Source organism: Bacillus sp. AFS018417, from assembly GCF_002560985.1.
GTDB classification, from domain to species: Bacteria; Bacillota; Bacilli; order Bacillales; family Bacillaceae_G; genus Bacillus_A; species Bacillus_A rhizoplanae.
The window spans coordinates 1-42759 of sequence record NZ_NTTM01000061.1; the positions used below are offsets into that span (position 1 = coordinate 1).

The 42759-nt window shown below is 36.5% G+C and carries 41 protein-coding genes and 1 riboswitch; of the genes, 14 read left to right on the forward strand and 27 right to left on the reverse strand.

Annotated features, from left to right (window positions below; translation table 11 throughout):
* The first annotated feature begins 321 nt into the window (after positions 1–321).
* The gene (locus CN326_RS20865) at positions 322–2070 is read left to right on the forward strand and encodes a B12-binding domain-containing radical SAM protein (RefSeq protein ID WP_098310896.1); all 1749 of its coding nucleotides are present in this window, start codon (positions 322–324) and stop codon (positions 2068–2070) included.
* A gap of 66 nt (positions 2071–2136) precedes the next feature.
* Here CN326_RS20865 and CN326_RS20870 read toward each other — a convergent pair whose 3' ends face one another.
* Positions 2137–2919 carry a DeoR/GlpR family DNA-binding transcription regulator gene (locus tag CN326_RS20870; RefSeq protein ID WP_098310897.1) on the reverse strand — a complete coding sequence of 261 codons (783 nt, stop codon included), beginning with the start codon at positions 2917–2919 and terminating at the stop codon, positions 2137–2139.
* A gap of 615 nt (positions 2920–3534) precedes the next feature.
* Complete coding sequence (locus CN326_RS24750; RefSeq protein WP_176524721.1) at positions 3535–3687, reverse strand: hypothetical protein; 153 nt, start codon at positions 3685–3687, stop codon at positions 3535–3537.
* A gap of 177 nt (positions 3688–3864) precedes the next feature.
* On the opposite strand from CN326_RS24750, the gene CN326_RS20880 reads away from it, so the two are divergent.
* On the forward strand, positions 3865–4200 hold the full coding sequence (locus CN326_RS20880; protein ID WP_098310899.1) for a DUF3905 domain-containing protein: 336 nt from the start codon (positions 3865–3867) through the stop codon (positions 4198–4200).
* A 42-nt stretch (positions 4201–4242) separates the two neighbouring features.
* On the opposite strand, the gene CN326_RS20885 is transcribed toward CN326_RS20880, so the two are convergent.
* The 5 genes from CN326_RS20885 to phaR all read right to left on the reverse strand — a co-directional run bounded on the left by CN326_RS20885 (position 4243) and on the right by phaR (position 9556).
* Positions 4243–5592, reverse strand: a complete 1350-nt coding sequence (locus tag CN326_RS20885) for a TrkH family potassium uptake protein (RefSeq protein WP_098310900.1) — start codon at positions 5590–5592, stop codon at positions 4243–4245.
* The gene (locus CN326_RS20890; RefSeq protein ID WP_098310901.1) at positions 5589–6806 is read right to left on the reverse strand and encodes an NAD(P)/FAD-dependent oxidoreductase; all 1218 of its coding nucleotides are present in this window, start codon (positions 6804–6806) and stop codon (positions 5589–5591) included. The genes CN326_RS20885 and CN326_RS20890 overlap by 4 nt, the downstream gene beginning before the upstream one ends.
* 200 nt (positions 6807–7006) lie before the next feature.
* Positions 7007–8092: a class III poly(R)-hydroxyalkanoic acid synthase subunit PhaC gene (phaC, locus tag CN326_RS20895; protein ID WP_098310902.1), complete on the reverse strand. Its 1086-nt coding sequence runs from the start codon at positions 8090–8092 to the stop codon at positions 7007–7009.
* A gap of 82 nt (positions 8093–8174) precedes the next feature.
* A complete protein-coding gene (gene phbB, locus CN326_RS20900; protein ID WP_098310903.1) occupies positions 8175–8918 on the reverse strand; it encodes an acetoacetyl-CoA reductase in 744 nt (247 codons plus the stop codon).
* 152 nt (positions 8919–9070) lie between these two features.
* Positions 9071–9556 (reverse strand): polyhydroxyalkanoic acid synthase subunit PhaR, encoded by a 486-nt coding sequence (gene phaR / locus CN326_RS20905; protein WP_098310904.1) that lies wholly within the window; start codon positions 9554–9556, stop codon positions 9071–9073.
* 194 nt (positions 9557–9750) lie between these two features.
* On the opposite strand from phaR, the gene phaQ reads away from it, so the two are divergent.
* The 6 genes from phaQ (at position 9751) to CN326_RS20935 (ending at position 13973) form a co-directional block, all read left to right on the forward strand.
* The gene (gene phaQ, locus CN326_RS20910; RefSeq protein WP_098310905.1) at positions 9751–10200 is read left to right on the forward strand and encodes a poly-beta-hydroxybutyrate-responsive repressor; all 450 of its coding nucleotides are present in this window, start codon (positions 9751–9753) and stop codon (positions 10198–10200) included.
* Positions 10201–10243: 43 nt separating this feature from the next.
* The gene (gene phaP, locus CN326_RS20915; RefSeq protein WP_098310906.1) at positions 10244–10765 is read left to right on the forward strand and encodes a polyhydroxyalkanoic acid inclusion protein PhaP; all 522 of its coding nucleotides are present in this window, start codon (positions 10244–10246) and stop codon (positions 10763–10765) included.
* A 101-nt stretch (positions 10766–10866) separates the two neighbouring features.
* Entirely contained in the window at positions 10867–11310 is a 444-nt protein-coding gene (locus CN326_RS20920) for a MaoC family dehydratase (protein WP_098310907.1), read from the forward strand.
* A gap of 135 nt (positions 11311–11445) precedes the next feature.
* Positions 11446–11631 carry an alpha/beta-type small acid-soluble spore protein gene (locus tag CN326_RS20925; RefSeq protein ID WP_020061915.1) on the forward strand — a complete coding sequence of 62 codons (186 nt, stop codon included), beginning with the start codon at positions 11446–11448 and terminating at the stop codon, positions 11629–11631.
* 213 nt (positions 11632–11844) lie between these two features.
* Positions 11845–12017, forward strand: a riboswitch (yybP-ykoY riboswitch).
* Positions 12018–12103: 86 nt separating this feature from the next.
* On the forward strand, positions 12104–12910 hold the full coding sequence (locus CN326_RS20930; protein ID WP_098310908.1) for a TerC family protein: 807 nt from the start codon (positions 12104–12106) through the stop codon (positions 12908–12910).
* A gap of 214 nt (positions 12911–13124) precedes the next feature.
* Positions 13125–13973: a formate/nitrite transporter family protein gene (locus tag CN326_RS20935; protein WP_098310909.1), complete on the forward strand. Its 849-nt coding sequence runs from the start codon at positions 13125–13127 to the stop codon at positions 13971–13973.
* A 172-nt stretch (positions 13974–14145) separates the two neighbouring features.
* Here CN326_RS20935 and CN326_RS20940 read toward each other — a convergent pair whose 3' ends face one another.
* The 9 genes from CN326_RS20940 to CN326_RS20980 form a co-directional block, all read right to left on the reverse strand.
* Positions 14146–14460: a cyclic-phosphate processing receiver domain-containing protein gene (locus CN326_RS20940; protein ID WP_098310910.1), complete on the reverse strand. Its 315-nt coding sequence runs from the start codon at positions 14458–14460 to the stop codon at positions 14146–14148.
* Between the two features lie 12 nt (positions 14461–14472).
* Entirely contained in the window at positions 14473–15189 is a 717-nt protein-coding gene (locus tag CN326_RS20945; protein ID WP_098310911.1) for a prepilin peptidase, read from the reverse strand.
* Between the two features lie 111 nt (positions 15190–15300).
* A complete protein-coding gene (locus CN326_RS20950; protein WP_098310912.1) occupies positions 15301–16011 on the reverse strand; it encodes a LutC/YkgG family protein in 711 nt (236 codons plus the stop codon).
* Positions 16011–17432, reverse strand: a complete 1422-nt coding sequence (locus CN326_RS20955; protein ID WP_098310913.1) for a LutB/LldF family L-lactate oxidation iron-sulfur protein — start codon at positions 17430–17432, stop codon at positions 16011–16013. The genes CN326_RS20950 and CN326_RS20955 overlap by 1 nt, the downstream gene beginning before the upstream one ends.
* A gap of 18 nt (positions 17433–17450) precedes the next feature.
* Positions 17451–18167: a (Fe-S)-binding protein gene (locus CN326_RS20960; RefSeq protein WP_098310914.1), complete on the reverse strand. Its 717-nt coding sequence runs from the start codon at positions 18165–18167 to the stop codon at positions 17451–17453.
* Between the two features lie 174 nt (positions 18168–18341).
* Entirely contained in the window at positions 18342–19031 is a 690-nt protein-coding gene (locus tag CN326_RS20965; protein ID WP_255258176.1) for a FadR/GntR family transcriptional regulator, read from the reverse strand.
* Positions 19032–19337: 306 nt separating this feature from the next.
* Positions 19338–20729, reverse strand: coding sequence for a sensor histidine kinase (locus tag CN326_RS20970; protein WP_098310916.1), 1392 nt, complete (start codon positions 20727–20729; stop codon positions 19338–19340).
* A 1-nt stretch (position 20730) separates the two neighbouring features.
* Positions 20731–21402, reverse strand: coding sequence for a response regulator transcription factor (locus CN326_RS20975; RefSeq protein WP_098310917.1), 672 nt, complete (start codon positions 21400–21402; stop codon positions 20731–20733).
* Positions 21399–22370 carry a YncE family protein gene (locus CN326_RS20980; protein ID WP_098310918.1) on the reverse strand — a complete coding sequence of 324 codons (972 nt, stop codon included), beginning with the start codon at positions 22368–22370 and terminating at the stop codon, positions 21399–21401. Before CN326_RS20980 ends, CN326_RS20975 begins: the two co-directional genes overlap by 4 nt.
* A 138-nt stretch (positions 22371–22508) precedes the next feature.
* Between CN326_RS20980 and CN326_RS20985 the strand changes: the two genes are divergently transcribed.
* From CN326_RS20985 to CN326_RS21000, 4 genes are all read left to right on the forward strand, one after another.
* On the forward strand, positions 22509–23624 hold the full coding sequence (locus tag CN326_RS20985; protein ID WP_098310919.1) for a CdaR family transcriptional regulator: 1116 nt from the start codon (positions 22509–22511) through the stop codon (positions 23622–23624).
* A gap of 121 nt (positions 23625–23745) precedes the next feature.
* The gene (gene glcD, locus CN326_RS20990) at positions 23746–25158 is read left to right on the forward strand and encodes a glycolate oxidase subunit GlcD (protein WP_098310920.1); all 1413 of its coding nucleotides are present in this window, start codon (positions 23746–23748) and stop codon (positions 25156–25158) included.
* Positions 25155–26486, forward strand: coding sequence for a (Fe-S)-binding protein (locus tag CN326_RS20995; RefSeq protein WP_098310921.1), 1332 nt, complete (start codon positions 25155–25157; stop codon positions 26484–26486). Before glcD ends, CN326_RS20995 begins: the two co-directional genes overlap by 4 nt.
* Positions 26487–26938: 452 nt before the next feature.
* Positions 26939–27868 carry a CAP domain-containing protein gene (locus CN326_RS21000; RefSeq protein WP_098310922.1) on the forward strand — a complete coding sequence of 310 codons (930 nt, stop codon included), beginning with the start codon at positions 26939–26941 and terminating at the stop codon, positions 27866–27868.
* 167 nt (positions 27869–28035) lie between these two features.
* On the opposite strand, the gene CN326_RS21005 is transcribed toward CN326_RS21000, so the two are convergent.
* The 10 genes from CN326_RS21005 to CN326_RS21050 form a co-directional block, all read right to left on the reverse strand.
* A complete protein-coding gene (locus CN326_RS21005; RefSeq protein ID WP_098310923.1) occupies positions 28036–28956 on the reverse strand; it encodes an RluA family pseudouridine synthase in 921 nt (306 codons plus the stop codon).
* Between the two features lie 149 nt (positions 28957–29105).
* On the reverse strand, positions 29106–29522 hold the full coding sequence (locus tag CN326_RS21010; RefSeq protein ID WP_098310924.1) for a histidinol dehydrogenase: 417 nt from the start codon (positions 29520–29522) through the stop codon (positions 29106–29108).
* 108 nt (positions 29523–29630) lie between these two features.
* Positions 29631–31826 carry an MMPL family transporter gene (locus CN326_RS21015; RefSeq protein WP_098310925.1) on the reverse strand — a complete coding sequence of 732 codons (2196 nt, stop codon included), beginning with the start codon at positions 31824–31826 and terminating at the stop codon, positions 29631–29633.
* Between the two features lie 209 nt (positions 31827–32035).
* Positions 32036–32683: a phosphatase PAP2 family protein gene (locus tag CN326_RS21020; RefSeq protein WP_098310926.1), complete on the reverse strand. Its 648-nt coding sequence runs from the start codon at positions 32681–32683 to the stop codon at positions 32036–32038.
* Positions 32684–32742: 59 nt separating this feature from the next.
* Positions 32743–33795: a polyamine ABC transporter substrate-binding protein gene (locus tag CN326_RS21025; RefSeq protein WP_098310927.1), complete on the reverse strand. Its 1053-nt coding sequence runs from the start codon at positions 33793–33795 to the stop codon at positions 32743–32745.
* Between the two features lie 55 nt (positions 33796–33850).
* Positions 33851–34651, reverse strand: coding sequence for an ABC transporter permease (locus tag CN326_RS21030; protein ID WP_098310928.1), 801 nt, complete (start codon positions 34649–34651; stop codon positions 33851–33853).
* A gap of 6 nt (positions 34652–34657) precedes the next feature.
* Positions 34658–35503 (reverse strand): ABC transporter permease, encoded by an 846-nt coding sequence (locus CN326_RS21035; protein WP_098310929.1) that lies wholly within the window; start codon positions 35501–35503, stop codon positions 34658–34660.
* Positions 35500–36483 carry an ABC transporter ATP-binding protein gene (locus CN326_RS21040; RefSeq protein ID WP_098310930.1) on the reverse strand — a complete coding sequence of 328 codons (984 nt, stop codon included), beginning with the start codon at positions 36481–36483 and terminating at the stop codon, positions 35500–35502. The genes CN326_RS21035 and CN326_RS21040 overlap by 4 nt, the downstream gene beginning before the upstream one ends.
* 303 nt (positions 36484–36786) lie before the next feature.
* The gene (locus CN326_RS21045; RefSeq protein WP_098310931.1) at positions 36787–38154 is read right to left on the reverse strand and encodes an aldehyde dehydrogenase; all 1368 of its coding nucleotides are present in this window, start codon (positions 38152–38154) and stop codon (positions 36787–36789) included.
* Positions 38155–38465: 311 nt separating this feature from the next.
* On the reverse strand, positions 38466–40856 hold the full coding sequence (locus tag CN326_RS21050; RefSeq protein ID WP_098310932.1) for an immune inhibitor A domain-containing protein: 2391 nt from the start codon (positions 40854–40856) through the stop codon (positions 38466–38468).
* Positions 40857–41208: 352 nt separating this feature from the next.
* Between CN326_RS21050 and CN326_RS21055 the strand changes: the two genes are divergently transcribed.
* Together CN326_RS21055 and CN326_RS21060 are read left to right on the forward strand one after the other, a co-directional pair.
* Entirely contained in the window at positions 41209–41340 is a 132-nt protein-coding gene (locus tag CN326_RS21055) for an anti-repressor SinI family protein (protein WP_098310933.1), read from the forward strand.
* Positions 41341–41424: 84 nt separating this feature from the next.
* Positions 41425–41748, forward strand: a complete 324-nt coding sequence (locus CN326_RS21060; protein WP_098310934.1) for a helix-turn-helix domain-containing protein — start codon at positions 41425–41427, stop codon at positions 41746–41748.
* A gap of 101 nt (positions 41749–41849) precedes the next feature.
* On the opposite strand, the gene CN326_RS21065 is transcribed toward CN326_RS21060, so the two are convergent.
* Positions 41850–42443, reverse strand: a complete 594-nt coding sequence (locus CN326_RS21065) for a CalY family protein (RefSeq protein WP_098310935.1) — start codon at positions 42441–42443, stop codon at positions 41850–41852.
* Between the last annotated feature and the right edge of the window lie 316 nt (positions 42444–42759).

Consider the following 42759-nt stretch of genomic DNA (forward strand, 5'->3'; position numbering starts at 1 on the left):
TTTATAGACTCCGTTCGTAGGTTGCATACCCAAGAATGATTCCCTAGTTCTTGGCTCTATGGTGGCTCTGTAACAGTTCTGATTGGGAAGGAACGGTCAACCACATGCCTTCTTGTATAAGAAGTTGCCAACACCTACAAACATTGGCGAAGGGAAACTACATCCTTATTTGGATGGGCAAAACACGCGTGTATTTGCCATGACTTGCTTTAGGCTGTGCCTAACCGAAATTCATCCCCATCTTATCGCTAGGCTATTGCCCGTCACGCGTTCGAAGATGGGGATGAATTTCGGAAATACGTTAAAGTTGAGGAAAAAAATATGAACGTTGTTATTAGTACATTAAACGCAAAGTACATTCACACAAATCTAGCAATTCGTTATATTAAAGCATATGCCCAGCCTGAATTTGATTTAGAAATGGCTGAATATACGATTAACGATCCTGTCATGAATATTGTTACTGATTTACATAGGCGCAAACCCGATGTAATAGGATTTAGCTGTTATATTTGGAACATCGAAGAAACAATTGAAGTCATTCAAATGCTTAAGAAGATTAATCCAAACCTTATCATTTTTATCGGTGGTCCAGAAGTTACATATGATGTGACATATTGGCTAAAACGTGTTCCTGAAATCGATTTTATTATTATTGGTGAAGGAGAAATTGCTGTAAAAAATCTTCTATTTGAAATACAAGGTGCACAGCAATTTGAAAATCTTGACGGTATCGGATTTATAAAAGCTGATGGTACCCATGTAATAAAACCGCAACGTGAGAAACTAAACTTAAAAGAATTACCATCCCCTTATCGTTTCCCGGAAGACATTCCACATTTAGGTAAACGTATTACCTATATTGAGACAAGTCGCGGTTGTCCGTTTAGTTGTCAATTTTGTTTATCTTCTATTGAAGTTGGCGTTCGTTACTTTGATCGCGAACGTATTAAAGAGGATATTCGCTACTTGATGAAGAATGGTGCACGTATTATTAAATTCGTCGATCGTACTTTTAACATTAGCCGTAGCTATGCTATGGAGATGTTTCAATTTTTAATTGATGAACATGTACCTGGAACCGTATTTCAATTTGAAATTACAGCCGATATTATGAGGCCTGAAGTCATTGAATTTTTAAATACACATGCCCCTGCTGGTTTGTTCCGGTTTGAAATTGGTGTACAATCTACAAACGACCAAACAAACGACCTCGTAAAAAGACGTCAAAACTTCGAAAAATTGACGAGAACAGTTACAATGGTTCGTGATGGACAAAAAATCGCACAGCATTTAGACTTGATTGCCGGATTGCCTGAAGAAGACTATCAATCCTTCAGAAAAACATTTAATGATGTCTTTGCTTTAGGACCAGAGGAATTACAACTTGGCTTTTTAAAACTGCTGCGTGGTACGGGCCTTCGAATTCGGGCAAATGATCATCAATATATATACATGGATCAGGCACCATATGAAATGCTCGGAAATAATGTACTATCCTTTGATGATATTATTCAAATTAAACAAGTTGAAGATGTATTAGAAAAATATTGGAATGCTCATCGTATAGATAATACCGTGTCATACGTCATATCTCATACATTTGATACACCTTTTGATTTCTTCCAAGAGTTTGGAACTTATTGGGATACACAAGGATGGAGCCGAATTGGACACCAACTAGAAGATTTATTCCAACGTCTGTATCAATTTTTACAATCAAGAAAAACTGCACACCTTCATATGATTAAGGCCTTATTGACAATTGATTATTTACAAAATCATAAATATCGTCCTCGTAAATCATGGATAGCGGAACAAAGGAAAAAAGAGGAGGTAGATTCCTACTATAAAATGATTATGGAACGGCCTAACATACTAGGAGACGCATTTGCTGATCTTCAATTGGTAGAAAAGGACTTGTATAAACACACAATTGTAGAGCATATACCATTTGACTACCACCATTACATGAAGCATGGTGAAATAATTTCCAAACCGTCCATCCTTGTTGCCTACTACGATCCAAAAACAACACAATGTGAATTATTTGCAGCAAATATAAGCTGATTAATAAAGATGACATGATATTACAATTAACAGAGGCTTTCATTCATACCAAAAGCCTCTGTTATTCTAACTAATAGTCCAGCGAATCCCCGCTTTTTTTACTTCTTCTTCAAAGCTATGTGGCATGCTTTTATCACAAATAACATGATGTATATCTGAAAATCCAGAAATGCGATAATTTCCTTTTATACCAAGCTTCGTATGATCACATAAAATAAATGTTTCTTCTGCCTGTCGAACCATAGATTCTGATAACTTCGCTTTCTCCAATTCAAAGCTCGAAACTCCGAAATTAGGTAAAAGTCCATCAATTGAAATGAATGCTTTGTCAAAGTGAAATTGCTGAATGAGTTGCTGAGAAATAGAACCTGATACCCGGCAGTGCTTTGGAGCCACTTTTCCACCAATAAACATCACTTGACCATCAATCATTTTCTTATTAATAAAAGGAATTAATTGCATTGCAACAGGAAACGAGCTTGTAATAACAGTCAAATTTTTTCGGTAAATGAGATATGGTACCATTTGAAGTGGCGTACTACCATCATCAATAACAATGACATCACCATCTTCTACAAAAGTTGCTGCTTTATAGCCGATACGTTTTTTTTCTTCTAAACATAACATTTCTCTTTCTAGCATTGGAGGGTCCACTTTAGTCCCTGGCAATCCGACTGCTCCCCCATATACTTTCTTCAATTTCTTCTCGCGATCCAGGTCTCCTAAATACCTACGAATTGTCTCTGTTGATACCGAAAATTCTTTTGCAAGCTCTGATACCTTTACTTTTCCTTTTAACTCTACTTTCTCAATAATAATCCGCTTACGCTCTTCTCCAACAACAGACATGACTTCACCTCCAGTTATACAAAGTCATATTTCTCTTCTATTAATACTACTTCCTCATGCATGTAAATTCTTCGTTTTTCCATCAAAAATGATTTTTAGATTTTGGAATACCGCTTCTAGAGTTACAACATTTTTCTACTTCTCGGTTCGTAATAAGCTCTATTTTTCATCTTTCGCTTTTATCCCGCTATTCGCGGGCACCTCAAGATGCAGAGAGAAGCAAAGAAGATAGGTGGAGGATAACTGCTGGCATGCGCCCGATTGGTGAGAGCTTTCCAGCAGGACACCACTGATGGAAGTTTCACTTTATTGCCACTGTTTCTTCTTTCTTTGGACTGCATCCTATAAAGTGAAACTTCCATCTCTATTATTAAAATTCCCCTTCATGCTTTGTCCTCTCCTTTGTTTTCATATGTATAATTTCAATATAAACGTTAAATGTAAAAACCACATTAAACAAAGATTAATCTTTTGTTTATTGTTTGTTTTTGTGTAATACGTTGGTACTTCTATGTTTTCTCCCTCTTTTTCGCCTACGACATAACAATAAATTTACAAACAATTAAAAAATCTATAAAAAATCCCACAAAAAAAGAGACGTTTATAAAAAACGCCTCAATTTTTCTTGCCTTTTTTCGAGTTGCGATTTGCATATTTTGCAACATCTTCATTTTCGTACTCTACTGCAAATTCCGCATCCGGCAAGCTTTCTTTTGGAGTTTGATTGTTCTTTGCAGCTGCGTTACGACTTACCTTTCGTTTTACCATACGAAACACTCCTCAATCCTTTATATAAAACCAATGCTTACAGTACTAATATGGACATTGAAACTCCACTCTATAGATGGTAACTGTTAACAAGTTGCGAATACGCAATGTGAGGAAATGCTATAAAATAGGGAGGTACATATACCTTTCTACTTTTATAAACAAGGAGCGGTAAATGTGAAGAGAAATCAACCAATCGACTCTCCTATTCTTGACGAAACAATTCCGCATCAAATGAATTTTCCTTCTTTTAAAGGAACTGGCATCACGATGCAACCACCATTCACCAATGAGTATGGCGTAATTATTGGTGACAGCCAGTATAATTCAGAAAATAGCCCCCTGAACAATTGGAGTGATGATATTGATCCTGCTATGATGGCCGGAGACCAATGGATACATCCAACAAATGATATCGGCTGGATTGCTGAAGAAAATCAAGACTTACTGCAAAAAAACAATACGGATTCAGAAGAAACTTTTATGCATCCGCAGTTTGGTATTAACGATTAATATAGAAAAGCGATTGTATTTTATAAAATACAATCGCTTTTTTTATCCAACAATAATCCGTTCTTTTGGATACTTATATCGAAGTGGTCTCTCTTTTCCCCCAATTACAAATATGAACGTTAAAATACCAATTCGCCCAATAAACATGAGCACAATTAATACGAGTTTTCCAACTGTTGTGAGTTCTGCTGTAATTCCGGTCGATAAACCAACTGTTCCAAATGCTGAACATACTTCTACAAACAGATCCATTAATGGAAATGGTTCCGTTATACATAACACAAATAGTGCTGCGGCACATAGCAAAGCACCCATCAATGCAACAACAAATGCTTTTATAATATCTTCTTCGTGTAATTGTCTCCCAAATACCCGTACACTTCTACCACCTTTTGCAAAGGTATACAATACGAGGATACAAACTGCAAAAGTTGTTGTACGAATACCACCACCGACAGAGCTTGGAGAAGCGCCAATAAACATTAATATACTCATAAAGAACAGTGTTGGGGGCGAAAATTCTTGAATATCCATCGTTGCTAAGCCACCACTTCTTGTTGTAACAGATTGAAACAATGTATAAAACAACATTTCATGCCATGATTTCCCACGTAAAAAATGATTCCACTCTAACAAAAAAATAACGATTGTTCCAACAACCACTAAAGTAAAGAACGTTGTCGTTGTGAGTTTTGTAAATAATGAAAACCGAAATAATTCATGTTTCTTTTTACCTATATATTGTCTCACTTCAATCAATACTGGAAAACCAATTGCCCCTAAAATAATAAGAAGCATATGAATAATTTGTACGATATAATCGTTTTGGTACGGTACAAGCGATTGTCCCGTCAAATCAAATCCGCCATTCGTTGTAGCACTAACAGCTGCAAAAAAGCCATGAAAATATGCTTCCTTCCAATTAGGGAAGTAACGTAAAAATCTTGTTCCTAATAACAGTGCACCAATTACTTCAATTGAAATGATTAATATTAAAATAGAGCGCATTAAATGAACAAGTCCCGCTAAATTTCTTTGATTTTGATCTGCCATAATTAAACGTCGCTGCTGTAAACCTATTTTCTTTCCTGTAATCATCCAAACAAACGTACCAAGCGCCATAATGCCCAGTCCACCTAATTGTAAAACAAGCGCTAAAATAACAATACCTGCTGTAGTAAATGTATCTGGAATCGATACAACAGATAAACCTGTTACACTTACTGCACTAACAGATGTAAATAAAGCATCAATAAATGTCCACTCGACTCCTGGTTTTATAACAAATGGCATGCTTAATAATATAACAGACACAATAACAGCAAGACCATAAAATAAAACGATGAGCTGTACCGGTCTTAAATGTTGTAACCATTTCCTAATACCTTTCATTCCATCACTTCTTTAACTTTTTTACGACGAAATATTTCGAAATCCGAACTACTGCCATGTGCAAATAATTCCTGAAATATTTTTGCAAATACCATACTATAGACGGTGCCATTCCCGCCATAACTTAATGCATAATAGAGGTTTGCAATCGATTCGTCCTCTTTCAGAATGGGCATTCCATCATGTGTTCCGCCAAATATTGCTGCCCAATAATATTCTGCTTGTACGTGTTTCAACTGTGGGAATAATTTTGATGTTATTTGAACAAGAAGATTTCTTTTATGTAGTAGATGTGTGTCACCATATTTTTGTAACATACTCGGTTCATCTAGGCCACCGATTATAATTCGATTCTTATACGTGCGGCAATATAAATACGGACGCGCAGTTTCCCAAATTAACGACTGCTCGTACCATCCCTCAAAATTTGGTTGTTCGTTTGTGACAATTGCATAAGAAGTCGCCAAAGTTGCATTTGCTTCTTTTTTTATCTGTTGCGTTTCGTATCCTGTAGCTATAATAACAGCTTTAGATATAATTTTCTTTCCATTTTTAGTATAACAGATTGTATCTTTATGAACAGATTTAATATGAATAATCTCTGTATCTTCAAAAATAGCCGTTCCATTCTCTTTTGCTTTATGAATAAGAGCATGTGCTAACACATACGGATTCACTTCCGCATCTCCTCTTGTGTACAAAGCAGCTGGTTTTGTAAATGAATAACGTTTCGCTATATCTTCTTCTGTAAAAAACTCAACAGGAAAATCATAATATCTTAAGGTCTCATATTCTTTTCTTAGAAATGAAACATCATCTTTATTACTTGCATAATATAAGCTTCCTCTACGAATAAATTCAGGATCTATATCGAGTTTTGTTACCACTTGCTCCATAGTATCGAGCGCATCATAACATAATCGATATGCTCGAACCCCTTTTTCTTCACCAAATGTATGCACAAACGAAGTTAATGATTTATCTTGAGTGTATTGTAACAACCCTGTATTCGCAAGCGTACTTCCGCTTGCAACTTTCCCTTTATCTACAACTGCCACTTGTAGTCCAATTGCCGATAACATATATGCAAGTTGAGCACCCGCTTGACCACTTCCAATAATAAGCACATCACATATCATATCATTTTCCAACTTTTCATAACAAGGTATAGAAATCCCTTCATCCCAAAACAATTTTCCAAGTAGCAGTTCCATCAAATCTCTCCTAAAATAAATTTATCTTTCTTTATCCCATTATTTTTCGTTATTTCCCATAAAAAAATCCAGCTAGTTTTCACTAGCTGGATTATACTATCATGCTTTAGAAGTGGTATTTTCCACTTCTCTCAATGCAAAATCACCCGTACTCAACTAACTATTAGTGGGAAAAATCACCCACTAATAGAAGTTTCGTTTTACTTTGAACGCTCTTCAAGCCAATTACCAATTGTCGGATATGTTTGTTTCACTGCCGTTCCTCCGTATACAATTGACATATGCCCTGTCGGAATACACACATATTGTTTATCTACACTAGAAATATGATCTAACAATGCTTCCACTTGACATGGAAGTGCAATATGATCACGTTGAGCAGAGATATTCAATACATTTGCTTTAATATTTTCTAATTTCACTTGTTGGCCGCGAATGATAAGTTCCCCTTTTACTAACTTATTCTTTTGGTAGAACTCACGAATCCATTGACGATATGCTTCTCCTGGAAACGGAATTCCATCCGCAACCCATTTTTGAACTAATCTCCAACTTTCTACAAACCGTTCGTTTTCTGAGCGATCAAGGAGCGCTACGTACGGACCTACAAAATTCGAAAGTGGTTTCAACATTTTATTTCCAAAGTCAATCATTTCTGGAGGGATATTTCCAAATGTATCAACTGCTTTATCTAAATTAAAATATTTTTCATCTAATAATGGTCCATATAAACCTGTATCAGAAAAGTCAAATGGGCTCGTCATGAAAATTAAATTACGAATTGGCATATGCGGATGAAGCGCAGCATAAATAGAAGTTAAGGTTCCACCCATGCAATAACCAAGAAGAGAAATTTCTTCCGCATTTGCTGTACGCAATACTTTTTTCACAGCTTTTGCAATGTAATCAAGAACAAAATCATCAAATTTCAAATGACTATCTTCTAAACCAAATGTTCCCCAATCTAGCATATACACATCAAAGCCACGGTCTACTAAGTATTCCACTAAACTATTCCCTGGCGTTAAATCCATAATATACGGCTTATTAATAAGAGCATAAATTAACAAAATAGGAACAGAATGTGTTTTTTCTTGTTTTGGAATGTAACGATATAACTTCGTTTTGTTTTTCGTCCAAATAACCTCTTTCGGTGTTAAGCCTACTTGCGGCTCTGGTTCACGAAGTAACACCTCACTTGCTCGTCTAAAGCGTTTATATGCTTTTTGATATTCCTCTGGATATAACTCTAATTGTTTTTCCCATTCCGTTCTTAATGTTGTCATTTTCACAACTCCTTTATTTTCATTTCTTTTAGAAAGAAAGAAGTGCATACCTATCATAGACATGCACTTCTTTGTTGTTAGATTACATATATAAACCGCCGTTAATATTTAATTGCTGTCCTGTAATGTACGCACCATCACGGCATAAATATACAACACCTTTTGCAATTTCATCTGCTTGACCGAAACGTTTCTTCGGAATTTTCGCTACGATTTGCTCACGAACGTTTTCCGGAACTTCTGCTACCATTTCCGTATCGATAAACCCTGGGCAAATTGCATTTACTGTTACATTCGTTCTTGCATACTCTAACGCTAAAGATTTTGTAAACCCAATCATACCAGCTTTTGCAGCTGAATAGTTCGTCTGCCCAAATCCACCAGCTTGTCCAATAATAGAAGAAATACTAATAATTCGTCCTTCTTCAGCTTCTGTTATGTATGGAAGTGCAGCACTTGTTGTATTGAATACGCTGCTTAAATTCACATCGATAACGCGATCCCAATCTTCACGGTTTAACTTTTTAAATGTACGATCTCTCGTAATACCAGCATTGTTAACTAAAATATCTACTTTTCCAAAATGCTGTACTGTTTCTTCTACAAGACGCTTTGCATCCTCTAATTTAGAAACATCCGCTTGACAAGCATATACATCATGTCCTTCTTTCGCTAGCTCATTCACAAGGTTCTCAGCAGCATCTTTACTGCTATTGTAATTAATCACTACTTTTGCACCTTCTGCTGCTAGTGCTACTGTAATTGCTTTTCCAATCCCCTTTGCTCCACCTGTTACGATTGCTACTTTTCCATGTAATTGAGCCATTTTTGCTCCCCCTTTGTTATAATTCGCGGCCACATGATGGATGAGCTTTGCCTAGATGAACACCGCAATGCATACATACATTTATAAATGATATACCGCCCTAGAAAGAGGTGCTCCCCGCCTCTTTCAGAACGAATATATATTTAACGAAATTATTTTTTATTATCGTTTTTAGCTTGTACCGCTGGTGCTGCTAGTACTGCTGGTACTTGTAACTTTGCTAATACTTCATTTTGTTTTTCAAGCAGTTCAAAAATTTTATCTAATTTATTTTCTAATGTACGAATATCTTGTTTCACTTTTGTGACATCACGCTTTATTGTAGGAGATTGTCCAAGAGACTCTACCTTTTCTTCCAAAAACTCTTCGATATTGTCAACTTTGTTTTCTAAATTAATAACAAGAGAAGCAACTCTGGCAATATCTTCTTGCGTTGGGATATTCACTTTCTCTAAATATCCCTTTGTTGCATCATTCATCATCTTTTGATAAAACAAGTTCAAATCTAGAACGCTTCCCATCCATGCAGAATACTCTTCTGTCTTGACTGTTTCATTAAGCGTTTTTCCCCAAAACTTTTCTGTCTGTTCGTAAACTTCTTTCCAAGCTTGTAGTGGATCGAGTTTTTGTTCAATCACTTCTCCTACACTCCTTTATTTAGTTATTGGAACAATTCAATCTATTCATTATTTTCTAATATTCCGACTAAAAGTTCAAGTGTGTATTTATTTTTTATTTTCCAAAAATACATTGACAAAAAATACAGATAGGTGTAAATTGCACATATAAGAAAAAAATTCCATCTAACTGATTCATGAGGTGATGCACAATCATGCTACAAAATGAACCAGAAAAAAAAGAAAGTTTGGACACAACCCAAACGAAACAACCAAACTCCATGCCAAAAAACTTCTTAGTTCCATTCTTACTTCTCTGTCTTAAAGACTGGAGTCTTCACGGTTACAAACTTATTCAGATGCTAATGGATATTGGCTTTTCTTCTATTGATCAAGGTAATGTATATAGGACTTTACGCAAACTAGAAAAAGAAAACCTCATATCTTCTACTTGGGATACAAGTGAAGGAGGTCCAGCAAAACGAATTTATTCTTTAACGGAATATGGAGAGGAATATTTAACATCTTGCGCTACGTCATTTGAGCAATATCAAAAAATGCTTCGTACGTTTTTTAACCTGTACACAAGTGCATTCTTTCCATTTTCCAATGTTCCAACAAAGGATGAGAAATCTTCATCGTCTTTTGGTGACATAGCAGATTAATCTGCGTTCACAATATGTAAAAAATTTATTTGGGGGTCAAGTCATGGAAACGAAACCACACGAACTTGTTGATGCATTCTGGAAAAACTGGTCACACTCTCTTTCCCTTTTTTCTTCAGCGGGAAAACAAATGGAACAACTTACATTAGAAACATTGAAACATCAGCAGGAAGCTTTGCATAAATTAACAGAAAGTACAGAAGAAATCGAAAAAGAAATCCAGCAATTTTCAGCACAAGCAAACACGCAATATACTGAATATGTAAAGCAATTTGCTGGTAACTCCTTTAATGAACAAATTGACGGATGGCAAGAAAAATGGAATGAACTTTCTAGTCATATGCACCAACTTACTGTTTCTCCAACAAAAGCATCTTTGTCTTTACTTTCACAAACAAGCGGACAATTCGAAGAAGCAGTGAAACAACTGATTAGCCAACAACAACAACGTCAAGAGGTTCAAAAACAAATGGAGAGTTTTTTAGAAGAATTCAAATCCATGCAACTAGACCTCGTAAAAAAGTTCGAGGAAAACTCAAACAATCTATTCACTTCCATGAAATAAGAAAAATGTGGCAACTTACTGCAAAAAATACTCGTCTCTTTCTTTCTCCCCTTACATCGGGATGGCTCACATTTTTCAACATGGAAAAGAAGGAGGAAGAAATGAATCTTTTTCAAGAAGCAGAATCTGTCCATGAGCTTTATTATGATGAGATTCACATTGGTGATCAAGCTTCTTTAACAAAAACGATTACAGACGAAGATATTGTTACTTTTGCAAAACTTACCGGTGACGTAAATCCAATTCATTTGCTTGATTCTTTTGCAAAAACAACGATGTTTAAAGAACGTATTGCTCACGGTATGCTCGTATCTAGCTTTATTTCAACAATACTCGGAACAAAGCTTCCAGGGAAAAATACCATTTATTTATCTCAAAATATGGCATTCCGTGCTCCTGTAAAAATTGGGGATACGTTACGTGTTGTGGCTGAAGTAATTGAAAAACGCGATGACAAAAGAATTATTACGTTACAAACAAATGTATATAATCAATACGATAAAGTTGTTGTTGAAGGTACAGCAACTGTCCTGAAAAAAGAGTAGCGCTGCTACTCTTTTTCATTTCATCCAAGAACTGTTAGTATGACCGATTACTTCCGCGTATGAGTGAAAACAGAACACATACAATAACATTATCAGCTATCATAAGCTGAAAATAGAAAAAGGGGTATATCTAACATGGCGAAAACAAATAAACTACTTGTCCCTGGCGCTGAACAAGCACTAGAACAATTTAAGTATGAAATTGCTCAAGAATTTGGCGTGAATTTAGGCTCTAACACAGCTTCTCGCTCTAACGGATCTGTTGGCGGTGAAGTAACAAAACGTCTCGTTTCACTTGCACAACAACAATTACGCGGATAATTAATCAAATAAATAATGGATTTGAGGCAGATATTCTCTGCCTCTTTTCTTTTGCCTGTAGAAAGTATGTAAAGTTCAACTTCCATCAGTGGGGATTTTTTCATCCCCCCTGATGGTTAGTTGAACCAATCCCGCATAAACGTTAAATATCTGAGCAAAAATTTTTTAACTGGTTGACAAACATTAACAGTTCTTATATATTATACATAACAGCATATTTCCAAAGGGGAGTAGCGTCAGAGAAAATATTCTCTGAAACAAAGTCGTCATTACGTGGAACTATGTTCCTCCGGCTTTGTTGGCATATTTTATTACATATGTCTAGCAAGACCTTTGCCTATTAACGGCAGAGGTCTTTTTTGTGTTCTTTTTGAAATTTCTCTGCCATTGGTAGAGCTTATTTTGGGGAAGCTAAACAATGGGGAATTTTCTTCTTTTGTTTAGCACATATACAAACGAGAGGAGAATGTAAATGGATCTATCTTTATTATTGGAGTATGGTTGGGTATTACTTATTTTAGTTGTTTTGGAGGGAATTTTAGCAGCAGATAACGCACTCGTCCTTGCTATTATGGTAAAACATTTACCTGAAGAAAGACGTAAAAAAGCCTTATTTTATGGGCTTGCAGGAGCCTTTGTATTTCGCTTTGGATCGCTGTTTATAATTTCATTTCTTGTCGATGTATGGCAAGTACAAGCGATTGGTGCCATCTATTTAATGTTTATTGCTGGTAACCATCTTGTAAAAACTTATGTAAAAAAGAATGCAGCGCACGAAGAAACAGAGAAAAAAGAGACAGAGAAAAAACAAGAAAACTTTTGGTGGACTGTATTTAAAGTAGAGGTTGCTGATATTGCGTTTGCTATTGACTCTATTTTAGCGGCTGTTGCATTAGCTGTGACATTACCGAAAACAAATCTTGGTACAATCGGTAGCCTCGATACAGCACAGTTTTTCGTTATTTTCGCAGGTGGTATGATTGGATTAATCATTATGCGCTTTGCCGCATCTGCTTTCGTAAACTTACTGAAACGTAAACCTGGGTTGGAAACTGCTGCATTCACGATTGTAGGTTGGGTTGGTGTGAAATTAGCAGTTCATACGTTGGCTCACCCTGCATTAGGTGTGATTCCACATGAATTCCCAGAATCAGCTACTTGGAAAATTATATTTTGGACTGTATTGCTTGGAATTGGTGCATGTGGCTGGTTCTTATCAAAAGAAACAACGCCAAATGTACAACAAGATTCGAAAAAATATAACGAAAAAGCGCTGTAATTTCAGCGCTTTTTCCTTTTTCTTTGAAAATGACCGAACTTTCTTAATCATTGAAAACACACTATATTATATAACATAAATGTTAACGTTTTCATTAAAATCATGTCCTTTTTGTGAAATATTGCACAAACTTATTGAAAGTATGAACAAATACGTGTACTTTATTCATATCAAGAGTATTTATAAACGATGGATTAAAGGAGCGTAATGACTTATGCTAGAACAAGGAGTAGCTTACCTTGTGCAGCTTGCAAAGAAGAAAAAACAAATGCTAGATAACAATCCAATGCAATATTTTCTTCGTGCTGCACTTGCTGGTATCTATATTGGTTTTGTTATTGTACTATGTTTTAAATTAGGGAATTTCTTTCATGATGCACATTCACCCGCAACTTATTTAGCATCTTCTATGTTTTTTGGAATCGCACTCATTTTAATTCTTTATGGCGGTGCTGAATTATTTACAGGAAATACAATGTATTTCACAGTTGCAACTTTGCGAAAAGAGACAACGATTGGTGATACATTACGTAACTGGGGTGCTTGTTATGCAGGTAACTTAGTAGGGGCAATATTTTTTGCAGCACTCTTCTATGCGACTGGTATTTTTGAAACGATTAGTCACAATCACTTATTAAATGAAGTTGTCGGAGGAAAGATGGGCGCATCAACAATGCATCTATTTTTTAAAGGTATTTTATGTAACTGGCTCGTTTGTCTTGCATGTTTCCTTCCTTCTCAAGTAAAGGGAGATACAGCAAAAATACTTACGATAATGCTTATTGTCTTTACATTTTTCTTATCTGGATATGAACATAGCATCGCAAATCTATCACTATTTACAATTGCTTTAGTATCACCACACCCTGATACAATTTCTTTTGCGGGTGCAATTCATAACTTAATTCCCGTTACAATTGGGAATATTATTGGCGGATCGGTGTTTGTCGGCATGGTGTATCATTATTTGACTATAACAAAAAGTAACCCAGAATCTACAGAAGATGGAATAATTTCCACACAAACTGAAGAAATTATTCCATTACAAGTACATGTAAAATAAAATTTTAATCAGTGGAGGGTCTTCATTCTCCACTGATTATTAGCTGAACTACTCAAACACATACCAGCAGTTATCCCCTACTACCTTCTTTACTTTCGCTGAATTTTGAGGTAGGGGTATTACTGATGAACATCAAAAATATGCATTCCAATCAACTTGGAATGCATATTTTTTAATAACTCCCGACGCATTTTATTATAATAGACGCAGAAATTTCTCCTGATTCTTTTCCTTTTTGTATTCGATTTAACATATAATGTTGTCCAATCGTATCATTCGTATGTAAATGAATTTTCTCTACATGTAAGCCTTCCTTACAAAATATATCTATGAAATACAATCCGTTTTTTTGCCGCAATCCCATATTATAATCGAGCGATAACGTATGTACCCTATTATTCCGAACAAAATCCAGCGCCTGCTCGACTGTGGTAGCTAGCATAAAGCCAGCTGGACACGGCCTTTGATCATCCATATATACGTTCATCTAATCCCTCCTCTACATACACATACTATATGAACATACTGTTCCAAGCGCAATAAATGGTGCAAAAGGAAGCGGTTCTTTATAAGTCATGCGCCGAATAATAACAGAAATAGTAAGAAAGCAAAGACCAAATAATGAAGAGAAACAAAGTGACAGTAGTATTGCTTTTGTTCCAACTACAAATCCAAGTAAAATGAACAATTTGACATCTCCACCGCCAATACCTGCTGGATGAATTACTTGAATAATATATAAGAACACAAACATAACCGCTGCTCCCAGTAATCCATCCCACCATGGGGAAAGCGGTATAAAAAAACGCTCTATTACAAATAGCCCTGCAAAAAAGAATAAAATACGATTTGGAATTACCATATAGAGAAGATCTGTGATGGTAACAATGAAAAGAAGTGATAATAGAGTCCAAACAATAATAAGCTGCTCACTAGGACCGATAAAAAACGCTGTAAAGAAAAACGATATACCTGCAATACCCTCAAATAGCGGATGAAAAGGTGAGATTTTTATATCACAATGTGTGCACCGTCCTTTTTGTATACAAAATGATACAATAGGAATCAACTCTTTTACTTGTAATACATAATGACAATGCGAACAGTGTGAGCGCGGTTTTATAATGGAATAACCGAGTGGAATACGATAGGCAACGACTTGATAAAAAGAACCTAGTATCAAGCCAACGAAAAAAGCATATGCATAAAATAGCATTTCGCCATCTCCTTTCGCACCTAATATAGCAAAAAAGTTGAACATGTTGTATTTTCAAAAACTTATCTTTATCTATAAAAAAACAGACCTTTACTAGGCCTGTTTTTCCATTTATACAACAAAATAAAATGCTTTTAATGGTCCATGTACACCAACGACAAGGTTCATTTCAATGTCAGCAGAGTTACTTGGTCCTGTAATAAAGTTAATACAAGAAGCTGGTGCTTCTCCATTTTCTACACGTGTATTTAAATCATGTACCGCTTGTGTAATACGCGGTACTAATGTTTCACGTGGAATAATAGCTACGTAAATAGTTGGTAAGAAGTGTAGTGAACGTCCTCTTCCTTTATGACTTTGCACTACAATTGTACCAGATTCCGCTAACGTATAATCACTAAACGAAATTCCGATATTTGCTTTTTCCGCTAGCTTCATATTTTCATCTTTCTTCTCGGGATCCCAAGTATTCACTTCTACGTTTTCGCCTGGAAGTTCCGCTCCAAACAGTTGTTGTAATCCATACTCTTCAAAACGATCATCTTGAGATAACATAATTGGCCCGCCGCCATTTTCTGTGATAACTTTCTTGATCGCTGCACTTAATTCATCTCTATTCGTTTCAATGACAGTCGTATGAATGTTGTTACATTGTTTCTTAAATACTTCTAATAGTTCTTCTTGTGAGTAATCGTTTAACGTCTCTAAATTCACATTATTTTTCCATTTAGGGCGCTGTACACCTTCTGTTTTACGCTCACGTCCAAGTTGTTTTGCGACATTCTCTAAAAATGAATCACGATTTTGAATCGTTCCTGCCATTAGTTATTCCCGCCTTTCTTATGCTCTTTATACCAATCACGGAATCTTTCTTTGCTTGGAGCTGGGAATTCGCGAATCTCCGTCCAATTTTTAAGCGGTCCCACACCTTTAGAAACGCGGTTTCCAGATGTGAATGGGCTCATTGCAGCCGGCGCCATTTTAGATCCCATTTTGTATAAAGCAGCAGAAGAAGCACCCATACTAAACATCTTCATCGCAAGCTTTTCTGCAAGTGGTGCACGTCCTTCTTTTTCCACAATTACTTGACGATGTTTTAATAACAAGTCATGTAATGGAATTTTTACCGGACAAGCTTCTGTACATGCTCCGCATAAACTAGACGCATATGGAAGTTCTTTATAATCATCATATCCACCTAAAAGCGGTGTTAATACCGCACCAATTGGACCTGAATAAATTGATCCGTAAGAGTGACCACCAACATGACGATATACAGGACATACATTCACACACGCCGCACAGCGAATACATTGCAGCACTTGACGAAATTCAGAACCTAAAATTTCAGAACGACCATTATCTACAACAACTAAATGGAACTCTTCAGGTCCATCTACTTCGTCTTCTTGAATTGGTCCTGCTACTGTTACATAACTTGTTAGCTTTTGACCAACAGCACTACGGCAAAGTAAACCAACAAGAACATCAAGCTCTTCCATTGTTGGAACCATACGTTCCATACCCATTACTGCAATTTGCGTTTTCGGGATAGACATCACAAGGTCTGCGTTACCTTCATTTGTTACTAAACAAAGAGAACCTGTGTTAGCAACTGCAAAGTTACATCCTGTTACGCCAATTTCTGCATCCATAAATTTTTCACGAAGAATTTTACGAACGAATTTCGTCATTTCATATGGATCATCAGAGTTTTCATATCCTAATTTTTCTTTAAACACACCTTGAATTTGCGTTCTATTTTTATGAAGTGCTGGTGCAACAATGTGAGATGGTGGATCATTGTCTACTTGTAAAATGTATTCCCCTAAGTCACTCTCAACGACCTCACAGCCGATTTCTTGAAGTACATGGTTCATACCGATTTCTTCTGTTACCATTGATTTTGATTTAACTACTTTTTTCGCTTGTTTCTTTTCAGCTACTTGTTTAATATACTCAGCTGCTTCTTCCTTCGTTTTCGCAAAGAAAACATGGCCGCCTCGTTTTGATACATTTTCACTCAGCTGCATTAAATAATAATCTAAATTTTCTAGCGTATGCTGACGAATTTGTTCACCAAGGTCACGCCACTCTTCCCAGTTTCCTAATTCATCAGCTGCCTCTAAACGTTTTGTGTATAGACGCGTTTGTGCAGACGATACTGCTCCGCGCATAAATGAATCTTGAAGATTTTCGCCAACACGATCATTAAATTTTTTATCACTAGTTTTCATAGACATAGTTTACTTCCCCCTCCATCAGCGGCTATTCAATACTTCAGCAATATGCATCACTTTTACATTTTTTCCTAAACGCTCGATACGCCCGCCAATGTTTAACAAACACCCACAGTCTGCTCCAATTAAATAATCTGCTCCAGTTTCCATGACACTGTCGACTTTTTCATCTACCATTTGCTCAGAAATTGGTGTCATTTTTACTGAGAACGTTCCCCCAAAACCGCAACAATTTTGTACATTTGGTAGTTCTTTCACTTCTAGACCTTTCACATTTGATAGTAAAATGCCTGGAGCTTCTTTTACTCCTAGTAAACGTGTCATATGACAAGATTTATGAACCGTTGCTACGCCATCCAAGCGGGCACCAACGTCAGTAACTTTTAACACATCAACAATAAATTGTGTCAGTTCATATGTTTTTTCAGCTACTTTTTTCGCACGTGGTCCCCATTCTGGATCATCTTTAAATACGTGTGGATACTCGTGAAACATTGTCGCACAAGAACCAGAAGGTGTAACGATATACTCAGCGTTTTCAAATGTGCTAATCATATGCTTCATTGCTTCTTTTGCTGCTTCTACGTGGCCGCTATTGTAAGCTGGTTGTCCACAACAAACTTGCGCTTCTGGAAATTCAATTTCACAACCTAATCGCTCTAAAATTTCAACCGTTGCTTTGCCGACATTTGTTTCAAACATATCGACTAAGCATGTAACAAATAATGTAACTTTCATATTATAGTTCCCCCTCATTTCAACTCAGCCAACAATCATATGGTCATCAGATGACTTAGTAAAAAGAAAGAAGCGAAACATAAACTGCTCATGTTCATTCTTTCTTCTATTTAGAAAACGCTTACTTATTCTTTCTCTATTTTATCAAAAAAATAAAATTTTGAAAGTACAATATTACGAATTTGTTTTCTCGATGCCTGTGACCATACATTCCACATTCGTTAGGTGATCTTGCATCGCTTGCTGCGCTGCTTCAATATCATTCTCTAACACTGCTTCATAAATTTTTCGATGCTCTTCTAGAAGTCTTTCTGCTGTTGTTTGTTCACCATATAAAATAATTCGTCTTGTTTCACCAATTGCTTCAGCGATCATTTCAGAAACATGGTTCATCAATTCTAACAAAATATTGTTGTGTGAAGCTTCTGCAATTGCCATATGGAAATGAAAATCTGCTTTTTCACCAGCATTTTCATCTCCTACGCTTTTTTGCATCTCATCTAACCAATGCTGCATATTGTGTAAATTTTCTTCTGTACGTTTTACTGCCGCCGCACGAGCCGCTCCTACTTCAAGCACTTTCCGTACTTCCAATAAATTCACAATATCCTCTTGTTTCATTAATAGAGTTGTATTTAATGACGCTGTTAAAGAAGATGGATCGAAATTCTTCACATACGTGCCTTCCCCTTGTTTCATCTCAATTAAGCCCATTGCTCGCAAGGCACTTAACGCTTCGCGCACAGCAGATCTGCCAACTTGAAACTGCTCTGCCAATTGATGAACAGGAAGAAGTTTGTCACCAGGCTTTAATGTACCATTTTTAATCATTGCTAAAATGGCTTCCGATACTTCTTCGTAAATTTTTTTCGGCTTAATAGATTTGTATTCCAGTTGTATCACCCCAGTATCATCCAAACAACAATGACAACAATTTATCCCGCGCTAACGGGCAGTAGGACTCCCACCTCAAGATTCTGAGAAGTCAAAGAAGATAGGCGAGAGATAACTGCTAGCATGCGCCAGATTCGTTCAACTAACCATCGGCAGGAAGATAAACCGTCTCCCCACTGCTGTAAGTTTCACTTTATATAGAAAATAGCATCCATATCTATTTTAGAACTAAATACACAGAAGTACAAACATTTTGTTCATAAAATGGACAAAAATTTATTCCGAAGAGATAATTGGTAAATAAATCGAAATTTTCGTTCCTCTGCCTTCTTCACTTTCAATATGCCACGTTCCGCCGTGAATGTGCACAATTTGTTTTACAATCGCAAGTCCTAGTCCCGTTCCACCATTATGGCGGCTTCTTGCTTTATCGACTCGGTAAAAACGTTCACCCAGTTTTTCAAGATGTTCCGGACCAATGCCAATCCCGGTATCTATGATTTGCAATTTACATTGCCCTGCCTGTTGTTCTACTTGCACATAAATAGCACCTTTTTCACCTGTATAGCGAATAGCATTATCTAATACATTATGAAGCACTTGTTGCATCCTATCTTCATCAATATTGACAATAATATCTGGATCAAGAGTTGTATGCAGTACAATTTGTTTTTCAATCACTTGTAATTCATACGTCTCTAGTACATCTTCAATTAACTGCGCAAATACAATAGGCTGCTTTTTAAGAGGAAAACGCTCTCCTTCAAGCTGTGCTAAATCCAGCAAGTCATGAACAAGCCGTTGCATACGCCCTGCTTCTTTATGAACAAGCTGGGTGAATTTTAATTGCTGCTCTCCTTTTGCTACTCCATCAATAATCGCTTCACTATATCCTTTAATATAACTAAGCGGAGTTCGAAGCTCATGTGACACATTTGCTAAAAATTCTTTTCGCTGCACATCCTCTTCTTCTAATGAACTTGCCATCTTATTGAACGCTTTGCCAAGTTTTCCAATTTCATCTTCTGATGAAATCGTAATCCGCTGCGAAAAATCTCCTTTTGCCATATGATGTGCGACCCGTTCCATTTGTGAAAGCGGCTTTGTAATTGTAATGACAATCTTTCGTCCAATCCATATAGTTAGCACAATCATTACAAGGGCAAGAGGAGCTAAAATGAGTCCCATTTCATAAATTAAATCTTTAATGCTCTTTAAAGGAAGATAAGAATATACAATGCCAACTAGCTTTTTATTGTCTAACACAGGAATAACGACACCCATAATGTTACGATGAAAGTGTTCTTCATACCCAATCTTCGTAATCGTATTTCCTTCTAGTAATGTTTGTCGGTCATTCTCACTAATAATTGAATTGTAATGAACATCAAATGGAAGACATGCACTTAAATCACGCGGATTGCTAACAAACAGTACATCTGCGCTCGCAATTTTATCGAATGATTTTACCTTTTCTTCAAATACATCTACGGGCTCATCTGCTCTATATTGCGCCACAAGACGATTTCCCTCTGCTTTTAATGTCTCTTCAATATTTTGAACATATAATTTCTCATACGAATACAGCGAGACAAAATATAAAAACGAAACTGTTACACACACAGCACATGCAACTGTAAGCCATAACTTTTGTACCATCGTAAGCATCTTACACCTCAAATTTATAGCCTACGCCCCAAACAGTTTGAATACAATTCCCCTGTTCTTTAAGCTTTAAGCGCATTGTTTTCACATGTGTATCAACTGTTCGAGTGCTGCCAGCGTAATCATAGCCCCAAACTTTTTCAAGCAATTGCTCTCGGCTAAATACTTGGCCATTATGTTGACAAAGAAAATAAAGTAAATCAAATTCTTTAACAGTTAATGAAATACTCTCATTTTCTATTTCAACGCGGCGACTTTTTTCATTAACTACAATCGGTCCAAATTCCATCTCTTCTTGCTCTTCATATTTCGTATATCTCCTTAATACCGCTTCCATACGTGCAATTAACTCTCCTGGGCTAAATGGTTTCACAATATAATCATCTGCCCCCGTCCGCAGTCCATTTACACGATTCCACTCTTCCCCTTTTGCTGTCAAAAAGATAATTGGAATATCTGATGTTTTTCGGATTTCTTTACATACCGCAATCCCATCCATTTCTGGCATCATGATATCTAAAATAACAAAATCAAAGTCTTCTGTTTCCAGTATGTGCAGTGCCTGTTTTCCATTCTGGGCTTCTTTCCACTCATAACCAAAGTTGTCTAAATACATACCAACAAGCTGCCTCATATCACTTTCATCATCAACAAGTAATACTTTATACTTACTCATTTCTTCTCCCCTACTCTTTGCACAAATTGAAATGGCCCTTTACCAACCGAAATCGTCTGTTTTATTTTCATTTCGTTTAAATCTACAACGTACACTTCATCACTATCATAGCTCGCAACATACCCTTCATTGCCAATTTGCCAAAATGCAAATGGATTCGACCCTACTTCAAGAGAATCTACTTCTTTATACGTTTTTCCATCGAACTTTCTCAGCGTGCTAGATCCGTGGCTAAGTACATAAATAAATTGTTGATCTGCAGACAAGTTAATTGGCATAAATGGTGCATCTAACGATTGAAGCATTTCGCCATCTTCGAGAGAATACTCAAGTACTTTTTCATTTACTTGTTTACCGTCACCGTGTCCACCAATAAAGATGTCCTTTCCATCTTTGCTAAGAACCGCACCAGTTGAAGCCGGCGGAATCATAAAAGAGTTCACAACCTTTTTTTGTTTCACATCAATGCTAGACAATTTCGTATCATAAAAATTGAGAACATATAACATCTTATTATGTTGCACCATGGTAAGCGGGCCTTTCCCCACCGAAATACTCTCTTTTTCTTTTCCATCGGTTGTGAAAATATGAATTTTTTGCTGATTTTGATCCGCTAGGAACAATTCTTTTCCATTTTCAGATAATAAGATGTTTGCTATTCCTTTTCCTGTATTCCATTTCTCAAGCTGCTTTCCATCTTTTAAAGAATACACATATATATAATCTAGTTGCTTACCATACACAAGCAAACGATTCCCGTCTGGTAACAACGTTGTTCCCATAATAGGTTCATTTAAATGCCACGTTGTAATTGTTTTTTTCGTATCAATATCAATAAAGCTAATACTTCCTTCTTTTATATTTGTCGTAATGAGAAGATCCCTTTTTGGATCAATAGACTGATAAGCCCCTCCCTTACACCCTGTAAGTAATAGTACGATACAAAGTGAAATAAACCACTTTTTCAAAAGATTACCTCCATTATGGACAGTTTCGATATACTTGTAAAATAGCAAATAATTGTGAGGAAAGTGTGAAATCTTTTTTCTTTATCATAATCACTATATAATGGTAAAACAAATATAAAAATAGTGGGTGTTAAAAGTATGCTATTTCCCGATCTAGCAAATAAAATTGTCCGTGAAGTACGAAGACTCATTACCGAAAATATTATCATTATTGACATAAACGGAACAATTATCGCAAGTACAGACCAGGAAAGGCTTGGGAGCTTTCATGAAGGAGCTCTTCGCTGTGCGGAGCAAAAAAGGACGGTAATTATTACAAATGAAGATGAACAGAGCCTATGCGGCGTAAAAGCAGGCATCAACCTCCCTCTCCTCTTTCACGATGAAGTGATTGGTGTAATTGGAATTACAGGAGATCCTGAAAATATTTCACAGTACGGAGAAATATTACGGAAAATGACTGAGCTATTAATTCACGAAAACTATTTTGTAGAACAATTAGAGCTTGAACAGCGCTCATACGAAGCATTCGTATTTGATTGGCTCCAAGGTACTGATTGGTCCTCTAGCTTCTTAGACCGCGCCAAAACCCTTGGAATTGATTTACAAAAAAAGCAACAACTCATTTTACTTTCATATAATCAAGATGATTCGATGCTCCAGCGGAAAATTTGGCAACATATACGCAACCTTTTACCAAAACAAGACTTGTTTGTACGCTGGGGCAACGACCGCTTTATTTTATTTCAGTCGTTTAAAACAAAAAAAGAAACATTTCAATTTTTAAAGCGATTAAAATATGAATGTGAAACATTATTTCTTATTATATTAAGCATCGGTATTGGACAAGCAGTTGCGCCAAATGAGATGCACCACTCTTATGAACAAGCACTCCGAGCACTTAATGTTTCTCAAAAAACGACAGAAATTGTTTTTAATGAAGATTTGCGCTTAGAAATGTGTCTTCAGGATATTACTCCCCGTACGCGTGAAGCATTTTTACAACGCACCATTCATAAACTTCATACAGAAACTGAATTGATTGAAACATTGCGTTTATTTATCGAAAACAATCAATCGTATAAACAAACAGCGGAAATACTTCATATTCATATCAATACATTGCATTACCGCTTAAAAAAAATTGAAGAACACACCGAATTAGATCCAAAGCAAATAAAGGATTTAGTCATTTTATATTTCGCCCTACTCTTATTAGATAATCATCCAAAAAAAGAAGGGAAAATAGGATAATATTTGTTTATTCACACATAGCGGGAGCCCCCGCTTTTTTTTATCATAAAAATAGAAAAACACTGTGACAAAGTTTGTATTCGAAAAAACTTTGCATAACAGTTTGAGGGGGATTTTCAGTATGTTAAAACAACAAATTGTTGATGCACTCGTATCCATTGTTGGTAAAGAGAATGTAGATACGTCTAACATGGGACGTTTAACGTATAGTTACGATGCGACTCCAAACTTTCAGGCAATGCCAGATGCCGTTGTCGCACCTCGTAATACGCAAGAAGTAGCAGAAGTTTTAAAAATATGTAACGAACATAAGATTCCTGTATACGTACGCGGCTCTGGAACGAATCTTTGCGCAGGAACTTGTCCGCTAGAAGGTGGAATCGTCCTTATTTTCCGCCATATGAATCGTATTTTAGAAATTGATGAAGAAAATTTAACAATTACAGTGCAAGCTGGTGTCATTACATTAGATATTATTAAAGCTGCTGAGGAAAAAGGATTATTTTATCCACCAGATCCAAGCTCGATGAAAATTTCAACAATCGGGGGAAACATTAATGAAAATTCTGGTGGTTTACGCGGTTTAAAATACGGGGTAACGCGTGATTATGTCATGGGACTTGAAACAGTTCTACCAAATGGTGATATTATTCGCACAGGTGGAAAATTAGCAAAAGATGTAGCTGGCTATGATTTAACACGTTTATTTATTGGATCTGAAGGAACACTTGGCGTCGTAACAGAAGCAATTTTAAAACTTGTCCCAATGCCAGAAACGAAAAAAACAATGCTAGCTTTATATCAAGATATTAATGAAGCTGCACGTGCTGTTTCTGCGATTATTGCAAACAAAATTATTCCCGCAACATTAGAATTTTTAGATCAACCGACCATTGAAGTCGTAGAAGAATTTGCTCAAATCGGCTTACCAACAGATGTAAAAGCCGTTCTGCTCATTGAACAAGATGGTTCTCCGGAAGTAGTAAACCGTGATATTGAAAAGATGGCAAACATTTGCCGTTCTCTTCATGCTGTTGATGTTCGCGTTGCAAAAGATGAAACAGAAGCAGATGCGCTTCGTACAGCACGCCGCAGTGCGCTATCTGCATTAGCACGATTAAAACCAACAACAATTTTAGAAGATGCAACAGTACCTCGTTCGCAAATTGCACCGATGGTCGAAGCAATTAATGAAATTGCAAAAAAATATAACATTCCCATTTGTACATTTGGTCATGCTGGTGACGGTAACCTCCACCCTACTTGTATGACAGATGCTCGTAATGAAGAAGAAATGCACCGTGCGGAACAAGCCTTTGCAGAGATCTTCGCAAAAGCGATTGAACTTGGCGGCACCATTACAGGTGAACATGGCGTTGGTGCGATGAAGGCTCCTTACTTGGAGCTAAAGCTTGGTAAAGAAGGCATTGCTGCGATGAAAGCTATTAAGCAAGCATTTGATCCAAACAATATTATGAATCCTGGTAAAATGTTTGCAAAAGACTCTCGTAAAAGAGTGGTGGCTCAGCAATGACTACATTAAATACAAGGCAAATTCAAAAAGAATTTAAAGAACGTTTAAATGAAGATGAACTGCTGAACTGTATGCGCTGCGGCTTTTGTTTACCAACATGTCCAACCTACATTCAATCTGGGTTTCAAGAATCCCATTCTCCGCGCGGACGTATTGCGTTAATGAAAGCAGTCGTTGATGGCTTAATTGAACCAGATGAAGACATAGAAAACACGCTAAATGTTTGTCTTGGCTGCCGCGCTTGTGAACCCGTTTGTCCATCGGGCGTTAATTATGGACATTTATTAGAAGAAGCACGTGATATTATAAATCAAAACAAAACATTCTCTATCCCAGTCAAAGCTGTTCGTAAAATTGTCTTTGAAGGGTTATTCCCTCATCAAAATCGTATGCGGACATTAACAGGACTGATTGGGTTTTATCAGCGTTCCGGCTTACAAACATTCACACATAAAACAGGGATTATGAAGTTATTCCCTCAAACATTAGCAACAATGGATCTCGTTCTTCCAAAAGTACCAAAAATGAAAGAAATGAAAAATCGGCCTGAATTTTTACCAGCAAAAGCAGTAACGAAAAAACGTGTTGCTTTCTTTACTGGCTGTTTAATGGATACAATGTTCTTAGAAACAAATAATGCGACAATGAAACTATTGCAAATTGCAGGTTGTGATGTCGTCATTCCAAAAGATCAAAATTGCTGCGGGGCCCTGCACGGCCATGCTGGTGAAAAGAGCGGTGCAAAAGAGCTTGCGAAGAAAAACATTCAAGCATTTGAAGACTTAAAAATTGATTATATTATTACAAACGCTGGTGGCTGCGGAGCCTATTTAGTTGATTACGACTATTTATTAAAAGATGATCCAGAATGGGCAGACCGTGCAAAACAATTTGTTGCGAACATTAAAGATATTTCTTCTATATTAGTAGAATTAGATTTTCATAAACGCACCGACTTACGTCTGCCACCGCAAGTCATTACGTATCAAGATTCTTGTCATTTACGAAACGTGATGCGTACATCTTCTGAACCTCGCAAGCTATTACAAGCGATTCAAGGCGTAACTTATAAAGAAATGAAAGATGCCGATCGTTGCTGTGGTTCAGCTGGTATTTATAATATTGTACATTCTGAACTATCAATGGAGTTTTTAGACTACAAAATGGAACGAGTTCATGAAACCGAAGCAACAACAATTGTAACAGCAAATCCTGGCTGTTTATTACAAATGAAACTTGGTATTGAACGTGAGGGTCTTTCTCATAAAATGCAAGGAGTTCATATTGTAGACTTATTACTTGAAGCAGTAACACAAAAAGAACGATAATTTTAAATGAAAGACGGACGTACCTTTCTCTATTAAAGATACGCCCGTCTTTTTTATCGTCTACAACATTAAAAGTATGTTACTGTATCGTAAAAAAGAACGACAAAAAGATTACAATTACGTAAAAAAGCATCCATAATATTCCTCGTTACTCCTCTATAAATGCTGATGTTATCCCTTTTCTCTTCCTCTTCACCGGAAGTTATATCCAATTTATCTTTTATTTCTCCTCAGAAAAAATACTGTCTATTCCTTATACCATCTAGTATTTCGGCATTTGTTCTTTCTCTAAAATCTAGGATAAAAAAGGAAATCTCATAACCTATGAATTTTTTTCCAACCTTTTTTCGACAAAATCTGTGCTACGATGAATTTGTCAGTCAAACAGGCCGACAAAAATAAAATCTGTGTGATAACAGTTTCATAAACTTTTACATAGGGGGACAATTATAATGAAAAAACGTGTTTTACTATCTGTAGCAGCAGCAACTGCTCTTACATTTGGATTAGGAACAAATGGTGCGAAAGCAGAAACAGTGCAACCATCACCAATTAAAGTTCAAAATATTTCGCAATCTCCATTTTTCATGCAACATATGAATCAACAAGACTTCCAATCTTTCTTAACATCTCTTTTAAACTCATATGCAAAATGGAATCCAGGTGCTTTTCAACCAGGTAACTGTGTAATTCCTGGACAACCAACTAACGTAACTATTACAACTCCTTGGGGAGATGTTGTAATTACAAACCCAATTAATAACAACGAAACAAATACACCTGCTGATAAACCAGCTGATAACAACCAAGCTAATAAGCCTGCTGATAAACCAGCTGAGAAACCAGCTGAGAAACCTGTTGAGAAGCCTGTTGAGAAGCCTGCTGAGAAGCCTGCTGAGAAGCCTGCTGATAACAACCAAGCAACTAAACCTGCTGATAAACCAGCTGATAACAACCAAGCTAATAAGCCTGCTGATAAACCAGCTGAAGACTCAAAAGGTTCATTAAGCGCATTTGAACAAAAAGTTGTTGATTTAACAAATGCTGAACGTGCAAAACAAGGTTTACCAGCATTAAAAGTAGACACTGAGTTAAGCAAAGTGGCACGTATTAAATCAGAAGATATGCAAAAAAATCATTACTTCGACCACACTAGCCCAACATACGGTTCTCCGTTTGATATGATGAAACAGTTTGGTATTTCATACAGATCTGCTGGTGAAAATATTGCACAGGGACAACAAACTCCAGAAGAAGTTGTACAAGCTTGGATGAATAGTGCAGGTCACCGTGCAAATATTTTAAATAGCGGATACACACATATCGGTGTTGGCTATGTGGAAAACGGCAACTACTGGACACAGGAATTTATTTCAAAGTAAGCATAAAATGAAACAAATAATCAGTGGGGGTTCTCCCCACTGATTATTTGTTCAACCAATTAGCAGTTTATCTCCTATCTAACTTCTTTGCTTTCTGCTGAATTTGGAGTTTTAGGATTACTGCCTGCAAATAGCGGAATAAATAGAGCCTTCTAAAAAGGCTCTATTTATTTTGTATACATATAAGAATGTAATATATGAGAAAAGTCATGAGGAAGAGGTATATCTACGTCAATTTGACGTTTTGTAATCGGATGTAACATTGAAATGTGAGCAGCATGCAATGCTTGCCGAGAAAGTAGCTTTGTCTTACCTGCATACAATACATCGCCGACCAGTGGATGACCGAGATAACTCATATGAACACGTATTTGATGTGTTCTTCCCGTTTCTAATTGAACTTTAACGAGTGTTACATTGCTCTCTTTTGAATATTGCACGACCTCATAATGCGTTACAGCACGGTCACCTTTTGGAGAAACACGGCGCCTCGATGCATGGTGACGATCTCGTCCAATTGGAGCATCGATTGTGCCCCGCTTCTTTTGTACTTTCCCTTCAACAAGTGCCATATATGTTCTCTTAATTTTGCGTTCCATCAATAATCGATCCATAATCACACCAGCTAATGCATGCTTTGCAAAAACGACTCCGCCTGTTGTATCCTTATCTAGCCGGTGAATGTGACGTACCTTTGTTTCAATTCCTTGCATTTGCAAATGAAATGCTACATAGTTTGCTAATGTCCCTGTCCCACCTTTACTTGCAGGATGCGTATCTACTTGGAAGGGCTTATTAACAATCAATACATGATCATCTTCATATATGACTTCTATATCATAAAACTCTGGTTCTACGCCATACTCTTCTTGCATGAACATATGAACTTGCAATTTATCTCCTTCTTGCAGTTGTTCACTCCAGCGTTTTCCTTCTCCATTAACAAGAATGCTTTTTTCCATACGATAGTGATGTAATAATTTTTTCGGAACTTGCCATTCTTCTTTCAAAATAGAATCAATCGTTCGTCCCTCCCATACAGAAGGAACCGTAATCTCACACCATTCTCCCATTTTCTTTACTTTCATATAATCACCTTATTTCTATTAATCCTCTTATTGTAACGGAAAATCCCTACTAACGCATAGTTAAAAAGACAGTTCAACAATTATTGAACTGTCCGTAAAAGCACGATTGCTTCAACTACCATCAGAACTCTACTGATGCTAATTGAACTTTATGCACGAAGTTTTTTTATCTCCTGCAACATTTCTTCGGCTTTTCTTTCATATGATAAGTCCTTAAAAAATTCAGCTAGTTTCTTGTAATCATTATAAGCATCTAATAATTGATCTATCGTCTCATGATTACATTTTTTCCGCGGTGTTTTCATTTTAACAGGATAACGATACTCACCTATATCATGAATTTTATAATACTCCTCCTCTACTTGAATAACTTTCACAAGCTCATCTTCTTCCGCATCTAGCGTGTACCCATCAAACTCTCGCAGTAGTTCATAAATAATATGTGTCCATTCATCCTTTGGATAAAAACCTTTTTCTAACCGATAGCCGACAATGCGATACATATGCCCATCATTTTCTGCAAATTGTACAGTATCATTCAATTTAAATTTAAAATAACGAAACATTGTCCTCACCCACTCTTATATGTAATTTCCTTATCTCATACTATTCGCTAAAAGGGTGGGAGGCTATTCATACAAATAGCTCTCACCATATAAGATGAGAGCTATTTTTCAATGCATTTCTTTCTGTTTCTTCTTCCTAAATGGGAGCCACCAGTTCCACTCACCAAACATTTTCATTAAACTCGGTACAAGGATTAATCGAATAATTGTTGCATCAAGAAATATCGCTAGCGCAACGCCAAGTCCCATTTGTTTCACTGGCAAAATATCAGTAAAAGCAAATGCACCTGTAACAACAATCATAATTAGTGCGGCTGATGTAATAATTCGGCTCGTTGACACTAATCCCTCTAATGTTGCATAATCATTATCTCTTGTCTCCTCGTATAATTCATGAATACGTGAAATAAGAAATACTTCATAGTCCATACTTAATCCAAATACTAACCCGAAAATAAAGATCGGTAATACAAATAATACTGAGCTCTGTTCTAATCCAAAATGGCCTCCTTCAAAGAGCCAAATGACAATTCCAATTGTCGCACTTAAACTAAGCACATTCATCACAATTGCTTTAATCGGTATAAGCAACGAACGAAATGCTAGCAATAAAATCAGAAATGTTGAAGCGAAAATAACAGACATACCAACAACAACTTTATTTTTAATCTCATCTTCTAGTTCTTGTTGAAATGTTGTCATTCCACCTAAATAATACGTTATACCTTCCGTTTTATAGTTTTCTTTAAAATCTCGCACCCATTGCTTTGCCTCTTCTGTTCTTGGCTTTGTATCTAAAACAATTTCAATTGTTGTCTTATTATCTTTCACATACGCCTCTAATACTGGCTCTACTTGCGCACGACTTGGCGATTGCAGCATTGCTGACAGTTGTTCTGCAGACATATTTCCAAGCTGCTCATATAGACTCTTTACTTCATATACATTTTTATCATTCTTTAACTTCTGCACAACCTTTTGCAACGTTTGTAAATTTTCTTTTTCTGTTACATTTCCTTTTGTCTCAACAACAAGTGTTACATCTGCATGAGTTTTTACCATTTTATTAAACGCGTCTTCATAACGTTCATAGGCAATGCGCGCTTCACTTTTCTCAGGTAATGATTCTACACCAGGGAACTGTAAATCTGCACTGCGCAGCGGTAATAAACAAATAATAATAAATGTAAATACAACAACTGTCATCACAATCGGATACTTCATTACAAACTGTGCAAATTTACGCCACATTGGTGCTGTGCGATGAACATTTTGGTTCTTTCCTATTAAACGTTTCCCCATTAATGCTAACAACGCTGGGAGCATCGTTAAAGAAAATAAAATACTCATTACTACAACAATCATCCCACTAATTGCGACAGATTGAATATAATCAATTTTGAAAAAGAATAAACCAGATAAACCAACAAATACACATAAACCTGAGAAAATAATTGCACGACCAGCCGTTTGATATGTAACTATAATTGCTTCTTTAACAGAACGATGTGCAAGCTCTTCTCGAAAACGATTCACAAATAAAAGAGCAAAATCAATGGATAAAGCAAGCCCAATCATCGGTGCCACGTTTAGTACAAAAATAGAAAGTTCCTTTTGTTCTCCGATAAAATATAAAATCCCCATCGTACTAATAACACTTAGCGCTCCGTTTAAAATAGGCAAAATAGATGCAAACAAGCTACCAAAAGAAAGCAATAATACAAGAAAAGCAATCGGCAAACCAATCATCTCTGCTACTTTCAAATCATTTTGTGTTCTTGTATTTATTTCATCATTAATGACTGGATATCCAGTTGGAGACACTTTTACTTCCCCGTTACTTTCTTTTTGAATCTCCTTTGCAAAGGCTAATGTTTTTTCTTTCCGCTCTTTACTTGTTTTCCCGGAAAATAAAATGGTTGCATAAGCAATATCATCCTGTAACATTGCTTTGTTTTCTATAGGATGATGAAAAGAATCGTATGTTTCTTCTTTTTGAATTTTTTTTACAATCTCATCAATTCTCTCTGTAAATCTTTGCTGAGACACACCTTGTTCTTTTTGAAAGACAAGCAGAAGCGTATCTTGTGACTGTTTAAAGTCTTTCTCTAATATCCCTTTTGTCGTTTGATAATCGCCTTCCGTTTGAAATCCATCCCCGCCTAATACCCCTGGAAGCTTCGGTGCAAATATGCCAAGTGTCACAGCTAGCAATACTAATAGAGCAATCGTTGTATAGCGAAATCGATATAAGAACGCTCCAACCTTTCCCCATGCATCTACTTTATGTACAGTTGTTTTCACCAAATATCACCTATCCCTCTTCTCCATTCTATGTCTTAGTGTATCATATCCATTCTCCAGCTCGTAAAGTGAAACTTCCATCAGTAGGGGCTTTTTTCATCCCCCATCTAGCTTCTTCGATTCTCTCTCAATCTTGAGGTGGGGGTCTTACTGCCCGCGAATAGCGGGATAAAAAAAGCTACCCTTTTAACCAAAAGGATAGCCTTATTTTAACGTTCCTGATTCGTTTGAAAACGAGCTGAAAATAAGCGATGTAAGTAAATCGTGATAATAAGTAATATACCACCCATACAATAACCAGCTAAAACATCAGTCGGATAATGTACAGATAAAATGATGCGACTTAGTCCAATTAAGACAATGACTACAATTGCCAATATCGTTACAAAGCATTTCACTACTGTACTTTTTACGTTTGCTGCGATGATATAAGCAAGAAATCCATACGTAACAATCACTAACATCGCATGCCCGCTTGGAAAGCTATATCCAAGTGCATCTAGCGCCTCATTTATATTCGGACGATCTCTTTTTACAATGGATTTGATAAGCTTATTAATAAGATTCGTACTAATAATAGAAAGAGGATATATTACCATCGCTACGTAATAACGCTTCTTCCAAAAAAAGAAAAGACTTACTACTAGCACACTTACAATTCCAATTTCAGAACCGAGTTTTGTAAAATAACGAAAAAATGAAAGCGATGCTTCTGTTTGAAATCCCTTTACCATCGTTCTCACATATTCATCAACTATCGTTACTCCGCCTGAACGTACTTTCCATGCAATGATACTAAATAATCCAAGCAAAAGTATGATGCACATCATCTCATACATATGTAATTTCTTTTTCAACCTTCAGTTCCCCCTGCTATAAAAAAACGCGATTTCCGCTAAGAAATCGCGTTTTTTTATTACTTCCCTTTTCCTGTCTTTAGTTCTGTCCAGTAACGATCATAATCTTTTAATTTCCCATCCACATCGACAAGCCATTCTGTACGACTTAACTCTTCTGGTGTTAAGAAAATCATACGATTCTCTTGATATTCTTTACTATGAAGAGAACGAGCTTTTTCATTTGGATTACTATATCCAATGGATTCATAGTTTTTCACACTGACTTTTGGATCCATTAAGTAGTTAATAAACTTCTCTGCAAGCTCTTTATGTTTTGCACCCTTTGGAATCGCTAATGTATCTGCCCAAATTGTTCCGCCTTCTTTTGGAACTACGTAACCAACATCTTTATTCTCTTTTGCAATAAACGCTGCATCTCCAGACCATACTGTACCAATCCATGCTTCTTCTGTAATGAAATTTTGCTTAATATTATCTGTATCAAACGCTAATACATTTGGTAATAATTTTTGAATATCCGTGAAAGCTGTTTTTAATTCAGCATCATTTTGCGTACTATTTGAAAATCCATTTTTCTTAAGTCCCATACCAAGCACTTCACGAGAATCATTTAATAACTCTACGTGACCTTTATATTTTTCATCCCAAAGATCACTCCAACTTGTTGGCGTTTCTTTCACATATTTTTTATTATAAGCAATCCCTGTTACGCCCCATGTATAAACAATAGAATACTTATTTTCCGGATCAAATGGAGGCGTTTTAAAGTTCGAAACAAGATTTTCTACATTCGGAATGTTCTTTTTATCTAACGGCTCTAACAAATTCATGTTTACCATTGTTTTTACCATATAATCAGACGGTTGAATTAAATCATACTGCGCACCGCCTGCTTGTAATTTCGCAAGCATTTCTTCATTACTTGCATACTTATCATAGTTCACTTTAACGTTATACTTTTTTTCAAAGTCTTTAATAACTTGCTCATCAAAGTTATCAGCCCAGCTGTAAATATTTAATTCCTCTTTCTTTTCACCGCATCCTGCTAACACTCCAGCGGTAATTCCGAAAGTAAGTACTGTACTGGCAGCTACTTTCATCCATTTCATTTGCATTCCCTCCTGAATTTGAGCTTAATAGATGCAACCTGTATTCGTTCATCTATTATAATGGCAAATGGCCTCCTGAATTTTCTTCTCCATCCGCACCTTTTTTACGGAACATTTCAGAAGCAATCATTAATCCAACAATCACAACAATCAAAATTGTAGAAAGCGCATTGATTTCTGGCGTTACACCATGTTTTACCATACTGTAAATATACAGCGGTAATGTTGTTGATCCTGGTCCTGATACGAAGAAGCTAATAACGAAATCATCAATAGATAATGTAAATGTTAATAATGCCGCTGAAATAATACCTGGTGTGAGTCCTGGTAGCGTCACATAACGAAACGTTTGCCACGGAGTCGCACCTAAATCATTCGCCGCTTCTTCTAAATCACGTCCCATACCTGAAAGTCGTGCCGATAAAATAATAACAACAAATGAAACACTAAATGTAATATGAGCAATAATAATTGTCATTTTCCCAAGTTCAATCCCAAGCTGACTAAACAAAATTAGAAGTGATAATCCCATTAAAATATCTGGAATTAAAATTGGTAAATATACAAGTCCGTTAATTGCACCTTCAAAACGATATTTATAACGATGCAGAGCAACTGCAAACAAAACACCAAGCAGCGTGGAAACAATTGTCGTAACAACAGCAATTGTTAAACTGTTTACAAACGCATCCAGTACATCCTGTTTTTGAAATAAATCTGTATACCAATGAAGTGTAAAGCCTTGCCACTCCGCATTAATACGCGAGTCATTAAACGAATACACCATGAGTACCATCATTGGTAAATAAAGAAACAATAAAATCAACCAAGAATAGGTGACTAAAAACTTTTTCATATTCGTTTATTCCCCTCCGTTTCCATAGTTATATACTTTCGTAGCACGATAATATAAATAAATTAACAGAACGGAGAATAACACAACAATGATAGATAATGCTGATCCAAACGGCCAATCACGTGCACCTAAAAACTGATTTTGAATAACATTTCCGATTAATGCAACTTTCGAACCACCCATGATATCTGATACAACAAACATACCAATAGATGACACAAATACTAAAATCGAACCCGTCGCTATCCCTGACATCGTCATTGGAATTGTTACATGCCAAAACGCTTTAAGCGGTGTGGCTCCTAGATCGTATGCAGCTTCTAATTTTCTCTTATCAAGCTGTGCAATTGCTGCATATACAGGTAAAATCATAAACGGTAATAGTGAATATACCATTCCTAAAATAACAGATGGCGTATTATATAATAAATTTAAAGGTTCACTAATAACACCTAACTTCATCAATACTGTATTAACAAGTCCTTGTGAACGTAAAATAATAATCCAAGCATACGAACGTATTAAAAAGTTAATCCAAAACGGAATTGTTGCAAGAAGTAGTAAAATAGATTGCCATTTACGATCCACAATTGTTATCGTATAAGCAAATGGATATCCAATCAATAAACAAAGTACTGTTGTAATAACCGCAATTTTCACTGTTTCCCATAACGTCTCCATATAGAGCGGATCAAACACACGTCTCATATTCTCTAACGTAAAGCTCATCTCAACTGTCCCATACGCCCCGCGCTGCATAAATGCAAAAGCTAATACAAACAAGAGAGGGACTAAGAAGAAGGCACACAACCAAATAGCTGTAGGTAATGCAAGTAATTTTCCTTTTTTCAATTTAAGGTCACCTCATCCGCTTGCTCCCAGCCTACATATACATTATCACCAATGTCCCACTGCATTACTTCTTCTGCACTTTGATATGCCATCCATAGTTCTGCCGTCTTCTCATCGCGAATATATAATTTCTCCATATTTCCAACAAATTCAATATCTTCAATATGACCAAGGTGGTATCCAGGGACAGCTTGCTCTTCCACTGAACGTACTTTTACATTTTCTGGACGTACTGCCACATAAGTTTCCCCTGTTTGAATAATATTGTTTTCCCCAATAAATTTTGCAACGAACAGCGTTTTTGGTTTATGATAAATTTCTTTTGGTGTTCCGATTTGTTCAATGTGACCTTTGTTCATAACCACGATGCGATCGCTCATGCTCATCGCTTCTTCTTGATCATGCGTCACATAAATGAACGTAATACCAAGATTACGTTGTAAGTTTTTCAATTCACGTTGCAAATCTTTTCTAAGCTTAAAGTCTAGCGCTCCTAGTGGCTCATCTAATAACAACACACGAGGATTATTTACAATTGCACGCGCAATCGCCACACGCTGCTGTTGCCCACCAGAAAGTTTAGCCGGCTTACGATTACGGAATTCTGTTAACTGTGTTAAACGCATCGCTTCCTCAGCACGCTCTTTTTGTTCTGCTTCAGCAACCTTTTGCATCTTCAGTCCAAAACGAATATTTTTCTCAACGGTCATATGCGGGAATAGCGCATAATGCTGGAATACTAAATTCATATGACGTTTATAAGGAGGCAAGTCATTAATCTTTTCTTCATCAAGTGCAATCGTACCTTTTGTTGGTGTCTCAAAGCCAGCAATCATACGAAGTAACGTTGTTTTCCCACAACCACTCGGACCAAGAATTGTTACAAACTCTCCTTCTTTAATATCTAAAGAAAGCGGTGGAATAATAACTTGGTCCCCAAAATATTTTTCTACTGCTTCGACCTTAATAATATTTTTCATTTCCTCATCCTATCTATCTCATATTTTTTATATCAATCTAAACAAAAAATCATGTTTTATACCACGCTAACAGACAGTAAAAATTTGAATAGTTACAGAAGTTTCACTCTATGTAGTATGTTTTATTCCGCTATTCATGTGCCATAAGCCTCCACCTCAAAATTCCGAGGAATCAAAAAATAGATGTGGAGAACCCCTATCAATAAAAATTTCACTTTATATGATACACACCCTGAATAGAAAAACCCCTTCAATTATGAAGGGGTTTTATCATACAGCTACGCTAACCGATAAATACCATCACTATTTTAACAATTTTCGGATGAATTTTAAAGCATTTTTTGTAGAAGAATAGCGGATTTTCATGTCAAACACTGTCGATTGAGATAAAATACTTTTATAATGCGAAAAGGTTTGAAAGCTGGACTCTCCATGATAACTACCCAATCCGCTTGGACCAACACCACCAAATGGTAAATATGGAGTCGCTAAATGATACACAGCGTCATTAATACAACCACCTCCATAAGAAATGGATTGCGTCACTTGCTTTTGTATATCTCGTTCCTCAGCAAAAACATATAATGCTAATGGCTTCGGATGACGTTGAACAGTTGCAATAACATCTTCTATATGTTCATATTCTAACAGTGGTAAGATTGGCCCAAAAATCTCATCTTCCATTACTGCATGATTCCACGTCACACCTGTAAGCACTGTAGGTTCAATAAGTAGTTTATCATTATCATAATTACCGCCTATCACAGCCTTCCCATCTTCCAAAAATGAACACAATCTTTCAAAATGACGCTGACTCACAATACGAACATATTTTTCATTTTGCAAAGGCTGCTCTCCGTATTGTTCACGCACAGCCTTTCTCATTTCTTCTATAAACTGTTCTTTAATAGAGGAATGAACATATACATAATCCGGCGCAACACACGTTTGTCCTGCATTTAAAAATTTCCCCCATACAATCCGACGCGCTGCAACATCAAGCTTTGCATCTTTATGGACAATACAAGGGCTTTTGCCACCAAGTTCAAGTGTAAGAGGTGTTAAGTGTTTTGCAGCTGCCTCCATAACAATTTTCCCAACTCCGACACTCCCGGTAAAGAAAATATAATCAAACGGCTCTTTTAATAAAGCTGTACTCGTCTCAACACCACCCTCCACCACAGCGACAAGCTCTGATGGGAATAGTTCCGTTAACATTTTCGCAATAATCTTAGAGACATTCGGCGTTAACTCTGAAGGTTTTAATACAACTGTGTTTCCGGCTGCCAATGCTCCAATTAACGGGGCAAGCGCAAGTTGAAACGGATAATTCCACGGGGCAATCACCAACGTTACACCATAGGGCTCAGGAATAATTTTTCCTTTCGATCCAATATGAGTCATTGCTGTTTTAGCACTCCTCGGTTTACTCCACTTCGAAAGATTCTTTGTCATAAACGAAATTTCTTTTAGCGTATACCCAATCTCTGTTGTATACGATTCATGCTCTGATTTATTTAAATCAAGCTTTAACGCTTGAAAAATTTCAGACTCATAACGCTGAATACTTGTATATAGCGCTTGTAGCTGTTTCTTTCTCTCATTGATTGCTCTTGTTTTCCCGCTATAAAAGTGCGTTTTTTGTCGTTCTATAATTGATGCAATCTCCATAAATATTCACCTCTCTATTTCATCGTATATCATAATACATTCTTGTTTCTTCCTATTTAAAATAAAACTTCTATGAGTGATTTTTGCATTCTCGACTAATGAAAAGCTCGCATCAATCAAGCGCATGCTAGTAGTTATCCCCACCTAGCTTCTTTGCTTCTCTCTGAATCTTGAGATGGAGGTCTTACTGCCCGTTAATGCGGGATAAAACGATATGTAGAATTTAATTATATATTACTTTGCAAATGACTTGAAACATATTTGCCCATGAAAAAAGCTGTTGAAAGGAATCCCTTTCAACAGCTTATCCATTATTTGCGGTATACGCGAATTGCACCTGCAGAATTATCGTCTGCTTCTCCAACTACTTCAAACTTCAGTCCAAGCTGCGGCACTTTACGTCCTGCATCTGGAATTGCGTTGTTCATATACGCTTTAGAGTCATCAAACTTCGTTACACCCGGTAATCCTTTGTAATCAAACGTTCCGCGTGTTGGAGAGACAACTTTCCAAGCCGGTGTTTGATCAAATGAGAACGCAGCATCTACAACTTGGTATCTTGTGCTATTCGCAACACTCGGTTTACCATCTAATGTTCCCCAAATTGCTTCTGGATGAGAGTCAACAACACCAAGGAATCCTTCACCTGGGTGAACACCAACCCAGTTATCTGTAAAGCTAGAGTCTGCATACCATACAACAAGACCTGTATTGTACACTGGACCGCGGCCATACTTTAACGCTTCATCTGCACCTGCATAGTTTCTCCACTCTAAATAGTAGTTATGATTCTTCTTATCAAAACCGTTTGATACAACGAAGCCGTTTAATTTAAATTGTGATGTACCTTCTGCATCATCAGAGAACACAACTTTGCCATCTACAGTTAATGTAGCATTGTCTAACGTAAAGCCGTTTGGAGCTAAACCACCATCTGTAATATATTCGAATACTAATTTGACTTTTTTACCTTTAAATTGGCTTAAGTCATATGACTTATCTACCCATTTACCATCAGTTGTATCCATGCCGCCTTTAACTTTTTCGTCACCGATTGTGTCAACTAACGTTTTCGTTCCATCTTCCGCTACCGCATGTACTTCAAGGAAATCATAATCTGCTTCAACTTCATACAATGATTTGTAATCAAATTTCGCATTTGTTGCATTTGTTAAATCAAATACCGGCGTTTCTAATGTTGTATGAAGATCATCGCCTTTTGTACTATAGTAGTATTTTTGACCAAATGCAGGCTGAATACCTTTTACATCTTTATCAGGTAAATTCACACGAATCAGGCCAGGACGAGCTGATTTCGTTACACTTTGATCTAAGAATGTTGCAAAACCAATCCCTTTATTTAACTTATCATAATCTACTTCAACGATATTTGCCCAGTTACCGCCAATGTTCTTTTGGAAGAACTCTTTGTTTTGCGGAGAGAAGCTTGTTGGTGCTGTGCCCGCAATGTTACCAGCCCAGCTGCCGCCACTCATAATAGACCAAGCTTGAACCGGCTCACCTGCACCAGTATACTGTGTATCATACTCATCAGGAAGACCTAAATCATGACCATATTCATGTGCGAATACACCAACTGCTCCGTCTTCCGGCTCAATTGTGTAATCAAATGCTGCCATCTTACCGCCCCAATATGGAACCTTTGCTTGTGTGCCTTCAACTGGATATGGTTTTGGTCCAATCGTCCAGCGATGAGACCAAATTGCATCGTTACCTAGTTTACCGCCGCCAGCTTCTTGTCCTACACCAGCATGAAGTACCATTAAATGGTCAACAAGTCCATCTGGTTCATTTTTATTACCATCGCCATCTATATCATATTGATCAAACTCATCATAGTCAGCTAAGTTTACACCACTATCCACTGCAGCTTTTAATGCATCTTTTACAAGATCACGTGGACCTAGAGGACCTTTATTATCGTGACCACTTTCAGCATCACCACCATAATCAGCAGCTTTCCCTGGAACTGTTAACCAATTTGTTACTGTTCCGTCTACTGTATAGCTGCCGCCTGATTGCTCTTCATAGTAATTCTTAAATGTTTCAATTTTTGAACCATCGAATAATGTAAACGGCTCATCACCAAATAACATTTTTTCATAGTGTTCTTTATTAAAGTCATCAGAGTACATGTAACCAGGTTCTTGATCAATGTTGTTATGCTTAAAGTCAGCATATTCTACAAGTAATACAAGAACTTTATCTTCGCGAACAGGCCCGTTATACTCTTTTTGTTTTGCTGGAGTAGTTGGTACTTTACCGTTTAGTCCCCCTTTACCAATAGCTTGTCCAGCTACCGGACCGCCGACATGTTGATTTGCCTGTTCTTTTGTGTCAGCCTTTGCATCTTTAACTTTTTTCAGAAAGTCAGAAGCTTCTTTCGTAACACTATCCCCCGCTGCTGGTTCTTTTCCAGGATTTTCACCCTTTTTCTTTTCTACATATTTTTCAACAGCTTTTAACGTGTCTTCTTTCGACGCTGATTCACTAATTACGCCACGCTTCTTTAGTGCATCAGCCAATCTGTCCTCTGGAATTAAATGATCGTCGATTGGACTAGAAGTTGTTACATTAGATGGTGTTGCCGCATAAGCAGATTGGCTTCCAAACCCAAATGTGCAGCTAAGCACAGCTGTCGCCGCAAGCGTAGACAGCACCTTAAAAGGCTTTTTCTTCATCCCTATTTCCTCCCTAAGCTCAAATATGTACTAATATTTTGATAATATTAAAAATTCAATCTTTTTACAATATATTGTCTTAATTTGTAATATTCTTGAAAAAATCCTTTATTTTATATAAACAAACATTCGAATTTGAATATATTTTCAGAAAATATTGATAAATATTGATAAAACTATTAAAATTCTATATAGAATCACAAGATCCAGTTATATTTTTACAAAACTTAAAATTACGCCCAAATTTTACATTTTTCGACACTATTATAATTTTTAAGATTATAATAGTGTTAGTTATAATTTTTATATCTATATCTTCATATAAAGATTAACCGTTAAGGGGAGATCATGCTTGCAAACAAATAAAAAGGAAATACTAGATCAAGAGTGGATCGATTTACTGCTGGAAGCTTTAGATATGAATATTAACACTCAAGAAATTACAAATTTTTTAAAACTGGCGAATCAAAAATCACAGAACTAATCATCATTGTTCTTTTTAAAGAAAAATGTGTTATAATAAATTACATCTTATGTCGACTACATACAGTAAGAAAGGTGCGCTAACATGATTGGAGAACGTATAAAGCGACTGCGACTACAAAGAGGTATTTCCTTAACAGAACTTGCCGAAAAAGCAGGCGTTGCAAAATCATACATTAGCTCTATCGAACGAAACTTACAAAAAAATCCTTCAATTCAATTTCTCGAAAAAATTTCCAACGTTCTGCATGTTTCTGTTGATGTTCTTCTTCATGACGAGCCTACAGAAGAACACGCAATGGACTCAGAATGGATAAATCTTGTTAAAGAAGCCATGCATTCTGGTGTTTCAAAAGAACAATTCCGCGAATTTTTAGAGTTTAATAAGTGGAAACAGCAACAAAAATAATATTATGTAAGAAGAAGTGCTTTCTATGAAGGCACTCTTTTTTTTATTTGTACTACAAAAACTACAAAAGCGGGGAAAGGCCCCCGCTTTTGTTATATCACTTATTTTTCTTCGCCTTCAGTTTGTGAAGCGTTGAATGTCCAGTTTAGTTTCAGTTTATCACCTTGGAATTTATTTTGATCTTGACCATTATCAACAAATTCAAATTCTACCCATAAGTAATCTTCAGATTTTGGAGCAAGTCCGCCTTCCTCAGCCCACTCTGGTGCGAATACGTCTTTACCTACTGCATCGGGGTTTTCTTTCTGTAATTCCGCTAATGTTTTAGAATAGATTGGCTCACTTTGTTTATCCCAGTTCCAGAAGAAGTTTACACGAATATGTTCACCCAGGTCTTCCCCATTGTTATCACCTTTCGCATCTAACACTTCGTATTTAGTTGCTAATTGCACATCTTTAATTGTTAAGGAACCTTTATTTTTCAATACAAATTCTCGCTTCATTGTATCGCCTGGTTTTAAATCCTTTACATCAACCAATACTTTTGGATTAACATTAAGATCTAATGTACCATTCGCAAATGTATTGTTTGTTTCTGCTTTATCACTAAAGAATGCAAACGTTCCTCCACCAATTAAAGATAACCCTAATGCTGCTGATGCTACTCCCATGCCTAACTTTTTCTTAATACCCATTCTAAGTTCCCCCAATTTTCTTTTTATTGTTAGCTCTTATGAAGATAAGAGATATAACTAGTTGAATAATTGCTTCGTCTCGACATGATTTTTGTAAATATACTTCCTCTTTCTCTCTATGTATGTTCCTTAATAAACCTACTTATGGTTCATTATAAAGAACGATAAGTACATAAATAAAATCGCAAAAACTTCTAAATTTTCTGTTTTTATATTATTTTTTTCTATATTTCTTTCCTTTTCAGCATTTTTCTTACAAATTCTCTTTTTTTCATACATATATGATATTTCCTACAAGAAAGGGTAAGGCACCTCT

Excerpts from the sequence above, each read along its gene's own strand:
- CN326_RS20865 (WP_098310896.1), top strand. The coding sequence starts at position 322 with ATGAACGTTGTTATTAGTACATTAAACGCAAAGTACATTCACACAAAT.
- CN326_RS20870 (WP_098310897.1), bottom strand. The coding sequence starts at position 2,919 with ATGTCTGTTGTTGGAGAAGAGCGTAAGCGGATTATTATTGAGAAAGTA.
- CN326_RS24750 (WP_176524721.1), bottom strand. The coding sequence starts at position 3,687 with ATGGTAAAACGAAAGGTAAGTCGTAACGCAGCTGCAAAGAACAATCAA.
- CN326_RS20885 (WP_098310900.1), bottom strand. The coding sequence starts at position 5,592 with ATGAAAGGTATTAGGAAATGGTTACAACATTTAAGACCGGTACAGCTC.
- CN326_RS20890 (WP_098310901.1), bottom strand. The coding sequence starts at position 6,806 with ATGGAACTGCTACTTGGAAAATTGTTTTGGGATGAAGGGATTTCTATA.
- phaC (WP_098310902.1), bottom strand. The coding sequence starts at position 8,092 with ATGACAACATTAAGAACGGAATGGGAAAAACAATTAGAGTTATATCCA.
- phbB (WP_098310903.1), bottom strand. The coding sequence starts at position 8,918 with ATGGCTCAATTACATGGAAAAGTAGCAATCGTAACAGGTGGAGCAAAG.
- phaQ (WP_098310905.1), top strand. The coding sequence starts at position 9,751 with ATGCTACAAAATGAACCAGAAAAAAAAGAAAGTTTGGACACAACCCAA.
- phaP (WP_098310906.1), top strand. The coding sequence starts at position 10,244 with ATGGAAACGAAACCACACGAACTTGTTGATGCATTCTGGAAAAACTGG.
- CN326_RS20920 (WP_098310907.1), top strand. The coding sequence starts at position 10,867 with ATGAATCTTTTTCAAGAAGCAGAATCTGTCCATGAGCTTTATTATGAT.
- CN326_RS20925 (WP_020061915.1), top strand. The coding sequence starts at position 11,446 with ATGGCGAAAACAAATAAACTACTTGTCCCTGGCGCTGAACAAGCACTA.
- CN326_RS20930 (WP_098310908.1), top strand. The coding sequence starts at position 12,104 with ATGGATCTATCTTTATTATTGGAGTATGGTTGGGTATTACTTATTTTA.
- CN326_RS20935 (WP_098310909.1), top strand. The coding sequence starts at position 13,125 with ATGCTAGAACAAGGAGTAGCTTACCTTGTGCAGCTTGCAAAGAAGAAA.
- CN326_RS20940 (WP_098310910.1), bottom strand. The coding sequence starts at position 14,460 with ATGAACGTATATATGGATGATCAAAGGCCGTGTCCAGCTGGCTTTATG.
- CN326_RS20945 (WP_098310911.1), bottom strand. The coding sequence starts at position 15,189 with ATGCTATTTTATGCATATGCTTTTTTCGTTGGCTTGATACTAGGTTCT.
- CN326_RS20950 (WP_098310912.1), bottom strand. The coding sequence starts at position 16,011 with ATGGCAGGAACGATTCAAAATCGTGATTCATTTTTAGAGAATGTCGCA.
- CN326_RS20955 (WP_098310913.1), bottom strand. The coding sequence starts at position 17,432 with ATGTCTATGAAAACTAGTGATAAAAAATTTAATGATCGTGTTGGCGAA.
- CN326_RS20960 (WP_098310914.1), bottom strand. The coding sequence starts at position 18,167 with ATGAAAGTTACATTATTTGTTACATGCTTAGTCGATATGTTTGAAACA.
- CN326_RS20970 (WP_098310916.1), bottom strand. The coding sequence starts at position 20,729 with ATGCTTACGATGGTACAAAAGTTATGGCTTACAGTTGCATGTGCTGTG.
- CN326_RS20975 (WP_098310917.1), bottom strand. The coding sequence starts at position 21,402 with ATGAGTAAGTATAAAGTATTACTTGTTGATGATGAAAGTGATATGAGG.
- CN326_RS20985 (WP_098310919.1), top strand. The coding sequence starts at position 22,509 with ATGCTATTTCCCGATCTAGCAAATAAAATTGTCCGTGAAGTACGAAGA.
- glcD (WP_098310920.1), top strand. The coding sequence starts at position 23,746 with ATGTTAAAACAACAAATTGTTGATGCACTCGTATCCATTGTTGGTAAA.
- CN326_RS20995 (WP_098310921.1), top strand. The coding sequence starts at position 25,155 with ATGACTACATTAAATACAAGGCAAATTCAAAAAGAATTTAAAGAACGT.
- CN326_RS21000 (WP_098310922.1), top strand. The coding sequence starts at position 26,939 with ATGAAAAAACGTGTTTTACTATCTGTAGCAGCAGCAACTGCTCTTACA.
- CN326_RS21005 (WP_098310923.1), bottom strand. The coding sequence starts at position 28,956 with ATGAAAGTAAAGAAAATGGGAGAATGGTGTGAGATTACGGTTCCTTCT.
- CN326_RS21010 (WP_098310924.1), bottom strand. The coding sequence starts at position 29,522 with ATGTTTCGTTATTTTAAATTTAAATTGAATGATACTGTACAATTTGCA.
- CN326_RS21025 (WP_098310927.1), bottom strand. The coding sequence starts at position 33,795 with ATGAAATGGATGAAAGTAGCTGCCAGTACAGTACTTACTTTCGGAATT.
- CN326_RS21030 (WP_098310928.1), bottom strand. The coding sequence starts at position 34,651 with ATGAAAAAGTTTTTAGTCACCTATTCTTGGTTGATTTTATTGTTTCTT.
- CN326_RS21040 (WP_098310930.1), bottom strand. The coding sequence starts at position 36,483 with ATGAAAAATATTATTAAGGTCGAAGCAGTAGAAAAATATTTTGGGGAC.
- CN326_RS21045 (WP_098310931.1), bottom strand. The coding sequence starts at position 38,154 with ATGGAGATTGCATCAATTATAGAACGACAAAAAACGCACTTTTATAGC.
- CN326_RS21050 (WP_098310932.1), bottom strand. The coding sequence starts at position 40,856 with ATGAAGAAAAAGCCTTTTAAGGTGCTGTCTACGCTTGCGGCGACAGCT.
- CN326_RS21060 (WP_098310934.1), top strand. The coding sequence starts at position 41,425 with ATGATTGGAGAACGTATAAAGCGACTGCGACTACAAAGAGGTATTTCC.
- CN326_RS21065 (WP_098310935.1), bottom strand. The coding sequence starts at position 42,443 with ATGGGTATTAAGAAAAAGTTAGGCATGGGAGTAGCATCAGCAGCATTA.